Source organism: Micromonospora sp. NPDC048947 (genome assembly GCF_040649495.1).
GTDB classification, from domain to species: Bacteria; Actinomycetota; Actinomycetes; order Mycobacteriales; family Micromonosporaceae; genus Micromonospora; species Micromonospora alfalfae.
Genome location: NZ_JBEZFO010000001.1, coordinates 532089 through 589507, shown reverse-complemented (window position 1 = coordinate 589507; position 57419 = coordinate 532089). Strand labels below are relative to the sequence as shown.

The 57419-nt window shown below is 69.8% G+C and carries 51 protein-coding genes (2 of these 51 cut by a window edge); 37 read left to right on the top strand and 14 right to left on the bottom strand.

Annotated elements, in window-relative coordinates:
• Window positions 1-9, top strand: the 3' portion of a protein-coding gene (locus AB0B98_RS02575) for a nuclear transport factor 2 family protein (RefSeq protein WP_357360287.1). The gene continues 384 nt to the left of window position 1, outside the view; the window shows 9 of its 393 coding nt (coding positions 385-393); the start codon falls outside the window, past its left edge; it ends in the stop codon at window positions 7-9.
• A gap of 119 nt (window positions 10-128) precedes the next feature.
• Here AB0B98_RS02575 and AB0B98_RS02570 read toward each other — a convergent pair whose 3' ends face one another.
• Both AB0B98_RS02570 and AB0B98_RS02565 read right to left on the bottom strand, forming a co-directional pair.
• Window positions 129-1694, bottom strand: a complete 1566-nt coding sequence (locus AB0B98_RS02570) for an alpha/beta hydrolase (RefSeq protein ID WP_357360285.1) — start codon at window positions 1692-1694, stop codon at window positions 129-131.
• 69 nt (window positions 1695-1763) lie between these two features.
• Entirely contained in the window at window positions 1764-4592 is a 2829-nt protein-coding gene (locus AB0B98_RS02565; RefSeq protein WP_357360283.1) for a BTAD domain-containing putative transcriptional regulator, read from the bottom strand.
• 193 nt (window positions 4593-4785) lie between these two features.
• Here AB0B98_RS02565 and wrbA point away from each other — a divergent pair, with 193 nt between their 5' ends.
• Window positions 4786-5385 carry an NAD(P)H:quinone oxidoreductase gene (gene wrbA / locus AB0B98_RS02560; protein WP_196923813.1) on the top strand — a complete coding sequence of 200 codons (600 nt, stop codon included), beginning with the start codon at window positions 4786-4788 and terminating at the stop codon, window positions 5383-5385.
• A 93-nt stretch (window positions 5386-5478) separates the two neighbouring features.
• On the opposite strand, the gene AB0B98_RS02555 is transcribed toward wrbA, so the two are convergent.
• Window positions 5479-6081: a class I SAM-dependent methyltransferase gene (locus tag AB0B98_RS02555; protein ID WP_357360281.1), complete on the bottom strand. Its 603-nt coding sequence runs from the start codon at window positions 6079-6081 to the stop codon at window positions 5479-5481.
• A 131-nt stretch (window positions 6082-6212) separates the two neighbouring features.
• Between AB0B98_RS02555 and AB0B98_RS02550 the strand changes: the two genes are divergently transcribed.
• The 4 genes from AB0B98_RS02550 to AB0B98_RS02535 all read left to right on the top strand — a co-directional run bounded on the left by AB0B98_RS02550 (window position 6213) and on the right by AB0B98_RS02535 (window position 9723).
• Window positions 6213-7049 (top strand): alpha/beta hydrolase, encoded by an 837-nt coding sequence (locus AB0B98_RS02550; protein ID WP_357360279.1) that lies wholly within the window; start codon window positions 6213-6215, stop codon window positions 7047-7049.
• On the top strand, window positions 7042-7632 hold the full coding sequence (locus AB0B98_RS02545) for a WHG domain-containing protein (protein WP_357360277.1): 591 nt from the start codon (window positions 7042-7044) through the stop codon (window positions 7630-7632). The genes AB0B98_RS02550 and AB0B98_RS02545 overlap by 8 nt, the downstream gene beginning before the upstream one ends.
• 98 nt (window positions 7633-7730) lie before the next feature.
• Window positions 7731-8618: a helix-turn-helix transcriptional regulator gene (locus tag AB0B98_RS02540; protein ID WP_357360275.1), complete on the top strand. Its 888-nt coding sequence runs from the start codon at window positions 7731-7733 to the stop codon at window positions 8616-8618.
• Window positions 8619-8712: 94 nt separating this feature from the next.
• A complete protein-coding gene (locus AB0B98_RS02535; RefSeq protein WP_357360273.1) occupies window positions 8713-9723 on the top strand; it encodes a hypothetical protein in 1011 nt (336 codons plus the stop codon).
• Window positions 9724-9860: 137 nt separating this feature from the next.
• Here the strand turns inward: AB0B98_RS02535 and AB0B98_RS02530 are convergent, their stop codons facing one another.
• Both AB0B98_RS02530 and AB0B98_RS02525 read right to left on the bottom strand, forming a co-directional pair.
• Window positions 9861-10262 (bottom strand): hypothetical protein, encoded by a 402-nt coding sequence (locus AB0B98_RS02530; protein ID WP_357360271.1) that lies wholly within the window; start codon window positions 10260-10262, stop codon window positions 9861-9863.
• Window positions 10259-10687 (bottom strand): hypothetical protein, encoded by a 429-nt coding sequence (locus AB0B98_RS02525; protein ID WP_357360269.1) that lies wholly within the window; start codon window positions 10685-10687, stop codon window positions 10259-10261. The genes AB0B98_RS02530 and AB0B98_RS02525 overlap by 4 nt, the downstream gene beginning before the upstream one ends.
• Window positions 10688-10767: 80 nt before the next feature.
• Between AB0B98_RS02525 and AB0B98_RS02520 the strand changes: the two genes are divergently transcribed.
• Window positions 10768-11385, top strand: coding sequence for a TetR/AcrR family transcriptional regulator (locus tag AB0B98_RS02520; RefSeq protein ID WP_357360267.1), 618 nt, complete (start codon window positions 10768-10770; stop codon window positions 11383-11385).
• A gap of 9 nt (window positions 11386-11394) precedes the next feature.
• Here the strand turns inward: AB0B98_RS02520 and AB0B98_RS02515 are convergent, their stop codons facing one another.
• On the bottom strand, window positions 11395-12279 hold the full coding sequence (locus AB0B98_RS02515; protein WP_357360265.1) for a CDP-diacylglycerol diphosphatase: 885 nt from the start codon (window positions 12277-12279) through the stop codon (window positions 11395-11397).
• 139 nt (window positions 12280-12418) lie between these two features.
• Here AB0B98_RS02515 and AB0B98_RS02510 point away from each other — a divergent pair, with 139 nt between their 5' ends.
• A complete protein-coding gene (locus tag AB0B98_RS02510) occupies window positions 12419-12733 on the top strand; it encodes a chorismate mutase (protein WP_357360263.1) in 315 nt (104 codons plus the stop codon).
• A gap of 19 nt (window positions 12734-12752) precedes the next feature.
• Here the strand turns inward: AB0B98_RS02510 and AB0B98_RS02505 are convergent, their stop codons facing one another.
• On the bottom strand, window positions 12753-13544 hold the full coding sequence (locus tag AB0B98_RS02505; protein ID WP_357360261.1) for an IclR family transcriptional regulator: 792 nt from the start codon (window positions 13542-13544) through the stop codon (window positions 12753-12755).
• A gap of 161 nt (window positions 13545-13705) precedes the next feature.
• On the opposite strand from AB0B98_RS02505, the gene AB0B98_RS02500 reads away from it, so the two are divergent.
• From AB0B98_RS02500 to AB0B98_RS02465, 8 genes are all read left to right on the top strand, one after another.
• Window positions 13706-14953, top strand: coding sequence for a sugar ABC transporter substrate-binding protein (locus tag AB0B98_RS02500; protein WP_357269308.1), 1248 nt, complete (start codon window positions 13706-13708; stop codon window positions 14951-14953).
• Between the two features lie 76 nt (window positions 14954-15029).
• Window positions 15030-15983, top strand: a complete 954-nt coding sequence (locus tag AB0B98_RS02495) for a sugar ABC transporter permease (protein ID WP_238667835.1) — start codon at window positions 15030-15032, stop codon at window positions 15981-15983.
• Window positions 15980-16810: a carbohydrate ABC transporter permease gene (locus AB0B98_RS02490; RefSeq protein WP_196923801.1), complete on the top strand. Its 831-nt coding sequence runs from the start codon at window positions 15980-15982 to the stop codon at window positions 16808-16810. Before AB0B98_RS02495 ends, AB0B98_RS02490 begins: the two co-directional genes overlap by 4 nt.
• A gap of 8 nt (window positions 16811-16818) precedes the next feature.
• On the top strand, window positions 16819-18000 hold the full coding sequence (locus AB0B98_RS02485) for a mandelate racemase/muconate lactonizing enzyme family protein (RefSeq protein ID WP_357360258.1): 1182 nt from the start codon (window positions 16819-16821) through the stop codon (window positions 17998-18000).
• A complete protein-coding gene (locus tag AB0B98_RS02480) occupies window positions 17997-19205 on the top strand; it encodes a fumarylacetoacetate hydrolase family protein (protein WP_357360256.1) in 1209 nt (402 codons plus the stop codon). The genes AB0B98_RS02485 and AB0B98_RS02480 overlap by 4 nt, the downstream gene beginning before the upstream one ends.
• On the top strand, window positions 19202-20719 hold the full coding sequence (locus tag AB0B98_RS02475; RefSeq protein ID WP_357360254.1) for an aldehyde dehydrogenase family protein: 1518 nt from the start codon (window positions 19202-19204) through the stop codon (window positions 20717-20719). Before AB0B98_RS02480 ends, AB0B98_RS02475 begins: the two co-directional genes overlap by 4 nt.
• A gap of 501 nt (window positions 20720-21220) precedes the next feature.
• Window positions 21221-22423, top strand: coding sequence for a transposase (locus AB0B98_RS02470; RefSeq protein WP_357360252.1), 1203 nt, complete (start codon window positions 21221-21223; stop codon window positions 22421-22423).
• A gap of 100 nt (window positions 22424-22523) precedes the next feature.
• The gene (locus AB0B98_RS02465; protein ID WP_357360250.1) at window positions 22524-22649 is read left to right on the top strand and encodes a hypothetical protein; all 126 of its coding nucleotides are present in this window, start codon (window positions 22524-22526) and stop codon (window positions 22647-22649) included.
• A gap of 122 nt (window positions 22650-22771) precedes the next feature.
• On the opposite strand, the gene AB0B98_RS02460 is transcribed toward AB0B98_RS02465, so the two are convergent.
• Window positions 22772-24295 carry an alpha-N-arabinofuranosidase gene (locus AB0B98_RS02460; RefSeq protein WP_357360248.1) on the bottom strand — a complete coding sequence of 508 codons (1524 nt, stop codon included), beginning with the start codon at window positions 24293-24295 and terminating at the stop codon, window positions 22772-22774.
• A gap of 382 nt (window positions 24296-24677) precedes the next feature.
• Here AB0B98_RS02460 and AB0B98_RS02455 point away from each other — a divergent pair, with 382 nt between their 5' ends.
• From AB0B98_RS02455 to AB0B98_RS02420, 8 genes are all read left to right on the top strand, one after another.
• Complete coding sequence (locus AB0B98_RS02455) at window positions 24678-27050, top strand: glycoside hydrolase family 3 N-terminal domain-containing protein (RefSeq protein ID WP_357360246.1); 2373 nt, start codon at window positions 24678-24680, stop codon at window positions 27048-27050.
• A 289-nt stretch (window positions 27051-27339) separates the two neighbouring features.
• Window positions 27340-28362, top strand: a complete 1023-nt coding sequence (locus tag AB0B98_RS02450) for a LacI family DNA-binding transcriptional regulator (protein ID WP_357360244.1) — start codon at window positions 27340-27342, stop codon at window positions 28360-28362.
• Window positions 28363-28533: 171 nt separating this feature from the next.
• On the top strand, window positions 28534-30717 hold the full coding sequence (locus tag AB0B98_RS02445; protein ID WP_357360242.1) for an alpha/beta hydrolase-fold protein: 2184 nt from the start codon (window positions 28534-28536) through the stop codon (window positions 30715-30717).
• 104 nt (window positions 30718-30821) lie between these two features.
• Window positions 30822-32162: an extracellular solute-binding protein gene (locus AB0B98_RS02440; RefSeq protein ID WP_357360240.1), complete on the top strand. Its 1341-nt coding sequence runs from the start codon at window positions 30822-30824 to the stop codon at window positions 32160-32162.
• Window positions 32163-32239: 77 nt separating this feature from the next.
• Entirely contained in the window at window positions 32240-33181 is a 942-nt protein-coding gene (locus AB0B98_RS02435) for a sugar ABC transporter permease (RefSeq protein WP_238667825.1), read from the top strand.
• A complete protein-coding gene (locus tag AB0B98_RS02430; RefSeq protein WP_238667824.1) occupies window positions 33182-34066 on the top strand; it encodes a carbohydrate ABC transporter permease in 885 nt (294 codons plus the stop codon). It abuts the gene before it with no gap.
• 87 nt (window positions 34067-34153) lie between these two features.
• A complete protein-coding gene (locus tag AB0B98_RS02425) occupies window positions 34154-35881 on the top strand; it encodes an IlvD/Edd family dehydratase (RefSeq protein WP_357360237.1) in 1728 nt (575 codons plus the stop codon).
• A 112-nt stretch (window positions 35882-35993) separates the two neighbouring features.
• Window positions 35994-36986, top strand: coding sequence for a LacI family DNA-binding transcriptional regulator (locus AB0B98_RS02420; protein ID WP_357360571.1), 993 nt, complete (start codon window positions 35994-35996; stop codon window positions 36984-36986).
• A gap of 75 nt (window positions 36987-37061) precedes the next feature.
• Here the strand turns inward: AB0B98_RS02420 and AB0B98_RS02415 are convergent, their stop codons facing one another.
• Window positions 37062-38696, bottom strand: a complete 1635-nt coding sequence (locus AB0B98_RS02415; protein WP_357360569.1) for a cellulose binding domain-containing protein — start codon at window positions 38694-38696, stop codon at window positions 37062-37064.
• A gap of 251 nt (window positions 38697-38947) precedes the next feature.
• Window positions 38948-39883: a hypothetical protein gene (locus tag AB0B98_RS02410; RefSeq protein ID WP_357360235.1), complete on the bottom strand. Its 936-nt coding sequence runs from the start codon at window positions 39881-39883 to the stop codon at window positions 38948-38950.
• A 285-nt stretch (window positions 39884-40168) separates the two neighbouring features.
• Between AB0B98_RS02410 and AB0B98_RS02405 the strand changes: the two genes are divergently transcribed.
• Window positions 40169-41002, top strand: a complete 834-nt coding sequence (locus AB0B98_RS02405; RefSeq protein ID WP_357360233.1) for an SAM-dependent methyltransferase — start codon at window positions 40169-40171, stop codon at window positions 41000-41002.
• 22 nt (window positions 41003-41024) lie between these two features.
• Here AB0B98_RS02405 and AB0B98_RS02400 read toward each other — a convergent pair whose 3' ends face one another.
• Window positions 41025-41549: a MarR family winged helix-turn-helix transcriptional regulator gene (locus AB0B98_RS02400; RefSeq protein ID WP_357360231.1), complete on the bottom strand. Its 525-nt coding sequence runs from the start codon at window positions 41547-41549 to the stop codon at window positions 41025-41027.
• A gap of 144 nt (window positions 41550-41693) precedes the next feature.
• Here AB0B98_RS02400 and AB0B98_RS02395 point away from each other — a divergent pair, with 144 nt between their 5' ends.
• Window positions 41694-43973 (top strand): LLM class flavin-dependent oxidoreductase, encoded by a 2280-nt coding sequence (locus AB0B98_RS02395; protein WP_357360229.1) that lies wholly within the window; start codon window positions 41694-41696, stop codon window positions 43971-43973.
• Here the strand turns inward: AB0B98_RS02395 and AB0B98_RS02390 are convergent.
• Window positions 43970-44680: a DNA alkylation repair protein gene (locus AB0B98_RS02390; protein WP_357360227.1), complete on the bottom strand. Its 711-nt coding sequence runs from the start codon at window positions 44678-44680 to the stop codon at window positions 43970-43972. The two genes, AB0B98_RS02395 and AB0B98_RS02390, sit on opposite strands and share 4 nt — an antisense overlap.
• 324 nt (window positions 44681-45004) lie before the next feature.
• Here AB0B98_RS02390 and AB0B98_RS02385 point away from each other — a divergent pair, with 324 nt between their 5' ends.
• The 3 genes from AB0B98_RS02385 (at window position 45005) to AB0B98_RS02375 (ending at window position 47256) form a co-directional block, all read left to right on the top strand.
• On the top strand, window positions 45005-45706 hold the full coding sequence (locus AB0B98_RS02385) for a GAF and ANTAR domain-containing protein (RefSeq protein ID WP_357360225.1): 702 nt from the start codon (window positions 45005-45007) through the stop codon (window positions 45704-45706).
• Window positions 45707-45774: 68 nt separating this feature from the next.
• A complete protein-coding gene (locus tag AB0B98_RS02380) occupies window positions 45775-46308 on the top strand; it encodes a hypothetical protein (RefSeq protein ID WP_357360223.1) in 534 nt (177 codons plus the stop codon).
• Between the two features lie 63 nt (window positions 46309-46371).
• Window positions 46372-47256 carry a pyridoxal-phosphate dependent enzyme gene (locus AB0B98_RS02375; protein ID WP_357360221.1) on the top strand — a complete coding sequence of 295 codons (885 nt, stop codon included), beginning with the start codon at window positions 46372-46374 and terminating at the stop codon, window positions 47254-47256.
• 5 nt (window positions 47257-47261) lie between these two features.
• Here AB0B98_RS02375 and AB0B98_RS02370 read toward each other — a convergent pair whose 3' ends face one another.
• Window positions 47262-47903, bottom strand: coding sequence for an HD domain-containing protein (locus AB0B98_RS02370; protein WP_357360219.1), 642 nt, complete (start codon window positions 47901-47903; stop codon window positions 47262-47264).
• A gap of 131 nt (window positions 47904-48034) precedes the next feature.
• Here AB0B98_RS02370 and AB0B98_RS02365 point away from each other — a divergent pair, with 131 nt between their 5' ends.
• Entirely contained in the window at window positions 48035-49048 is a 1014-nt protein-coding gene (locus tag AB0B98_RS02365) for a DJ-1/PfpI family protein (protein WP_357360217.1), read from the top strand.
• Window positions 49049-49110: 62 nt separating this feature from the next.
• Here the strand turns inward: AB0B98_RS02365 and AB0B98_RS02360 are convergent, their stop codons facing one another.
• A complete protein-coding gene (locus tag AB0B98_RS02360; RefSeq protein WP_357360215.1) occupies window positions 49111-49956 on the bottom strand; it encodes an NAD(P)H-binding protein in 846 nt (281 codons plus the stop codon).
• Window positions 49957-50051: 95 nt separating this feature from the next.
• On the opposite strand from AB0B98_RS02360, the gene AB0B98_RS02355 reads away from it, so the two are divergent.
• The 7 genes from AB0B98_RS02355 to AB0B98_RS02325 all read left to right on the top strand — a co-directional run.
• The gene (locus AB0B98_RS02355) at window positions 50052-50519 is read left to right on the top strand and encodes a MarR family transcriptional regulator (protein WP_238667806.1); all 468 of its coding nucleotides are present in this window, start codon (window positions 50052-50054) and stop codon (window positions 50517-50519) included.
• Window positions 50520-50618: 99 nt separating this feature from the next.
• Window positions 50619-51809, top strand: coding sequence for an MFS transporter (locus AB0B98_RS02350; RefSeq protein ID WP_357360213.1), 1191 nt, complete (start codon window positions 50619-50621; stop codon window positions 51807-51809).
• Window positions 51810-51874: 65 nt separating this feature from the next.
• A complete protein-coding gene (locus AB0B98_RS02345; RefSeq protein ID WP_357360211.1) occupies window positions 51875-52504 on the top strand; it encodes a VOC family protein in 630 nt (209 codons plus the stop codon).
• Between the two features lie 311 nt (window positions 52505-52815).
• Window positions 52816-53640 (top strand): AfsR/SARP family transcriptional regulator, encoded by an 825-nt coding sequence (locus tag AB0B98_RS02340; protein ID WP_357360209.1) that lies wholly within the window; start codon window positions 52816-52818, stop codon window positions 53638-53640.
• 33 nt (window positions 53641-53673) lie between these two features.
• Window positions 53674-56991 (top strand): type 2 lanthipeptide synthetase LanM family protein, encoded by a 3318-nt coding sequence (locus AB0B98_RS02335; RefSeq protein WP_357360207.1) that lies wholly within the window; start codon window positions 53674-53676, stop codon window positions 56989-56991.
• Between the two features lie 73 nt (window positions 56992-57064).
• Entirely contained in the window at window positions 57065-57316 is a 252-nt protein-coding gene (locus AB0B98_RS02330; RefSeq protein WP_112603060.1) for a mersacidin/lichenicidin family type 2 lantibiotic, read from the top strand.
• Window positions 57317-57405: 89 nt separating this feature from the next.
• Window positions 57406-57419 carry the start of a mersacidin/lichenicidin family type 2 lantibiotic gene (locus AB0B98_RS02325; protein WP_091399738.1) on the top strand. It continues 265 nt past the right edge of the window, so 14 of the gene's 279 nt are visible here — the first part of the coding sequence; the start codon lies at window positions 57406-57408; its stop codon lies off the right edge, out of view.

Here is a 57419-nt window from a genome sequence, read left to right as displayed (position 1 = left end):
GGTTCCTGACGGAAACGGTTGCGGCGGCGACGCCCCAGCCGCCGAGGTAGGAGACCTGGCCGACACGCTGTCGGACCGGTCGCGCTACCTACAGTGAGCTGGGGCGTCACAGTGACGACGTCGACCCGTCAGACCGGCGCGGCCGGGCAGCTCGCGCCGGTCGGCGGTGTGGTTCTGGTGATGAGGTACCGCTCCACCTGACGACGTGTGCACTCGGTCCGTGGGTAGCTGGCGTGGCCCGACCCCTCGTAGGTGACGAGGTGGCCCCGGCCGCCGAGCTGGCGCACCACCCGCTGGGCCCCGTCGTACGGGGTGGCCGGGTCGTACCGCCCGTTGAGTACCAGCAGCGGCGCGCTCGTCCGGACCCGCAGTTGACGTTGTGGGTTGGTCGCCGTCCAGCCCAGGCAGATCGCGCCGAAGCGGACGGCCAACGGGGAGGCCCGCAGGTGCGGCGCGGCGGCGCGGGACAGTTCGAGGTACCGGTTCCAGTCGGCGAACCCGTCGACCGGCAGCGACCAGTCCTGGCAGAACGCCGGTAGCGCGTACTCGGTCAGGTCCTCGTCGCCGTCGACCGGCACCATCGGGGACGCGAGCGCGGCGGGCTCGCCGCGCTCCAGCGCGAGCAGCATGTTCGCGAGATCGGCCCAGGTCGCGTCGAAGAAGTTGACGAATGTCGCGAACCCAAGCTCGAACCAGGTCAGCGGGGTGCCGGTGGCCGCGTCGACAAGTGTGCCGGCATCGGCACGGCGCATCAGCCGATCGTAGAGCGCCGGCACGTCGCGTCCGTGCAGGGCGCAACCGGTGCTCCGCTCGCACCAGGTCACGAACTCGTGGAACAGCGCCTCGTTACTGGCCGCCCCGCTGCGGAAAATTTCCCTGACCCCCTGGCTGTGGTCCATCACGCTGTCCATCACCAGTGCGCGGACACGGTCGGGGAACAGCTCGGCGTAGGACTGCCCGATCAGGGTCCCGTAGGACCACTGATAGAAGCTCAGCTGCCGTTCACCGAGTGCGGCCCGGATGGCGTCCGTGTCGCGCGCGACGCTCACACTGTCCAGGTGGTCGAACAGTGGGCCACTGTTGGCGCGGCAGTCGTCGCGCAACTGGCGGTTGTAGGTGCGGAGCCGCTCGAACTCCGTCGCGTTGGCGGGTGCCAGTGCGGGATGCCGGGCCAGCAACGCCGATGAGCAGCGCACCGGTGCGCTGCGGACAGTGCCCCGAGGGTCGAAGCCGATGATGTCGAAGCGGCGCAGCACGTCCGGGCCGAGCTGGCTGTCGGCCGTCAGCGCCACGTCCACACCGGACAGGCCCGGACCGCCGGGGTTGAAGACCAGGGCGCCGATGCGGGCGGTCGGGTCGGTGGCGGTGCGCCGGGCCAGCGCCAGCGGGAAGGTTTCCCCTCCCGGGCGGGCCCAGTCGACCGGCAGGCGCAGGGTGCCGCACCGTGTGCCCGGATCGTCGGGTCGTTCCGGGCACGCCTGCCACTCGATCCGCCCGCTCCAACCGCCGGTGGTGTCCGCGCTGGCCGGCCCGGCGCCGCCGGCCGGCGGCATGGTGCCCGCAAGCGACGGTGGGGCGTTGAGTGACAGGGCGACGAGGACCGCGACGGCGGCCGAGAGGCTGCCGAGGAGCCTCCGTCGTCGACGGTCAACCCCGCGGGGAGGCCGGAAGGTGGTTCTCTTCGTGGTGAACATTCGTCCAGCCTGCCGACGCCCGGTCCACGTCGGATCCACGCCGGTCCGCGGACGTTCGGCGCAGGGCGTTCACCGGTACGCCTCAAGCCGCTCGGACAGCACCGCGGCCTGCGGATGGCCGACCCGGTCGAGGATCGCCAAGGCCTGCCGCCACAGGTCGACCGAGGTGTCGATGTCGCCCACCGCCTGATGGGTGTCGCCGAGGCGGACGAGTGTGTCAGCCCTCCCGCACGGATCCTGGACGTCGGAATAGAGCGTGAGCGCGCGCCGGTAGCAGTCCACAGCGTTCGGGTGTTTTCCGAGGCCGTGATAGGCGAATCCGAGGCTGTCCCAGGTGTGGGCCGCGCCGAGCCGGTCCTCGGCCTCCTCGTAGAGCGCGAGTGCCCGCTCGCAGTAGGTGACGGCGCGGGAGTGCTCGTCCAGCCGCGCGTGGCTCCAGCCGAGCGCGTTGAGCGCCGCCGCCTCGCCGCGTCGGTCGTCGGTGCTGCTGGCCAGCGCCAGCGCCTGCCTGGCGTGCGGCAGTGCCGCCGCGGCGTCGCCCTCGATGTCCGACAGCCAGGCGAGGTGCAGGTGGGTGCTGGCCTGCCCCGGTCGGTCGCCGGCCTGGTCGTACCGGGCCATGGCGCGCTGGAGGTGATGGTGGGCCGCACCGAACTGGCGGTGCTGGATGTGGGCCAGCGCGAGGTCCCGGCGGGCCAGCGCCTCGGCCCGTGGATCACCGCGGCGCTGCGCGACAGTGACCGCGATGGCCTGCACGGTGGCCAGGTCGTGCCACTGCGAGAGCCGGCTGAGCAGGGGAGTGAGGGCCTGGGCGAGCTGCCCGGCGTGGGCGTCGAAGCTGTGCGCGACCGCGTCGTCGACGGCGGCCAGCAGCACCCGCTGTTCGATGGTGAACCAGGCCAGCGCGGCCCGGTGGTCGGCGAACGCCGACGGTGACGCGTCGGCGGGCAGGGGCGGCGGATCGAGCGGCTGCCAGCCGGGGTCGACCAGCCTCGCCGCGTCCCGGGCGACAACCAGGTAATGGTCGAGCACACGCCGGCGGGCGGCGCTACGGTCGGCCGGGCGGTCGAGCGCGTGCGTCATCTCCTCCCCGTAGGCGCGGAGCAGATCGTGACAGCGGAAGCGGTTGGGGGACGCCTCGGCGAGCAGGTTCGCCCGGGTCAACTCGTCGAGGGCCGGCCGGATCAGGTGCGGTGGCGCCCCGGCGAGGCTGGCTGCCGCCGCCGCGCTGACGTCCGGGGCGGGGTGCAGGCTGATCTGCCGGAACAGTCGGGCCGCGTCCGCGCTGAGCAGTCGGTACGACCAGGAGAGCACAGTGCGTACGTCGGTGGCGGCGTCGTCGGTGGTCAGGGCGGCGAGCCCGCCCCGGCTCGCCGCCAGATCGTCGGCGATGGCCTGGAGCGGGAACGTGGGCCGGGCGGCGGCTCGCGCGGCCACGATGGACAGTGCCAGGGGCAACCGCGCGGTACGTCTGACCAGCTCGTCCACCGCTGCCGGCTGGGCGGCGGCCCGCTGCGCACCCAGTCGACGGACGAGCAGTTGGCGCGCCTCGTCGTCGCTGGGCAGTTCCAGCGCGAGGGGATGGGCGCCATCGGTGGCGACCAGTCCGGGCAGGGTGTGGCGACTCGTCACGAGCACGCCGCAACGGGTCGACCCCGGAAGCAGCGGCCGCACCTGTTCCGCGTCGCGGGCGTTGTCGAGCAGCACGAGCAGCCGCCGGTCTGCGGTCAGGCTGCGGTACAGGGCGAACTGGGCCGCCGGCTCCGCGGGGATCTCCAGGGGTTTCACACCCAGGGCGGGCAGAAGCGAGCGTACGACGACGGCCGAGGGCGACGCCTCCTGGGGCGTGGTGCCGAATCCACCCAGGTCGACGTGGAGCTGCCCGTCGGGGAAGTGATGCAGGTTGTCGTGCGCCCAGCGCAGCGCCAGCCAGCTTTTCCCGACGCCGCCCGTACCGGTGATGACGGCGGTGCTGGCCGGGCTGGAGTCACCGAGCAGCAGCGTGGTGAGCCGGGCCAGCTCCCCGGCCCGACCGGTGAACAACGTCGGCGGGGCCGGCAGTTGCCGGGGGACGATTCGGGGCGGGGTTCTTTCCGGTGGCGGCGGATCGGAGGTCAACAGCTCCCGCTCCGCCCGCAGGATGCGGGTGTGCAGGTGTTGAAGATCGGGACCGGGCTCGACTCCCACCTCCTCGGCGAGGAGGTGGCGGAGCTGCCGGTACGTCGCCAGCGCGTCGGCCCGTCGGCCGGTCCGTGCCAGGGCCACCATCAGTTGCCCCCATGGGCGCTCGCGCAGCGGATCGTCGTCGACCTGGCTCCGCAGCGGTTCGATCAGCTCGTGATGGCGTCCGGCGCGCAGCTGGAGGTCCGCTACCTCTTCCACCAGGCTCGACCGCTGCTCCTGCAGCCGCGCTCGGACGGAGAGCAACACCCCCCAGCCAGGGAGGCCCGCGAACGGCTCCCCACGCCAGAGCGCCAACGCGGCCTCGAACGACTCCTGGGCGGCTGACCAGTGACCCTGCCGAAGCGCGGAATACCCGCGCTGGGCCAGATCCTCGAAGGCCACGCTGTCCACCGTCAGCCCGTCCAGGGCGAGGCGGTAGCCGGTCGGCCCGGCGAGGATGGCGGGGTCGGGGAAGCCCGGTGAGCGCAGCGCCCGGCGCAGCGCCCAGACATAGGTCTTCACGTTGCCGGCTGCCGTCTTCGGTGGCCGCCCCTGCCACAGCTCGTCGACGAGCTGGTCGATGGACCACCCGGTGCCCGGCTGCGACATGAGCACGGCCAGGAGGCGCACCTGCATCGGCGTGCCGAGGGCCAGCCGTTCCCCGCAGGCCGACCGGACCTCGACCGGCCCGAGCAGTTGGTACCGCGCCGCCGGTGGCGCCCCCGCGGGGTCCATCGCCTCATCGTAGGGGCCCGAATGGGTCCGGCTCATCGGCTGGACGGCCGCTGCCCACGCCCGTCTCCTGGTGTGCTGCGTCACGCAGGTGGGCATGGTCAGGACGTTGGGTGCCGTGGGGGTGGCTGCTACAGTCGAGATTGTTGCGGCCGCAAATTTATCAGCGGCAAATACTTTTGGAAGGATGCCTCCGATGACCAAGCTCTCCGTCATCTACTACTCGTCCACCGGAACCCTCCACGCCATGGCCAAGCGCCTCGCCGAGGCTGGCGAGAAGGCGGGCGCCGAGGTGCGGCTGCGTCAGGTTCCGGAGCTTGCCCCGGCCGAGGCCATCGCCTCCAACGCCGCCTGGAGCCAGCACTTCGACGCCACCAAGAACGAGCCGAAGGCGACCGCCGACGACGTCGTCTGGGCGGACGCGGTGCTGTTTGGCACGCCCACCCGTTACGGCAACGTCGCCAGCCAGCTCAAGCAGTTCATCGACACCCTCGGCCCGCAGTGGGCGCAGGGGCTGCTCGCCGACAAGGTGTACGCCGGCTTCACCGCGTCCATGACCGCGCACGGCGGCCAGGAGTCGACCCTTCTGGCGCTCTACAACACCGTCCACCACTTCGGCGGTCTGGTCGTCGCCCCGGGTTACACCGACCCGCTGAAGTTCGCCGACGGCAACCCGTACGGCGTCTCGCACGTCACGGGCGGAAGTAACGACGCCCCGCTGGGCGATGCCCAGTTCGCTGCCCTCGATCACATGGCCGAGCGCGTCGTGAAGATCGCCGGGAAGCTCAGCGCCTGATCGCGCTGGCGCCGTAACTGAGCACCGCGTCGACGCGGTGCTCGGCTGGGCGAGGGCCGGTCTCCCGCGAGGGGAGGCCGGCCCTCGGCGTCCTCACACCGCGATCGCCGCGATGGCGGCAAGCGGCCGATGCTCGTCGGTGCCGGGCCGCCGGAGGCGCTCGACCTCCCGGAAGCCGGCCCGGCCGAGTCGCTCGGAGATCTCGTCGACCGGCCAGCGGTAGGCGGTCAGGACCTTGTGGTCGAAGGCGCCGACCTCATCGGCGTCGAAGACGCCCAGGACCAACCGTCCGGCCGGGACCAGCACCCGCCGGAACTCCTTGAGCATGCCGTCGAACTCCGGCGGCGGAAGATGAATCAACGAGTACCAGGCCAGGATGCCGTTGATGGAGCCCTCGGCCACGTCAAGGGATTCCATCGAACCGATGTGGAACTCGACGCCCGGGTGGGACGCCCGCGCATGCGCGATGAACTCGGGGACCAGGTCGATCCCCATCGCGTCGACGCCCAGCTCGCAGAGGTAACCGGTGAGGTGGCCGGGCCCACACCCCAGATCGAGCACCCGGCCGGTCCGGCTGCCCAGGTGTCGTCTGATGAGGGCGAGGTCGTCGGTGTCCACCTGCTGGCCCGTGCCGAACATCTCGATGTAGAGCTTCGCGACGGACGTGTAAGCCTGTCGCACCGTGTCCGTTTCCATCGCGGCACTATACGGAACGCCGCCTCCGACGCCTCTGTCCCAGCTTGGGCTGGGTGCAAGGACGGCGTTTGCGCTCTGCGGCTAATGCGGTTAGCCTTTAGCTAATCACGTTAGCTTCGTTGGAGGGCGTCATGACCGAACACCTGAGCATTGCCGGCAACACCATCGCCTACGAGGTGACCGGGCAGGGCCCACTGGTCGTCCTGGCACACGGCATGGGCGACAGCCGGCACTCCTACCGGTTCCTCGCGCCGGCCCTTGCCGCGGCCGGATACCGGGTCGCCAACGTCGACATCCGCGGCTGCGGCGACTCCAGCCTCGGCTGGGACGGCTACAGCCGCACCGACATCGCGGGGGATCTCGTCGCCGTCGTGCGCCACCTCGGCGGACCGGCCGTGATCATCGGCCAGTCGATCAGCGGCGGTGCGGCGACCATCGCGGCCGCCACCGCGCCCGAGCTGATCGTCGGCGTCATCGAGCTGGCGCCGTTCACCCGCGCACAGTCCTTCGACCTTGGCGGGTTGCTGCGGGTGAAGCGCTTCCGGGCCGGCTTCATCCAACTGGCGCAGGTCCTCCTGCGGGGAAGCCTGGCGAACTGGCGCAGGTACCTCGACCTGGCGATCCCCACAAAGCCCGCCGACTGGCACAGCGAGCTGGCGCGCATCGAGGCCAAGATGAGTGAGCCAGGCCGGATGAAGGTCCTCCAGGCCATGGCCAAGACCAGCCCGGCCGACGCCGGTCGGCAACTGTCCAACGTCACCTCTCCGGTCCTGGTGATCCAGGGCAGCGCCGACCCCGACTGGGCCGACCCGCGAGCCGAGGGCGAGCGCATCATCGCCGACCTGCCGCGAGGGCTCGGCGACCTGGCTGTCATCGAGGGCGCCGGCCACTACCCGCACGTCGAGACGCCCGACGAGGTCCTCGCCCTGGCCCTGCCCTTCCTCGCCCGGACGCTGACCAGTGCCTAAGGCCCGGCTCACTCCGGCATCGGTCACCGAAGCGGCGGCCGCGTTGGTCGACGATGTCGGCTTCGACAACCTCAGCATGGGTCTGCTCGCCGAACGGCTCGGGGTCAAGACCCCCTCGCTCTACAAGCACGTCACCAGCCAGGCCGAGCTGGCGCACCGGATCGCCGTCCTGGCCATGACCGAGGCCGGCGACACCATCCGCGACGCCATCCAGGGCCGGTCCGGCAGCGATGCCCTCGCCGCCGGCGCGCAGGCGATGCGGACGTACGTGCGGGAACACCCCGGCCGGTACGCGGCCGCCAACGCCACCCGTCCGACCGGCCCCGACGACCCGTTCATCCCGGCCAGCGAGCGGGTGCTCGCCTCCTGGGCGGCAATGCTGAGCGGATACGGCCTGGATCCCGGCCAGGAGATCCACGCCATGCGGACGCTGCGCAGCGTCCTGCACGGCTTCGCCACCCTGGAGGTGGCCGGTGGATTCCAGATCGACGCGTCCGTCGACGAGAGCTTCACCTGGCTGATCAACTTCATCGACCAGGGCCTTCGCGCCGGCACCACCAGCGGCGGCGACGCCGCCCGCTGACACCCTGTCGCCGCGCCCCGCGCCGGCTGCCTCGCCGTGCGGTGCCTACCCCTGGCAGGGAGTGGTTGGGGCCGGCAGGGCTCGCGATACTTCGAGTCATGAACGCGAGAGGACAGCTCGGCGAATTCCTCCAGGCCCGGCGCTCCCAGCTGCGGCCGGAGGACACCGGCGTGGCGACGTACGGTGAGCGGCGTCGCGTTCGAGGGCTGCGCCGGGAGGAGTTGGCACTGCTGGCCGGGGTGAGCGTTTCGTACTACACCCGGTTGGAGCAGGGGCAGGCCGTGAACGCCTCACCGGAGGTTCTCGACGCGCTTGCCCGGGCACTGCGACTCGACGACGCGGAACGCCGCCATCTGGGCGAGCTGGCGGCCGGAACCCGCCGTCGGCCGACCGTACGTCGCCCAGCCCCGGAGCGGGTGAGCCCGGCGGTACGCCAACTCATCGCGACGCTCGGTGACGTACCCGTTGTGGTGCTCGGTCGTCGCGCCGACGTGCTTGCCTGGAACACCGCCGGTCATGCCCTGTTCGCCGGCCACCTGAACCCGGAGATCCCGGAGCGGCCGAACCAGTACCCGAACATGGCACGGCTGGTGTTCCTGGACGCGCACACCCGCGACCTGTACGCGGACTGGCCTGCCAAGGCCCGCGCGGTGGTGGCGACGTTGCGGATGGCTTCCGGGCCGCACCCGGACGACCCGCTGATGGCCGCGTTGGTCGGTGAGCTGACGATGCGGAGTCCGCAGTTCGCCGCCCTGTGGGCCGACCACCGGGTGAAGGCCGGCGGCGACACCGTCTACCAGATGTGTCACCCCCTGGTCGGTGCGATGGACGTGACACAGCAGACCCTGCGTACCGAGGACGGCCAGAGCGTTGTCGTCGCCACCACCGAGCCCGGCTCGGCATCCCACGCCGCGATGACGTTGCTCGTGCACGGCGCCGTCACCACCCGTGCCGGTGCTCAGCACCCGCTCGTCAGGCGCGAGTAGCACCGTTCCCATTGGCTCGACACGAGGTGCTCCGCAAGGAGCGCCGGACCCGTCGCGCCCTTTTCCAGCCCACCGATGTGAAGTAAGGACAGAAATGCGCAAGAGAACGATGACAGTCGCAGTCGCAGTCGCTGTCGCGGTAGCGGGGTTCGGCGTCGTGGCGGTCGTACCGTCAAGTGCCGCGCCGGCCACCACCGCGTCGGCTCTCACCGTCGGGCCGACCCGAGCGTCGACAGCGCCGGCACCCGCGCGGATCGCGGTCCACTTCGACCTGGCGAAGGGGCAGTTGCCGGAGAACGTCGCGCTCGGCCCGGACGGCACCGCCTACGTCACCTTCGCCGCCGCCCGACAGGTCGCCGCGGTCAGCCCGCCCGGCGAGACGCGGGTCCTGGCAACGCTGCCGGCCCCGGCCGATGGCGGCGTCAACACGCCGGTGCTCGCGTTCGCGCTGACCACGGGCATCGTCCGAATGAGTGACGGCACCCTCTACGTCCTCTACGCGAGCGGCGATGCCGCCACCACGGGGCTGTACCGGCTGCGTCCCGGCGGGTCCCCGCACCGCATCGCGGCCCTGCCGGCCGACGGGCTCCCCAACGGCCTGGCGTTCGAGGCGGAGACGAAGAGGTTCTACCTCACGGACTCGGTGCTCGGCACGATCTCGACAGTTCCCCTGAAAGGCGGCCGTGCCGAGGTGTGGTCCTCGGCGCCCGAGCTCGCCGCGGCGGGCTTCCTCGGTGCCAACGGCATCAAGGTACGCGCCGGCGCGGTCTGGGCGACCAACCTCGACCGGGGCACGCTGCTGCGCATTCCGTTGCGGCACGGCCGACCTGGGCCGGTCCGGGTGGCGGCGACCGGTCTGGTCGGCATCGACGACTTCGCCTTCGTCGGTGCCGGTGACCACCAGGTCATCGCCACACTGAACGGACCGAACGCGGTGGTGAGCATCGACGCGGCCGGCCGTTCCCGGACGCTGATGACCGCCGCCGACGGGTTGCAGAACCCGACCTCGGTGGCCGTGCGCGGTCGCACCGTCTACGTGCTCAGCGCCGCGTACAGCACCGGAATCGACCCGAACCTGGCGGTGGCCACCCTGCCGCTCCGCTGAGCCGTCCCCCGCCCGGGGGATCCCCATCAGTCAGTGGGGCGGTTCGCTCGATGCTGAACGCTCGGGTCGCCTGCCACAGTCGACAACTGTGGCAGGCGACCCGAGTGCTCCCGGCCAGCGGGGGAGGAGCGTGGCGGTCACGGGGCGGCCCGGAGGTGCGGCCGCTCGCTCGCCGACCCTTCGGGCCTGCTCGGGCGTCGCTGGCCGAGGTGGAAGGCAGCCGCCGCGGCCAGCGCGGTCACGACGATCAGCGCGGCGAAGGCCGGGTGCATGTCCCTGGACAGGCTCGGGGCGCGGTCGGGCCCGATGGCCCAGAGGATCAGCGGGGCAGCGTAGGCGGTGGCGAGAGCGATCGTCCAGCGGCGTGGTCCGCGGAGGCGGGCGTGCCGCAGGCTGACGGTCAGCGCAAGGACGACCGGGACGAGGGCCAGCATGGCGAACTGGCCGACGACCAGGACGGGGACCGCCCAGATCGAGATGATGACGGTCCGCTCGACGCGCCGGGAAGGCGAGGTGGGGGGCATTGTCGTCGCCGTCATCGGGTCGGGTTGGTGGTCGCGGGACGCCACGCCAACCAGCCGCGGCACAGCACGTAGGCAGCCGCGACGACGGCGACGAGCCCGAAGTCGATGATGGCCGACAGGCGTGCCTCGGGGACGTCTCCGATCGACGCGCCGAACACGACGAGCGCGGCCTTGCCGACGAGCACGATCTCCCAGACGCCGGCCGCCTGACGGGGCCTGGCCGCGAGCAGGGCGAAGAGCGCCGTGAAGATGCCGAAGCTGGAGACTCGCCAGCCTTCGATGAACAGGCGGTCGTCGCTGGCGTTGATGGTCAGGAGTACGCCGTTGACGAACGCGACGCCGGTGGCGACGGCTGCGAGGGCTGCCAGCCCACGGCCGGCGAGGTCGGCGCGGTGGGTGGGGGCGGCGTTGTCGATTCGGGTGGCAGTGGCGGCGGCCATGCTGAGCCTCATCTCTAGAAACGGCTGTGAACTTACAGTCGTTAACTTACGCGCTCGCCTAACGCATGTAAAGTCATGTGGTGACCACACCGAGAACGCGGGTCCGCAACAAGCGCGGCGAAGGTGCCCAACTGCGCGACGAGATCGTCGATGCCGCGATGGCGCTCCTGGAGGATGGCTCCCCGCAGAACGTGACACTGCGGGGGATCGCCCGGCGGGCCGGCATCTCCGCACCGTCGATCTATCCGCACTTCCCGGACCTGGATTCGATACTGCTCGCTGTCGCACAACGCGCGTTCGGCGTCCTGGAGCAGGAGTTGGGCGCACCGGATGAGACGGATCCGGTCGAGCGCCTGCGCGCGATCTGCGCGGCCTACCTGACGTTCGCCGAACGCCGGCCCCATCAGTACCGGGTGATGTTCGGTGCCGTCTGGGATGCCGGGCAGGCCCTTGAGCGGGCCCCGGCCATGGCCGACGAACTCGCCGTGCTCGGCATGGGAGCCTTCGAGGTCTTCCGGCGTACGCTCGCCGACTGCGTTGCGGCGGGACGGTCGACCAGCACGGACCCCTTCGGCGACGCGACGGCGCTCTGGGTCGGGCTGCACGGATTCGCCCAGCTCCAGGTGGCGACGCCGTTGTTCCCCTGGCCGCCGGGGCTGCGCGACTCCATCATCGACCGGATGGCGCTGCTGCGCTGAGCGGCCGGCTCAGGCGTATGCCAGCAGGAAGTCGACGGTGCCTGTACCGCCGGGTTGACCGGCTGGGACGGGCAGGCCCGGCTCGCTGTTCAGGACGTAGAACCCGCCGCCGCCGATCAGGCGGGGCGTCACGGCCAGCATCTGCGCGGCCATGGCCGCTCCGGTCGGCCGCACGACGCTGTCCAGCAGGAGCCGGAAGAGGTTTCCGTTCAGGTTCGCGACGTGCAGAACTCGATACGAGCGCGGGGCGGGCAGGCCGTTGCTCGTCAGGCCCCAGATCGGCACGATCTGGTTGCGCCACCGGGCCGGGTCGTTGCTGATCGCGCTGTCGTGGTTGTTCAGCTGCGTCTGGATCCCCGAGTGGATCCCGGCGAGGTGGATGTGGAGCTGGTCCTGCTGACGGATCGTCGGGTCGGCCGAGTTGACGCCCAGCCCGAGGTGGGGATAGACGACGTGCCCCGGCTGCCCCGGCTGGGCGTTGTTCCAGGCGTCCAGCCAGTAGTTCGGCGCGTTGGCGGTGGTGATGAACGGACACTCGATGCCGCTGATCCGGCAACTGGGCACGAGCAGGAAGTCGTGGTTCGAGCCCGACCCGCCATTGAGGATGACGTACGTGGGAGTGGTCCGCAGGCACTGGGGGAATGGTGGGCCCGTCTTCGTGCCCTCGCAGACCTGGACCCGGTCCCACAGGTCGTACCTGCCGCCGGTGTCGGTGGGGTAGCCGCACAGGGCCGAGGGTGTGGGGCAGACCGCTGCGCCGGGGTCGCCGGGTGTCGAGGGGGACGGTGCGGGGGTCGGGCCGCCGTCGGCCAACGCCCGGTCCGTACCGACCAGTCCCAGCAGTCCCGTGGCGCCGGCGGTCCCGGAGAGTCTGACGAACTGACGCCGTGGCATTCCGCCCATCGTCACCCTCCGTGGTTGCCGTGCCGAGGCGAACGTGAACGTGTCGAGATTAGGGTGAAAGCGGGCATTCGACGTGTCGGCCGGCGAACGGGTCGCCTGATCGTGTCGTCGCCGTGCGACGATTCTCGGCGTGGCGGAGACTGCGGCGACGTTGACCGAGATCCGTACCCGGATCGACGAGCTGGATCGGGAGCTGGTCGGCCTGCTCGCCCGACGGGAAGCCCTGGTCCGGCAGGCCGCCCCGCTCAAGAGCGACGCCCAAGCGGTCCGTGCGCCGGACCGGGTGGCGCAGGTGGTGGCCCGGGTCCGCACGGTGGCCAGCGAGGCCGGCGCGGACCCGGATCTGATCGAGCGGATCTACCGGGGCATGATCCAGGCCTTCATCGACATGGAGACCGACGAGCACCACCGCATCATCGGCGGGTCGGCGCCGACGGCGCGGTGATCGCCCGGGACGTGCGCGTTCAGACAGCGGGGCTGCTCCCACCGTCCGCGCTCGCCAGGGCGGGCGGCGCGTAGCCGAGCTCGTACGAGATCTTGTTGGCGGTCTCCAGGAGCAGCGGAAGATTGCTCTTGAGTTGGTCGAGGCTTGCGATGACCTCGATCGCCGTGATCGAGGCGGCGGCGATGACCTGGCCCCGTGAATCCCTGATCGGCGCGGCCACGCACATCACGTACGCGTCGTGCTCGCCGTTGTCCACCGCCCAGCCGCACCCGTTGATGCGGGCGAGTTCGGCTTCCAGGGAGTCGTGGTCGGTGAAGGTGGTGTCGGTGAACTTCTCGAAGACGACGTGCGAGAGAAGGCGGTCGCGTTCCTGCCGGGGAAGGTAGGCCAGGATCGTCTTGCCCACGGCGCTCGCGTAGATGGACACCGCGCGTCCCACCCGCGATGGGAGCTTGACGGCGTCGAAGGCCGGGCTGTCCACCTTGTCGATATAGATGATCTCGTCGCCGGTCAGTTGTGCCAGGTGTACGGTGTGGCCGGTCGCGCGTTGCAGCGCACGCAGGTGTGCGGCCGCGGGCTGGCGGAGGTCCATCGAGCCGAGCGCGAGCTCGGACAACTCGATCAGGCCGCTGCCGAGCACGTAGGTGCCCGCGCCCGTCCGGCGGACGAAGCGCGCGGACTCCAGTGTCTGCAGGATGCGCAGGGCTGTGGACTTGTGGACGCCGAGCACGTCCGCAGCCTCCGTAAGGGACAGCGGGTGCTCCGCGGATCGACGGATGAGGTCGATCGCGCGGCGGATTGATTGCGCCAAGGCTGTGTCTCCCCTCGCGCGACGGGCCTGCCGTCGCTGTCATTGCACATGATGCAACATAGATGACGCGATGCGCAATCGCTACTTGACACCGTTGCACATGACGCTACGATCGTTGCAATTTCATCGCCTTGACGCCAACTCGTAACAGTGGAGTAACGATGGGTAATAAGCGCGCTCATTTCGGCATCGCCAGTGCGACCTGTGCCCTCGGTTTGGTCGCCACCCTCCTGACCGGTTGCGGCTCGGACGGCGATTCCGGCGACGGCGTCACCAAACTGACCTTCGCCGCCTCGACCTTCGGCGACCCGGGCCGCGGGCCCCTGTTGACGAAGTGGCTCGACGAGTTCAACCAGAGCCAGAGCAAGGTCCAGGTGTCCGCCGCCGCGGTGCCGTACCCGACCTTCGGCCAGACCGTGCTCACGCAGATGGGCAGCGGCAAGGGCCCCGACCTGGTCCGCTTCGACATGCCAGAGTTCGAGGCGGCCTCCGACGCCGGCCTCATCGCGCCGCTGGACAAGGTGATCGACGCCAGCAAGTACGACCTGCTCAAGCAGCCGGACCAGTTCATGGTCCACGACGGTGTCCGGCACGGAGTCATCTTCGAAGCGTCGAACTACGCGATGTTCTACAACGCGGACCTGATCCCGACGCCGCCGAGCACCTACGAGCAGTTCACCTCCACCGCGAAGTCGCTGACCAAGGGCGACGTCTTCGGCCTGGCGTTCCGTCAGACGGAGGCCGAGGAGGCCGGCGTCTGGCAGGACATCTTCAACTACGTCTACGGCTTCGGCGGGGCGTGGTCCGACGGCAAGAACCTGACCATCAACTCCGCGGAGAACCTCAAGGGCCTGCAGGCGTTCAAGGACCTGTACGACGCGAACGTGATTCCGCGCGGAGCGGACGCGGCCACCTTCCGGCGGATGTTCGCCGAGGGCAAGGTCGGGATGGAGCTCAACAACGGCGGCTACGTGACCGCCACCCGCGGCCAGAACGCCAAGCTGAACTTCAACGTCGCGCCCATCCCGTTCCCGGTCCGCAAGCAGGGCGCGATCCTCGCACCGATCGTGATCAACGAGGCGAGCGAGGGCAAGGACGAGGCCGGCACCTTCATCAAGTGGGCGCTGGAGCCGCAGAACCAGGTCAAGCTGCAGGAGATCCTCGGCGCGAGCAGCGTGGCCACCACCACGCAGCGCAGCGCGGAGGCGCTCAAGGCGACCCCGTTCCTGCCCGTCTTCGACGGACTCACCGAGACCAGCCTGCCGCAGATCGTGCTGGGATTCGAGGCCAAGACGCCGGACATCCGCAAGGTGGTCGTGCAGAACGTGGTCGCGGCACTGCAGGGCAAGGCTGACCTCAAGTCGGCACTGGATCGCGCCCAGCAGCAGGCGAGCGAACTGGTCCGCTGACCGCTCGACACGGCGACGCTGCCGGCGCAACGATCCGTGCGCCGGCAGCGTCCTTCCCCCAGAAGGATCGAACCCGATGACTGTGGTCGAGCAGACCGGAGCACCGAAGACAACATCCCCAGGCCGGCCCCGGCGTCGGCCCAGCCCGTTGGGTAGCAAGTGGACGCCGTACCTCTTCCTGGCTCCCGCCGCCCTGTTCATCCTCGTCTTCCAGGCGGTACCCCTCGTTCAGGAGGTGTACCTCAGCTTCACCAGGACGAGGCTGCTCAACCCCACCCGCAGCGAGTGGGTCGGGCTCGACAACTTCAAACGGATCTTCGGTGACCCCGAGTTCCACAGCACCCTGCTGATCACCGTCGTCTACGTGATCACCTGTGTGGTCGTCGCGATCGGCGCCGGGCTTGCCGTCGCGCTCCTGCTCAACAAGAAGTTTCGCGGCCGTGGCGTGGCACGAGCGCTGGTGACGGTCCCCTGGGCGGCTCCGGGCATCGCGGTCGCGCTCATCGCCACCTGGATGCTCAACGCGCAGTACGGCATCGTGAACCGCTTCCTCGACGCGGTAGGGCTCGGCGTCCCCGGGGGCGCCATCCTGGACAGCTCGCGCTACGCACTCCCCGCGGTGCTCGCCACGACCATCTGGCAGCTGTTCCCGTTCACCTCCGTGGTGCTGCTCTCCGCCCTGCAGTCCGTTCCGCAGGACCTCAACGAGGCCGCGACAGTGGACGGCGCCGGACGGTGGGCCACCTTCCGGGCGGTCACCTGGCAGGTGATCAAGCCGACGGTGGGCCTGCTGGCCCTGCTGATGACGATCTGGTCGCTGCGGCGGTTCGAGCTGATCTGGCTGATGACCAAGGGCGGGCCGGTCGGCGCCACCGAGACGCTGGTCATCGACCTCTACTCGCAGGCGTTCGACTCGAAGGAACTCGGATCGGCGGCGGCCATCGGAATGGTCGGCGTCGTCATCTCGCTCATCGTCATCATCGGCAGCCGCCTGGTCGCCCGTGCCGTGGAGAAGGGGGACGTCCGATGAGACGCTTCCGATTCGGTGTCACCGCACGGATCGTCGCCGTGCTCGTCGTGCTGGGCATCGCGGTGTTCCCGCTGTACTGGATGTTCGTCACCGCACTGTCCAGCAACAGCGACCTCTTCGCCGATCAACCCCGGCTCACGCCCGACCTCGGCCAGTTCGGGGTCTTCGTGGACGCGCTCGCCGAGGGCAAGGCGGCCGGGTGGCTGCTGAACAGCCTGATCATCGCCGTCGGCACCATGGTGCTCTCCGTCGGCCTGGGCATCCCGCTCGGCTACGCGCTGTCCCGGTTCTCGTTCTGGGGCAAGGCCGTGCTGACCGTCGTGCTGCTGTTCACGCAGATGCTTCCCGAGGCACTCATGGTCGTCCCGCTGTTCGCGCTGTTCCGCCGCTTCGAACTGCTCGACTCGCTGACCGGCCTCGTCCTGGTGAACTCCGCCTTCGTCCTGCCGATCGTCGCGCTGATCCTCAAGGGCGCCATCGACGGAATCCCGAAGGAGCTGGAGGAGGCCGCCCGCGCCGACGGCGCCCGGCCCTTCACCACCCTGACCCGCATCAACGTGCCGCTCATCGCGCCGTCGATCGCGGCCACCGCGGTCATCGCCTTCTTCCACGCCTGGAACGAGTACGTGTTCGCGGTGACGTTCATCTTCAACCCCGACCTGCAGCCCGCCTCCGTCGGCATCGCGAACTTCATCGGCGAACTGGGTACACCGATCCAGACGGTGATGGCTGTCGCCTTCCTGTTCACGCTGCCGGCCGTCGCCTTCTACCTGTTGGTGCAGAAGTACGTGGTGTCCGGCATGACCGCCGGTGCGGTGAAGGGTTGAGCCGGAAGATGAAGATCGTCTCTGTCGACACACTGGTCGTCGACTTCTACCGTACGAACCTCGTCATCGTGCGGGTCCACACCGACGAGGGGATCATCGGGCTCGGTGAGGCCACCCTGGAGGGCAAGGAACGTGCCGTCCAGGGTGCCATCGCCGAACTGGCCGAGGCCGTTGTGGGCCTGGACCCCACCAGCATTTCGAAGATCCTCTACGAGACCGCGCGGGACTGGTACTGGCGCGGCGGGCCGGTGATCATGACGGCGTTGAGTTCGCTGGAGATGGCCCTCTGGGACATCTCCGCGCGCGAGCTCGGCGTACCGGTCTCCCGGCTCCTCGGCGGCGCGACCCGCGACCGGGTCCGCGCGTACGCAAATGGTTGGTTCTCCGGTGCCGTCACGCCGGAGGACTACGCGGCCGCCGCGCGCCGGACGGTGCAGGCGGGTTTCCGGGGCCTCAAGTGGGACCCGTTCGAGAACTACGACATGACCATCACCACCGCCCAGTTGGATCGGGTGCTGGCCCAGATCGACGCCGTGCGTCAGGCGGTGGGCCGCGAGGTGGAGCTGTTCGTCGAGGGGCACGGACGCTTCGACGTCCGCCACGCCATCAAGGTGGCGAAGGAGATCGCCCAGTTCGACCCGGTGTGGTTCGAGGAGCCCTGCCCACCGGACAACCTCGATGCGCTCGTCGACATCCGCCGCGCGTCGCCGGTGCCGATCGCCGCGGGGGAGCGGTGGTACGGGCGGCAGGGCTTCGCGCCGGCGTTGGCCCGCCAGGCGGTCGACTTCGTCCAGCCCGATGTGACGCACGCCGGTGGGATCGCCGAGCTGGCCTTCATCTCCACGCTCGCCGCGACCAGCTACGTGGGCTTCGCACCGCACAACCCGAGTGGTCCACTCAGCACCGCCGCGACGCTGCAACTCGGGGCCACGTTGCCCAACTTCCGGTACCTGGAGATCATGGCGACCGACGTGCCCTGGCGTCCCGAGATCACCAACGAGCGGCTGGTGCTGACCGACGACGGCGACATCCTCATCCCGACCGGGATCGGCCTGGGCATCGAGGTGGACCTCGCGACGATCGAGCGGCATCCGTTCACACCGCACCCGCTGCGGATGTTCCAGGACGCCGTCTTCGACATCCGTCCCCGCGACGAGCGGTCCTTCTTCAACCTGGAGAGCGACTCATGACGCTGCCACGGCCCCGGGGGTCGGCCGCGGCCGCGGACTGGGTCGACACCGCCGCCGAAGCGTTGCCGGACGATGCCGACAGCGTCCTCGTCGGCCGGATCTGGGACCCGTCCGGCGGCGGCCCCTCCCCGGTGACCGTCCGCGACGGCGAGGTCATCGACATCAGCCACCGGTTCCCGACCGTCCGCGACATCTGCGAGCTGCCCGATCCCGCCGCGACGGTGGCCGGGCTCGACGGGCCGAGGGTGGGTGACTTCGGCGAGATACTGGCCAACACGGGGGCCGCGACCCGGGACCATGGCCGGCCCTGGTTGCTCGCCCCGGTCGACCTCCAGGCGCTCAAGGCCGCGGGCGTGACCTTCCCGGTCTCCATGATCGAGCGGGTGATCGAGGAACGGGCGCGGGGAGACCTGGCACTGGCGGCGGACATCCGGCACCGCATGCTCGCCGACGTCGGTGTCGACCTGCACAGTCTGGAGGCGGGCTCGCCGGAGGCGGATCGGCTCAAGAGTCTGCTGGTCGCCGAGGGCATGTGGAGCCAGTACCTGGAGGTGGGCATCGGCCCGGACGCCGAGATCTTCACCAAGGGGCAGATCCTCTCCGCCGTCGGCACCGCCGTACCGGTCGGCGTGCTTGCCGCGTCGACCTGGAACAACCCGGAACCCGAGGTCACGCTCATCGTCCAGTCCAGTGGCCGGATCGTCGGCGCCACCCTCGGCAACGACGTGAACCTGCGCGACATCGAGGGCCGCTCGGCGCTCCTGCTGCCCCTGGCGAAGGACAACAACGCCTCCTGTGCCCTCGGCCCCCTGATCCGGCTCTTCGACGACCGGTTCGGCATGGATCGGGTACGCGAACTCGAGGTGCGCCTGGAGGTTCGCGGCGAGGACGGCTTCCACCTGGAGGCGGTCTCGGAGATGACCCAGATGTCACGCGATCCCGAGGAACTGGTCCGGCAGCTGATCGGGCCGCACCACCACTATCCCGACGGCGCCGCGCTGATGCTCGGCACCATGTTCGCGCCCATCCAGGACCGGGACCGCCCCGGCGAGGGTTTCACCCACAAGGTCGACGACGTGGTACGGATCAGCTGCCCGGCGCTCGGCACCCTGGTCAACCGGGTGCGGCACGCGGAGGAGTGCGAGCCCTGGCACTTCGGCGTCCGCGATCTGATGGGCAATCTGGTGAGGAGAGGACTGCTGTGAACGTGGTCATGACTGTCGATCCGCGCGACGGTGAGCGTCGCGCGACGGAGCTCACCGAGACCGACGAGTCTCGGCTGGAGGTGATCGCCGGTCAGGCGTCCCCGGCGGCGCAGTGGCTGGCCGCGCGCGGGAGGCTCGGCCGCGCGGAGTTGCTGGACGCGATCGCCGCGTCGCTGGAGTCCCGTCGGGTGGACCTGGTCGCTGCCGCCGAGGCGGAGACCGGGCTGAGTCATGCGCGGCTCGACGGGGAACTCACCCGGGCGTCCCTGCAGTTCCGGATGTTCGGCGAGGTGCTGCGCGACGGAGCGTACGTCGAGGCCACCATCGACCACGTTGCCGACACACCGCTCGGCCGCGGCCCGGACCTACGGCGGATGCTGGTGCCCCTCGGACCGGTCGCCGTCTTCGGGGCCAGCAACTTCCCGTTCGCCTTCTCGGTCGCCGGCGGTGACACGGCCGCCGCGCTCGCCGCCGGGTGTCCGACGATCCTGAAGGCCCACCCGTCCCATCCGCTGACCTCGCACGCCTCCGCCGCTGCGATCGAGTCGGCCGTCCGCGACCTCGGCGGACCCGAGGGTGTCGTCGCGACCGTGTACGGGGAGCAGGCCGGCCGCGCGCTGGTGCGTCACCCGGCGATCCGCGCGGCCGCCCTGACCGGCTCGGTCAACGCCGCCCGTGTCATCCAGGCGGCCATCGACGAACGACCGGACCCCATTCCGCTGTACGCCGAACTGAGCAGTGTGAACCCGATCGTCGTCCTGCCCGACGCGGCCGCCGCCCGAGCGGACCAGATCGCCGAGGGACTGTTCGGCTCCTTCACGAACTCGGGCGGTCAGTTGTGCACCAAGCCCGGCCTGGCGTTCGTTCCGTCGGACCCGGGTGGTGACGGCCTGCTCGAGGCGCTGCGGGCGAGAGTCGACGCGTCGGGCGGCACGGTCCTGCTCAACGAGCGCATCCGGGACGCGTACCAGAACCGGTCCACCGAGTTCGAGCGGGCCGGCGCCCGGGTGTCGGCGCGGCCCACTGTCGAACCCGGGGCGGGCTTCACAGTGGCCCCGACCCTCCTGGAGGTCGGCCTCGCCGGCCTGACCGCCGAGATCGCCGACGAGTGCTTCGGCCCGCTTCTGGTCGTGGTCCGCTACGACGACGTCGCCGACCTCGACGCCGCGCTGGCCACCGTCCCGCCGTCGCTGACCGGCTCGCTTCACAGCGGGCCGGGCGACGACGCCGACGTGGTACGCCGACTGGTCGACGTGCTCGCCGCCCGCGCGGGTCGCATCGTCTTCGACGGCTACCCCACCGGTGTCCGGGTGTCGTGGGCCCAGCACCACGGTGGACCGTGGCCGTCGACAAACGCCGTGCACACGTCGGTGGGCGCCACGTCGATCCGACGGTTCCTCCGCCCGCTGGCGTGGCAGGACGCCCCGGCCTGGGTCCTCCCCGAGGAGTTGCGCGACGAGTACACCGCCATCTCCCGGCGAGTCGACGGGAGGTTGCAGCCAGCGGTCGAATAACTGCGTCTGCCGGTCTCTTCCGGGCGCGTTTCCGGGCCACCGGAACTGGCGCGCGAATTCCTTGACGACATTGACCCGACAGAGAATTCGCGCGCCAGTTTTCCTGGTGCCGCTGGAGCGCGCCCGAATTGTTTGGACGCGATTATCCGCTCCGATTTCCGTCTTGACCGTCAACGCAATTCATGGTTCTGTTTTGGACAGGGAACGATGTTAGCGCTCGCATGGCTGCATCGCTCGTTACTGGTATCCCTTCACCTCACCATCGAATGGTCGGTCGGCCGCTCGGTGCGGTCTGACCACACGCCGAAGAGGGAGCAGGAACATGCCCGTCGCACCTCCCCGTCCCCCGCTGCCGGCACGGACACGCCGGCTGATGCTCGCGCTGCTCGCCGCCGTCACCGCCCCGCCCGCCTCGGCCGCACCCCCCGCGCCCCTGGGCCCGACCGTCTACCAGTGCGGACGTCTCCGAGATCAGCCATAGACCAACGCTAGACTCGACGTGTGCAGCTCCGGTACAACTACCGGCTTTACCCGGATGGCGCCCAGCGTGAGGCGCTGGCGAAGGCGTTCGGGTGCGCGCGGGTGGTGTTCAACGACGGGCTGCGCGTGCGACAGGAAGCGCACGAGGCTGGCCTGCCGTACCCGACGGACGCCGAGCTGTCCAAGCGGGTCACCGTGGCCAAGTTGACCCCTGAGCGGGCGTGGCTGGGCGAGGTGTCGTCGGTGGTGTTGCAGCAGGCCCTTGCGGACCTGAACAAGGCCTACCGCACCTTCTTCGCCTCGCTGTCGGGCAAGCGCAAGGGTCGCAAGGTCGCCGCTCCCCGGTTCCGGTCCCGTAAGGACAGCCGGCAGGCCGTCCGGTTCACCGCCAACGCCCGGTTCAAGGTCCTCGACAACGGTCGACTGCGGCTGCCGAAGATCGGCGACCTGGAAGTCCGTTGGTCGCGGGAGTTGCCGGCCGCGCCGACGTCGGTGACCGTGGTCCGAGACGCCGCCGGTCGGCACTTCGCCTCGTTCGTGGTGCAGACCGCCGACCAGTCGTTGCCTGAGCTGGAGTCGGAGGTCGGCATCGACTTGGGGTTGACGCACTTCGCCGTGATGTCCGACGGGACGAAGGTGAGCGCGCCGAAGTTCCTGCGCCGTGCAGCCCGCAAGCTGCGCCGGTTGCAGCAGGGCTTGTCCCGTAAGCAGCGGGGCAGCAACAACCGCAAGAAGGCCGTCCGGAAGGTCGCCCGGGCGCACGCGAAGGTGGCCGACACCCGGCGGGACTGGCAGCACAAGCTTTCGACGCAGATCATCCGCGACAACCAAGCGGTGTTCGTCGAGGACCTGTGCGTGACCGGTCTCGCCCGGACACGGTTGGCGAAGTCGGTGCACGACGCCGGATGGTCGCAGTTCGCGGCCATGCTGGAGTACAAGGCCGCCCGGCACGGGCGCACCTTCGCCCGGGTAGATCGGTTCTTCCCGTCGACCCGCATGTGCTCGGACTGCGGCCGGATCAACGACAAGATGGCGCTCAACGTCCGGACGTGGGGCTGCCCATGCGGCAGCCTGCACGACCGAGACGTGAACGCCGCCAAGAACATCAGGGCCGCCGGACGGGCGGACCTCAACGACCGTGGAGCGCAGGTAAGACCGGCACCCGTGCCGGCACCGCGCAGGGAAGCGGTAACCCGCCGGGAGCTTGCCCCTTCGGGGGCGTAGCAGACCGGAATCTCCGCCCTCCAGGGCAGAGAGGGCGTCAAGCGTTCACCCACGACTGTCGACTTTCTACGCGGGTGACACGCACCTCGGGTCGGCCCCGGTGCACCACGGCGTCGCCCGGCTGAAGAAGACCGTCCATGGTGAGCTGAACGCGCCGGTGGTCGCCCGCTACCAGGGCGACAAGCTCTTCAACGACTCCCACAGCTCCCCGGTCGACGCCCGGTAACAACGGGCTCGACGCCGTACTCCCTGTGGTGGGGAAGCCCCGGCCGCGCACCCCTGGTGATAGCCAGGGTGTGCGCGGCCGGGGCACGTCCCGGTCCGCAGGGCCGGCGGTTCGTCAGCCGGTCACTGCGTCGTGTCGGTGGCGCTCAGTCGCAGCATGGTCCAGGACGCCGGCGCGAGAGTGAGCTGGACGCTGGCGTCGGTGCCGCGTGCCGTGCCGTTGGGGCGCGGCGCGGCGTGGTCCGGGCCGTCGGCCGTGTTCTTGGCGTGCAGGTCGGTGCCGCCGACGGTGACGCACTCGATGATGTGGCTGACCTGCGCGCCGGCGACGTCGATTGTCACCTCGGCCGGAGTGTCGAGGGCGCGGTTGACGAGGAAGACGGTCATCTCCCCGGTGGCGTCGTCCCAGGTGGAGACCGCGTCGACAGCGTCGACCTCACCGTAGCGGTCGGTGGTCGTCGTGCTGCCCTCGCGCAGCACGTCCAACACTGTGCCCTGAGCGTGCCGGGCGGTGCGGGCGAAGGGGTGGAAGATGGTCTGCCGCCAGGCCGAGCCGCCCGTCTCGGTCATGATCGGTGCGATGACGTTCACCAGTTGGGCCTGGCAGGCCGCGCTCACCCGGTCGCTGTGCCGGAGCAGGCTGATGAGCAGGCCGCCGACGACGACCGCGTCGGCCACGCTGTAGTGGTCCTCTAGCAGGGCCGGCGCGACAGGCCAGTCCTCGCCGCTCGGGGGCGTGGACGGGGCGGCGGACTGGTACCAGACGTTCCACTCGTCGAACGCGATCATGATCTTCTTGGTGGACCGGCGGATCGCTCCGACCGAGTCGGCGATGGCGGTGACGGCGTCGATGTACCTGTCCATGTCCTCGGCCGAGGCGAGGAAGCTGGCCAGGTCGTCGTCGACCGGCTGGTAGTACGCGTGCAGCGAGATCAGGTCGACGTCGTCGTACGCCTCGGTGAGCACGTCGCGCTCCCAGCTGCCGAAGGTCGGCATTCCGAGGTGTGAGGAGCCGCAGGCGACGAGTTCGAGATCGGGATCGAAGCGACGCATGGCCTTCGCGGTCTGCGCCGCGAGCCGCCCGTACTCGGTAGCGCTGCGCTGGCCCACCTGCCACGGGCCGTCCATCTCGTTGCCCAGACACCACAGTTTGATCCCGTACGGATCGACAGCGCCGTTGTCGCGGCGCTGGTCGGCGAGGTGGCTCCCACCGCGGTGATTGGCGTACTCGAGCAGGTCGACGGCCTCGGCGGTGCCACGGGTGCCGAGGTTGACCGCCATGATCGGATCCACGCCGGCCTTGCCGACCCAGCGCATGAACTCGTCGAGCCCGAATGCGTTGGTCTCCAGGCTGTGCCAGGCGAGGTCGAGCCTCGCCGGTCGTTTGTCGACGGGGCCAACGCCGTCCTCCCAGCGGTAGGAGGAGACGAAGTTGCCGCCGGGATAGCGGACCGTGGTGACGCCCAACTCGCGCACCAGCTCAAGGACGTCGCCCCGGAAGCCGTCGGCGTCGGCCGTCGGGTGTCCCGGCTCGTAGATCCCGTTGTAGACGCAGCGACCCAGGTGCTCCACGAACGAGCCGAAGAGCCGACGCGGCACCGGTGCGACGCGTCGGCGGGGGTCCAGGGTCAGGCGTGCCGTGTTCACGACGTTCTCCGGCGCGCTGTCGTGGTGGGTGTTCAGGGCTGGCTCCCTTCGTGCGGGTCCGACGCGAAGGTCTGTGCCCGAGCGCCGGGACCGAGGGGTGGTGGAGGCGGTGTGAGCTCTGGACAACGTGATCGTCTTCGATTACGTTCTCGATCTATGTAAACGTTACCGATTACGTTTACGTAAGGGAACACGGCACCTGGATCAATGTCCGGCTGGCACGGCCCCACGGCCATGCCGCCCCAGCTGACCGGGTGTCCGCTCCCACCCGCCTCGCCGCCACCGCTTCCCTGGCGTCCTCCGCAGCGCGCGTCCAGACGCCGGCGGCGTGGTGACCGACGAGGCCGAAAGACCAGCTTGTCGCGGTGATTGGGGTGACCGGGTGACAACCGTTGAGCCGGAGATCGAGGCGACCTACGCGGATGCGACAGCGCCCGTCGACCAACGGGTGTCGGATCTGCTGACCCGGATGACCCGCGAGGAGAAGCTCGCGCAACTCGGCAGCACGTGGGCGTTCACAGTGCTGGAGGGTGGACGGTTCGCGGCGGAGCGGGCCCGGCCGATCCTTCGACACGGCCTGGGGCACGTGACCCGCGTCGCGGGCGCGACCAGCCTGAAGGCGGCGCAGGTGGCGCGGGCCGCCAACGCGATCCAGCGCTTCCTGGTCAGCGAGACCCGGCTGGGGATCCCGGCCATAGTGCACGAGGAGGTCTGCTCGGGGGTCATGGCCCGCGAGGCGACCATCTTCCCGCAGGCGATCGGCGTCGCGAGCACCTGGGCGCCGGAGCTCAACCGGCAGCTGGCCGACACCGTTCGCGCACAGATGCGCGCCATGGGAAGCCACCAGGGGCTCTCGCCGGTGCTGGACGTGGTGCGCGACCCACGGTGGGGCCGGACGGAGGAGACCTACGGCGAGGACCCGTACCTGGTGTCCCGGATGGGCGTGGCGTTCGTCCGGGGCCTGCAGGGCACCGACCTGACCGACGGCGTCCTCGCCACCGCCAAGCACTTCGTCGGCTACGGGGCGTCCGAGGGTGGGCTGAACTGGGCGCCGGCCCACCTGCCGCCGCGTCTGCTGCGCGAGGTGTACCTGTACCCGTTCGAGGCGGCGGTCCGCGACGGCGGGCTCCAGTCGGTGATGGCCGGCTACCACGAACTCGACGGCGTCCCGTGCCATGCCAACCAGGAGCTCCTCGCCGACGTCCTGCGTGGGCAGTGGGGCTTCACGGGCAGCGTGGTCTCCGACTACTTCGCCGTCAACGACCTCCACTCGTACCACCACTTCGCGCAGGACAAGCAGCAGGCCGCGACGGTGGGCCTCGGCGCGGGCGTGGACGTCGAGCTTCCGGCGACGGACGCGTACGCGGATGCCCTCACCCGCGCCCTGGACGCCGGCGAGGTCAGCGAGGCCCAGCTCGACGAGGCTGTCGGACGGATCCTTCGGCACAAGGTCGAACTCGGGCTCTTCGAGAACCCGTACGTCGACGAGGAAGCGGCCGCTGCGACGGCCAACGCCGAGCGGCACCGGGACGTGGCGCTGGAGATCGCCCGCCGCAGCCTCGTCCTGCTCAAGAACGACGGCGTCCTGCCGCTGCTCGGGGAAGCCGGAACTGTCGCGCTCATCGGCCCGAACGCCGACGACGCCCGACACCTGCTCGGTGACTACTCGTTCGCGGCCCACATCGAGGCGTTGGCCGCGGCGCGTAAGCGGCGTGGCCTGCTCGGCGAGATGATGACGATCCCGGATGATCTGGAGATCGACGAGAGCACCGACGGTGTGCCGACGGTGCGTGACGAACTCGCGGCGCGGCTGGGCGACCGGCTGCGCTTCGCCCCGGGCTGCGACGTGCTCGATCCGTCGACCGAGGGGTTCGCCGAGGCGGTAGCGGTCGCCGCGGCGGCAGACGTCGCGGTGCTGGTCGTGGGGGACCGCTCGGGAGTGACGCGCGAGGCCACCACGGGGGAGTCGCGGGACCGGTCCAGTCTGGACCTGCCGGGCGTGCAGGAAGAGCTGCTGCGTGCCGTCGTCGCCACCGGCACGCCCGTCGTTGCGGTGCTCGTCGCCGGCCGACCCGTCGGCAGTGACTTCCTGCACGAGGAGTGCGCCGCCGTGCTGATGGCCTGGTTGCCGGGGGAGACCGGGGCGCAGGCGATCGCCGAGGTGCTCCTCGGTGCTGTGAACCCGAGCGGAAGGCTGCCGATCTCGTACCCCCGCGGCGTGGGCCAGATCCCCGTCTTCTACGGCCACAAGGTGTCCGGCGGGCGGTCACACTGGCACGGCGACTACGTGGACTCGCCGGTCGCCCCGCGATACGCCTTCGGCCACGGCCTCGGGTACACCTCGTTCGTTATCGAGGACGCCACGGTGGAGAGCGCCGAGGTCCGCGCCGGGGACAGCGTCGGTGTCGAGATCACTGTCACCAACACCGGACACCGGGCGGGGGAGCAGGTGGTGCAGCTCTACGTCCGCGACCCGCAGGCCACGATCACCCGGCCGGTGCTGGAGCTGAAGGCCTTCGTCCGCGTCGAGGCCGCCGCCGGCCAGCGGCTGGCGGTACGGTTCGCGCTCCCCACCGGCCAGCTCGGTTTCTACGACCGGAGCATGGCGTACGCGGTGGAGGCAGGGCAGATCGAGGTGTACGTCGGCTTCTCGGCTGTCGACCATACCCATGCCGGCACCTTTGTCATCAGTGTGGACCGGGACCGGCCGACGCCGAAGGTCTTTACCGGGATCGTTGAAGTTCGGCAACTGTGATCGTTCACCCGGGTCGGGGAATGGTTCTTGACGGAGTGTGCCGTCCTGTTGTCAACGGGTAGCACCAACGCGGAAATCGAGCCCCACTCTGAACCCCGGCAGAGGATGCCGATTGCGTTATCCGCAACGGCGTCCGAGCGTCAATCCCGCCCTCGGGAGTGTCCAGTTGGGACGTTCTTCTCGATGGTCGGGTAAGGACGAAGAGGTCTTGTGTTCGTAATCGTTCTCAGTTACGTTTGCAACATCCTGGAAACGTAACCGATAACGATTGCAGTCCAGAGAGAGCGGCATGATTGAAGTCAATGCACCGGTGACAATGAGTGATGTCGCCCGAGCTGCCGGCGTTTCCACCGCCACGGTCTCGCGCGTCGTCAACGGGCATTACGGCGTCAGCGCTCGCACAGTCGCTCAGGTGCGCTCCGCCATCGAGCAGCTCGGCTACGAGTCGAGCCTGGTGGCCACCAGCCTTCGGCGCAGCCGCACCAACGTTCTGGGCCTGGTGGCGCACAGCTTCCAGTCGTACACGGCGGAAGTGCTCAAGGGCGTGATGAAGGCGCTGAGCCGCTCGGGCTTCGATCTGATCATCTACGCCAACAGCGACCTCTACGGGTCGTATTCGGAGGGTTGGGAGCAGCGGCACCTGACCCGGCTGTCGGGCACCCTCACCGACGGGTGCATCGTCGTCACGCCCTGGGGCGAGGTCCGGAGCCGGACGCCGGTCGTGGCCATCGACCCGGTGCGGGGCTCGACGGCACCCTCGGTGATTTCCGACAACCTCGCTGGCGCCACCACGGCGGTCGAGCACCTGCTCGGCCTGGGCCATCGGCGCATCGGGTTCATCGCCGGCCGCGACAGCCTGGCCTCGGCCTGGTCGCGGGAGGAGGGATACCGGGCCGCGCTGACCACCGCCGGGGTTCCGGTCGACCCGACACTGATCGGCCGAGGAGATTTCAACCCCGAGTCGGCGACTCCGCTGGCCCGCGTCCTGCTGCAACGACCGGACCCACCATCGGCGATCTTCGCGGCGAGCGACGGGATGGCCTTCAAGGTTCTGGTGGTCGCCAGGGAACTGGGGTTCTCGGTGCCGGGGGACCTGTCCGTCGTGGGGTTCGACAACATCCCCGAGTCGGCGTTGACCCGGCCGGGCCTGACCACAGTGGACCAGTCGATGTATCAGCTCGGGTACGAAGCCGCGCGGATGCTGAAGTCACTGGTGACCGGCGAGTGGGACGAGCCGGGCCAGATCGTGCTTCCGACCAGCCTCGTCGTGCGCGACTCCACCGCGCCACCGAAGAGCGCGCCACGACCATGACATCAGCCCATTGGTGCACGAGCCTGGTCGCTCCCGACAGAGCGATCAGGTCAGGTGTGCCAGTGGCAGCAGCCCGAAGGAGGTGCACGCAGCACACACGGCCAGATCCACAGGTGAGTTGAGCCGGTCAGTCGGGTCGCATCCGCTGCCGGCACACGAAAGGAGTGGAGTGTGACTACCGAACAGTATCACGGGCGTTCACGCCGTCTGGGCGTACGCCGGCGGCTCTCGGCGGCGTTCACCGCCGGGGTCATCGCCACCGCGGCGGTGCTCATCGCGCCGCAACCGGCCGCGGCGGACACGCCGTGGCTGGACGTGTCCGCGGACCGCTACGCCACGTTCGCCGTCCCGGCGGCGTACGTCCAGGAGAACCTGGGCACCGTCTCGCAGGTCGTCGTGGAGGGAAACTTCGGGCCGTCGGCCAGTTGGGCGGAGTTCGGTCTGACCCGCCGGGGTGACGTGTGGTCGGGTGTTCTCGGCGCCCTGGAGCCCGGGCTGTACAACTACCAGCTCACGGCCGACGACACCTTGACCATCAAGGACCCGACGAACAGCACTGGTGTCGCGTCCAACCCGCTCCTGAGCACCTTCTTCATCGCGGGTGACTCGGCCCGGTGGCTGCTCGACGCGCCGGCCGGCACCGGCGGGAAGATCGAGACGCTGACCTACCGGACCAGGAACGCGCAGCGCTCCGCAGTGGTCTGGACGCCGCCGGGTTACGCGGCCAAGGGCTCCAAGGGATACCCGGCGCTCTTCCTGCAGTCGGGTGACGGTGTGGCCGCCACCGACTGGCTCGATCTCGGCCGATCCAAGCAGATCCTCGACAACCTCTCGGCCGCGGGCGCCATGAGCCCGATGGTGGTGGTGCTCAACAACGCCGACGCCTCGGACGACAAGGAGTTGAAGGACCTCCGGAAGGCGGTCACCGACAACTATCGGGTGCTTCGCGATCCGGCGCACCAGGCGATCGCGGGTGTGTCCGACGGCGCCACGCAGGCGTTGCGGGCCGCGCTCACCAGGCCGGGCCAGTTCGGTTACGTCGGTTGGTTCTCCGGCACGTCGGCTCCGACGATCGACCGGAAGGACGCCAAGGCGATCAACCGCGGCGTCAAGCTGCTCCGCCTGTACACCGGCAACGTCACCGATCCCGCTCACAACCCCACCTACCGGCTGACGAAGGCGCTGGGCCGCGCCGACGTCCGGTTCGAGTTCGACGGGGTCAACCCCGATGGCGGCGCGACCTGGACCACCTGGCAGGAGAACCTCGTCGACTTCGCGCCGCGGTTGTTCCGGCACGTGGCCGACCACGGGCCGAGTCCCGGTCACACGCAGTTCAAGGGCGAGTTCAACCCGCCACCGGCCGGCACCACCCCGACGCCCTTCGTCACCGAGGACGGGTTCGTCACCTTCGAGACCACCACGGACTTCGCTGACGCTCAGCACGTCACCGTCTGGGCGAACGTTGCGCCGGGCGGCAGTTGGCTGCGACTGCCACTGACCCGCGACGGTGACCGGTGGCGGGCAACAGTGGGCCCGCTGAAGCCCTGGTTCTACTACTACCGGCTGATCGTGGACCGGGTCGCGGTCAAGGACGCCTCGAACCCGACGAGAGTCACCACCGAGCCGACGTGGAGCACCTTCTTCATTCCCGGGCCTGGTGCCCGACTGCTCGCGGACGTGCCCGCCGGTCGGGGCGGAACCGTCGAGAGCATGACCTACACCAGCACGGTGGCCGGCCAGGACCGGACCGCGCTGGTCTGGACCCCACCGGGGTACGACCCGAACCGGGCGCAGCCGTACCCCGTCCTCTACCTCCAGCACGGCGGTGGCCAGAACTACACGGACTGGGTCGAGATGGGCCGTGCCAAGCAGATCCTCGACAACCAGTTCCTCGACGGCGACCTCACGCCGATGGTTGTCGTGATGGGCAACGGCAACTCGTCGAACTTCAACAGTGAGTTGCGGGAGAACATCGTTCCGACGGCCCGTACCCGCTACAACATCTCCAGCGATCCGTCGCAGCAGGCCCTCGCCGGCCTGTCGATGGGCGGCGGGCAGGCGTTCGGGGTGCTGCGGGCCTACCCGGGCGAGTTCGCCTACGTCGCCGCGTTCTCGGCCGGTTTCGGCAGCGGCACCGGCGTCGACGTGGCGGCGATCAACGACGGCACCAAGATGCTGCGCCTCTACGTCGGTGACCAGACCGACTTCGTGTACCCGAGCTTCATGGCATCGCTGACCACGTTGGACAACCTCGGTATCCGCTACGAGTTCGACGGGGTCACCCCCGGGCCGCACGGCTGGGACGTGTGGCAGAAGAACCTCATCGACCTGGCGCCCCGTCTGTTCAAGCGCTAGGAGCCGTCGTCGGCGACGCCACCGGGAGCAGGGCTTCCTGCCCCCGGTGGCGCCCGCCAGCGCATGGATGCAGTGCACCGCCATCGCCGAAGGGAACCATCTCAATGAAGAGAAGACGAATACTCGCCACGGTAGCCATGCTCGCGGCGGGGACCGGCCTCGTCGCCTGCTCCTCCGACGAGGGCGGCAGCGACGCGAGCAATTGCACGAACACCATCACCAAGCAGAACGTGCCGGTCGTGACGATGTGGGGCTGGTACCCCAACACTCAACTCGTCGTCGACAACTTCAACAAGCAGCACGACGATGTGCAGGTCTGCTGGACCAACGTCGGCCAGGGCAGCGACGAGTACGACAAGTTTCAGACCGCCATCTCGGCGGGCACCGGCGCACCCGACGTGATCATGGTCGAGGCGGACCGGATCCCGACGTTCCAGATCCAGGGCGCGCTCGTCGACATCAAGCAGTACGGCTTCGACGCCGTCAAGGCCAACTACAGCGACGGCGCCTGGAAGGACGTGTCGGTCGGCGACAAGGTCTACGGCGTCCCTGTCGACGGCGGTCCGGTGGCGATGATCTACCGCAAGGACATCTTCGACAAGTACAAGATCACGCCGCCGAAGACCTGGGCCGAGTACGAGCAGGCCGCGCAGAAGGTCAAGGACGCCGGCGGTCCGCTCTTCGGGGACTTCGGCGCGAACGTCCCGGCGGTCCTGATGGCGCTGCAGATCCAGAAGGGCGCCACGCCCTTCACCTCCGATCCGGCGCAGTCGAACGCCATCGGTGTGAAGCTCAACGACCAGGCGTCCAAGGACGTGCTGGACTACTGGGGTGGCCTGGCGAAGAAGGGCCTGGTCGGCACGCAGAACCAGTTCACCCCGGAGTACATCTCCGGCGTGATCAACGGCAACTACGCGACGTACATCTCGGCGGCGTGGGCACCCGGCTACCTCACCGGCGCGGGCGTCGGCAAGGGCCAGGACACCGGCAAGTTCGCTGTGGCCCCGCTGCCGCAGTGGGACCTGGCCAACCCGGTGCAGGTGAACTGGGGCGGGTCGGCGTTCTCGGTGACCAAGCAGGCGAAGAAGCCGGAGCTGGCCGCGAAGGTCGCCTACGGGCTCTACGCCGACAAGGAGTCGCTCACCGACGGCTGGACCAACCAGATCATCTTCCCGCTGAACCTCACGGCGCTCAAGGATCCCGCCTTCGTCGACCTGAAGGTGGCGTTCTTCGGCGGCCAGCAGGCGAACAAGGAGGTTTACGTCCCCGCCGCCGACGCCTACCAGGGCGTCCAGTACGCCCCCTTCGGCCAGTACTACCTCGACGCCATGGAAAAGCAGGTCAGCGAGGTCATCAAGGGCTCCGTCACCGGTTCGCAGGCTGCCGACCGGCTCCAGGAGGACGTGGCGAAGTACGCCAAGGAACAAGGCTTCACCGTTCAGTGACCGGATGGGTGGGCCGCGTCGACACTGGCCGGCCGGCCCACCCGCCCCCCTCAGCGTCCACGTCCCGGAGACCAAAGATGACACTCCTGACCGAGAAGCGCGCACCGCGTCCTCAGCCTGAGACGCGCAAGATCCGTGGCAAGGTGCACCTCCGCGAACACCTGATGGGGTGGCTCTTCGTCGGGCCGTTCGGGATCGTGTTCCTGGCGTTCCTCATCGCACCCCTGGCGTACGCGCTGTACCTCAGTCTCTTTCAGAAGAAGCTGATCGGCGGCACCAGCTTCGTTCTCTTCGACAACTACGTGAAGGCGTTCACCGACCCGAGCTTCCTGTCCGGGGTGTGGTTCGTCATCCGCTTCTCGCTGGTCTCGATCCCACTGCAGATCCTCATCGCGCTCGCGCTGGCCCTCATCCTGGATGCGGTGACCACGGCGTTCGCTCGCTTCTCCCGCCTCATGATCTTTCTTCCGTACGCGATCCCCACCGTCATCGGGGCCGTGATGTGGGGGTTCCTCTACAGCAAGGGCTTCGGCCCGCTCACCGACATCTTCGGGCTGTTCGGCGCCACCGCGCCCGACTTCCTGAGCAGCGACCTGATCTTCTACGGGCTGCTCAATGTCGTCACCTGGCAGTGGGCCGGCTACTACATGATCATCCTGTACGCGGCGTTGCAGGGCGTCGACCCGACGCTCTACGAGGCGGCCCGGATGGACGGCGCCGGACGGTGGCAGATCGCGACCCGGATCAAGATCCCGCTGATCGCGCCCGCCCTGATCCTCATCCTGGTCTTCTCGCTCATCGGCACCCTGCAGTTCTTCAACGAACCGCAGATCCTGCGATACCTCGCTGCGGGCGCCATCGGCTCGGACTTCACCCCGAACATGTACGCGTACCAACAGGCGTTCTCGCTCGCCAACTTCAACTACGGGTCGGCGATCTCCTTCGCCCTCGGCGGCGTCGTGTTCATCTGCGTGTACGCCTTCCTGTTCTTCACCCGCAAGCGGAGGAGCTTCCTGTAGATGACCGACCACACCAGCGTCCGCGCCGGCGCCCGCCGACCGCAGCGCTATCTCCCGATGCAGATCCTGCTCGGCTTCCTGGTGATCTACTTCCTCGTACCGTTCTGGTGGGTCATCGTCAACAGCTCCAAGGACGCACCGGGCCTGTTCGGCGGCGGCAACACCCTCTGGTTCACCGACCAGATCGACTACCTGGGCAACCTCAGGCAGCTCTTCACCTACGACGGTGGCATCTACCTGCGGTGGATGCTCAACTCCACGCTCTACGCCATCGCCGGCGGCGTCGGCGCCACAGTCCTGGCGGTGATGGCCGGCTACGGGTTCGCCAAGTACCGGTTCGCCGCCCGACGCTTCAGCTTCGCTGTCGTGCTCGGCGCGCTGATGGTGCCCGCCACCGCCCTGGTCATCCCGACCTTCATCCTGTTCTCCCGGCTCGGCCTGACGAACACGGTCTGGGCGGTGATCCTCCCGTCGCTGCTCAACCCGTTCGGGGTCTACCTGATGCACGTGTACGCGCGCGACGCGGTGCCCGACGAACTCCTGGACGCGGCGCGGGTCGACGGTGCGGGGGAGCTGCGGACGTTCTTCCAGATCGCCCTTCCGCTGATGCGTCCCGCGGTGGTCACAGTGCTGCTGCTGTCGGCCGTGGCGTCCTGGAACAACTACTTCCTGCCGCTGGCCATGCTCTCCGACAACAGGCTCTTCCCGGTCACCGTCGGTCTTGGTCTCTGGCAGGGAATCGCGTCCGCGAACAACGCGGGAACCACCTCGCTGTGGAGCCTCATCATCCTGGGCTCCCTGGTGTCCGTGATCCCGCTGATCATCGCGTTCTTCAGCCTGCAACGACACTGGCGCGGCGGCCTCTCCGTCGGAGGTCTCCGGTAGGCCGCGTCGACGCCACCAGCCAATCCACCACACGCGCATTGATCGCCGCGCAGGACGCGGCCGGACGGATGACAGAGAGGTGTGCTGATGTCGACGACGAATCGACCGCTGCGCAGCGGGGAGTGGTTCGGTGCGGAAGGTCGCAACGGGTTCATCCATCGATCCTGGATGCGCAACCAGGGGTTCGCCGACGACGTCTTCGACGGTCGCCCGGTGATCGGCATCGCCACCACCTGGTCGGAGCTGACACCCTGCAACGCCCACCTGCGCGACCTCGCCGAGTCGGTGAAGCGGGGCGTGTGGGAGAGCGGGGGCCTGCCGCTGGAGTTCCCGGCGATGAGCCTGGGCGAGCCGCTGATGCGGCCCACGACCATGCTCTACCGCAACCTGCTGGCGATGGAGCTGGAAGAGTCGGTCCGCGCCAACCCGCTCGACGGGGTGGTCCTGCTCTCCGGCTGTGACAAGACCACCCCCGGCCTGCTGATGGGAGCGGCGAGCGTCGACCTGCCGACCCTGATGCTGACCGGCGGCCCGATGCTCAACGGCAAGTTCCGCGGCCAGGACATCGGCTCCGGCACCGTCGTCTGGCGCTTCACCGAGGAGATGCGGGCCGGTCGGATGACCGCGGCCGACTGCTCCGAGGCGGAGGTCGGCATGTCCCGCAGCCGAGGCCACTGCATGACGATGGGCACCGCGTCCACGATGGCCTGTGTGACCGAGGCGCTGGGCGTGCAGCTGCCGGGGGCGGCCGCCGTGCCGGCGGTCGACTCCCGGCGGTACGCGCTCGCGCACGCCGCCGGACGCCGGATCGTCGCCATGGTCGAACAGGACCAACGGTTGTCCTCGGTGCTCACCAGGCAGGCGTTCGAGAACGCCGTTCGGGTCAACGCCGCCATCGGCGGTTCCACCAACGCCGTCGTACACCTGCTCGCGATCGCCGGACGCCTCGGCGTCCCCCTGTCGCTGGAGGACTTCGACATCCTCACCGCCGACGTGCCGATGCTCGTCAACCTCATGCCGTCCGGGACGTACCTGATGGAGGACTTCGCCTACGCGGGCGGCCTTCCGGTGGTCATGAAGGAACTCGCCCCGCTGCTGCACATGGACCACGTCACGGTCAGCGGCAGAAGCGTGGCGGAGAACGTCGACGGCGCCCAGTGCTGGAACCGGGACGTCATCGGCACCATGGAGGAGCCGTTCCAGCCCGCCGGCTCGGGCACCGTGGTGCTGCGCGGCTCGCTCGCGCCGTCCGGTGCGGTGCTGAAAGTCTCCGCCGCCTCCGCCCACCTCCTCACGCACACCGGCCCGGCGCTCGTCTTCGATCGGATCGAGGAGTACGTCGTCGCCGCCGACGACCCGGACCTCGACGTCACCCCCGACACGGTGATCGTCGTCCGCAACGCCGGACCACGGGGTTACCCCGGCTTCCCGGAGGTGGGCAACGTGCCCATGCCACGACGGTTGCTCGCCGACGGCATCACGGACATGGTGCGGATCTCCGATGCCCGGATGAGCGGCACCGGCTACGGCACCTGCATCCTGCACGTGGCACCGGAGGCGTCAGTGGGCGGCCCGCTCGCGCTGGTACGCACCGGCGACCTGCTCTCCGTCGACGTTTCGACGCGCCGCCTGGACCTCCTGGTCGACGACGCCGAACTGGCCCGACGCCGCACCGCCTGGCAACCCCCGCAGCCGGTGGCCGACCGGGGTTGGGTACGGCTCTACAGCGAGCACGTCCTGCAGGCGGACAGCGGCGCGGACCTCGACTTCCTTGTCGGTGGCAGCGGCAGCGCGGTGCCCCGTCACTCACACTGACGGCCACGATCGGACGAGGTCCACGAGAAACTGATTCCATGGAAGAACGGACGGCCCGCCAGTGCGAGTTCACGCAAAGGCCGCTGTGACAGCGGCTGACCGGCCCCCGGTCATGGCCGACGTCGCTCGCCTGGCGGGCGTGTCACACCAGACGGTGTCCCGGGTCATCAACGGGGCACCCAGCATCAGACGCGAGACGCGGGAGCGGGTCCTGGAGGCCATCCGACGACTCGACTACCGCCCCAACACCGCCGCCCGCGCGCTGGTGCGCGGACGGTCCGGAATGATCGGCATCATCGGCACGGCCAGGACGCTGTTCGGCCCGACAAGCATCCATCGCAGCGTCGAGGACGCCGCCCGCGCGGCCGGCTACTTCGCCACCTCGGTGAGCCTCTCCGAGGTGACGGTACGGGCGCTCAGCGACGCCACCGAACACCTCATGCGCGTCGGCGTGGAGGGCGTCGTGATGATCGCCGGCAACGATGAGGCCCTCGAGGTGGTGCGGATGACGCGCTCGGGTGTCCCCTTCGTCGTCGTGGAGGGCGATCTGTCCAGGGCCAGCGTGACGGTCGGCGTCGACCAGGTGCTCGGCGCCCGGATGGCCACCGAGCACCTCCTCGACCTCGGGCATCGAGAGATCGTGCATGTGAGCGGTCCGCCCAACTGGGCGGAGGCGCGCGCCCGCCTCGAAGGGTGGCGTCAGGCGATGAGTTCCGCGGGCCTACGCCCGCCGGAGCCGGTCGAGGGGGACTGGAGAGCGCACAGCGGCTACGCCGCCGGGCTGCGGATCGGTGCGATGCGCGCGACCACTGCGGTGTTCGCCGCCAATGACCAGATGGCCATCGGGGTACTGCGTGGGTTGCACGAGCGTGGGCGGCGGGTGCCACACGACATCTCCGTCGTCGGATTCGACGACGTGCCCGAGGCGCCCTACCTCATCCCGCCGTTGACGACGATCCAGCAGGACTTCGACGCGGTCGGTCGGCGGGCCATCACCGCCGTCACCCAGGCCATCGACGACACGGTGCCGCAGCGTCTGCCGCTGGTCGTCCCCAAGCTCGTGGTGCGGCAGAGCACGGCGCCGCCGGCCGGGACCGTCGGCTGACCTGGGCTGGCTACGCGATCGGGCGGGAGCCCCGGTGGATGACCGGGGCTCCCGAGACGACGATGGTCCAGGTGCTCAGAGGGTGAACACCACTGTGGAGATGCTGCGGGCGCCGACGTTGATCGTGGCCTGACCGCCGTTCACGCTGGTCGGCTGGCTGGCCGCGTTGGCGTTCTGCGAGGTGAGATAGTGCTCGGCCCGGCTGACGTTCTGCGGGGCCTGGATCACGGCGTTGTTGACCGCGCTGTTCGAGCGGTTGAGGATCACCAGGGTGATCTTCCCGTCGCCCTGGTAGGCGGTCACCTCCAGCGGTGAGGCCTTCGAGCTCTTCGACAGAGCGACCCGCTGGTAGCCGGGGCGGACGTACTTCGCGTACTGCGAGAAGGCGTACCCGCGCTTGAGCGGAGCGCCAGCGACGGTGCCGAACGCCGACTCGCCGTCACCGATGAACGAGTAGTAGCGCTTGCCGTACCACCAGATGTAGGCGTTCCAGTTGGCCTCCATCGACTTGTGCACTGTGCGCATGATGTCGTCGAGGGTCTCGTTCCAGACCGCCGTGTTGGCGGGGTTGCCCCAGATGTTGGAGCCGCCGCCGTCGGCGGCGTGCAGGTTCCACTCGGTCATCCACACCGGCTTGTTGTGCTGCTCCGCCAGCGAGTACGGCCGCAGTCGACCGGACTCCTCGGTGCCGTACAGGTGCCCGCCGATGTAGCCGATGTTGTTGCGGGCGGTCGCGTCGTTGAGGGTCGGATCGGTGAAGTTGTAGTTCATGTTCACCGCCTCGGCCACCATCAGCTTGGTGTTCTGCACCTTGGTGCCCTGGTCGCGCACGAAGGTGCGCAGCTCGGTGCCGCTCCAGTCCATCGAGTCGTAGTCAGGGTGCCAGTCCGGCTCATTCTGCACCGAGGTGACGTCGATGGATACGCCCTGGCCGCGCATGTACTGCACGTAGCTGTTCAGATGGTTGGCGTAGTCGTCGTAGTAGTCGGTCTTCAGCTTGCCGCCGTTGACCCGGCTGTTGTTGGTCTTCCACGCCGCCGGCGCGGTCCACGGCGAGGCAAGGATCTTCACGTTGGATCCGTACGACTTCGCCGTCTTCAACGAGTTCACGTGCGTCGCCCACTCGCTGGATTCCGGCGACAGGCCGGTCCGCACGATGGAGAGCCCCAGCTGGTTGGCACCCATCCCGACCAGTGTCTGCGTGTCCGTCGTCGACCAGGCACTACCCCAGATGGACTGCGCGGCCCCGAAGCCGTCGACCGTCTGGTACCTGGTCGCGCTGTTGACCGTGATGTCCGCCGGCCCGGTCGGCGGCGGGGTGGTGGGCGGCGGGTCGGTGGGCGGCGGGTCGGTCGGCGGCGGGGTCGTCTCGGTGCCACCGGTGCAGCCCACCCCGTTCAACGCGAAGATCGTCGGATCGGGGTTGCTGCCGGTCCACGAGCCGTTGAAACCGAACGAGACGGTCCCGTTGGTCGCGATGGCCCCGTTGTAGCTGACATTCTTGGCGGTGACAGCGGTGCCGCTCTGCGTCAACGTCGTGTTCCACGCCTGCGTGACGGTCTGGCCGGCGTTGTAGTTCCAGGTCAGCGTCCAACTCGTCACCGCGTCGCCGAGATTGGTGATGGTGACGTTGGCGCCGAAGCCGCCCTGCCACTGCGACGACACGCTGTACTTGACCGAACAGCCGGCGGCGGCGGCCCCCGCTGGCATCGCCACGGCGACCGCTGCCGATGCCAGCAGGACGGCGCCGGCCGACACCAGGGCGGCGTTCTTCACTCTTCTTCTCACGAAACTCCTCCTGAGATGGTGGTGGCATCCACGCCTCGGGAGGGCTCGTCTGCGGCGAGATCAGCGGTGGGTTGTGCGGTGGGGGGTTGGGAGCGCTCCCAGGTGCTTGACTCAGAAAGTTAATTCGTATAACGAATCCTGTCAATGCAATCGGCCTGGGCGCGATGGTGCCGTCACCGGCCGCAGGCGCCGCACTGCCGGCGAGTGCGCAGGTGGTAGTCGGTGGACGCGATCACCAGGCCCACCCCCATGACGAGGTACGCCGACATCGCCACCCACAGGAACGCGTCGGAGAACTCGCTGTGCGAGCCCGACGTCACCTGCACGATCCCCATCCCGAAGTAGGCCACGATGCCGGTGCCGAGCCCGAAGCCGGGCACCAGCAGCAGCAGACGAGGAATGGTGCGCCCGGCGAGCAGCGGAACCCACTCCGGCCAGACCTCACCCCAGTGGTGTGCCAGCGCCAGTGGCAACAGCACTCCGGCCAGCACCAGGCCGATCTCCAACCCGAGCAGGGAGGCGCTCTGGTCGACGCGGTCGAACCCCACCACGAACTGGGCCGCGAAGCGGGTCACCAGACCGCCCACAGCGGCCCACGCGGCCCAGCGCGCCCACCGCGCGGGCGCCGAGCGCCGCGTACCCGGTCGAACTGTCCGGCAGCAGACTGGACAGTCGCCCCGGGTGCGCCGCTGGTAACGCGCGGTGGCCAGAGCGAGCAGCACCGCTCCGGTGACACAACCGAGCCGGCTGACGAACGCCAGCGGGTCGAAGAACGGGCCGACGGTGAACAGCAGGAAGCCCACCAGCTCCGGCAGCAGGATCGCGGCTGCCGCGACCAGCGCTCCGGCGACAGCCCAGGCGAGCCCCGCAAGCGCTGGCCGCCAGGTCGTCACCCGGTCCAGGGCAACCGCCAGCCCGCCCGCGGCCGCGCACAACGCCACCGACCACCAGCCGGTGAAGCCGAGCAGGTCGAACCCGAGCCGCCCGAACTCCGGAGCCTCGCCGACCGTCCAGGCCAGACGCACGCCCCCGTATGCCACGGCCCAGCCGAGCACCGCGTACGTCAGGCCATGGAGGCTCCGTCCGATGATCTGTGTCGATGTCGTCATGCACCGATCCTGCTGGCGTCCCGCGGTGGGCGGGCCCCGCTGACGGGGGAAGGCGTTCCCTCGCGGGAGGGACGGCCGGACCGTGGGTGCGCCGAACAGAGCCGGACAGGGGCGCGCGGTTCCGGCATGGCGGGTGCGTCAGACAGTCATGTCACTTGTGGAGTGACAGGGTGTGGTGTGAATCCTCGGCCTTCTATACCGTGGCACGGTCACGGGTGACCACTTCCTCGAACTGGGCCGTCCCGGGACGACGTCGCGTACGCGTTCGACACGGGGGAGTTCGTCATGACCATGGAATCACCGACGACCGGCCGGGCCGAGGCCGGTGAGGCTGGCGTGCAGCAGAAGATCGACACGTCGGTGCCGCATTCGGCGCGGATCTGGAACTACTGGCTCGGTGGCAAGGACAACTTCGCTGTCGACCGCGAGGCCGGGGACCAGTATCGCCAGCTCTTCCCCGGCGTCGTCGACGTGGCGCGGGCCTCCCGACAGTTCCTGGTCCGCTCGATCATGTTCCTCGCTGCCGACGCGGGCATCCGCCAGTTCCTCGACGTCGGCACCGGGCTGCCGACCGCCAACAACACGCACGAGGTGGCCCAACGGATCGCCCCGGACGCGCGGATCGTCTACGTCGACAGCGACCCGCTGGTGCTGGTGCACGCGCGCGCGTTGCTGGTGGGCACGCCCGAGGGCAGGACCGCCTACATCGACGGCGACCTGCGCGACCCGGCCGCTGTCATCTCCGAGGCCGGCAAGACGCTCGACTTCGCGCAGCCGATTGGTCTCATCCTCAGTGGCGTCATGGGTCACGTGCCCGACTACGAGGCGGCCCGTTCGGTCACCAGGCAGCTGGTGGCGGCGCTGCCGAGTGGCAGTTACCTCTCGCTGAACGACGGCACGAGCCTGATCAGCGCCGAGATGCAGCAGGCGCAGGACGACTACAACGACAGCGGCGCGACTCCGTACACTCTGCGCTCGCCCGACGAGATCGCCGGCTTCTTCGACGGCCTGGATCTGGTCGAGCCCGGCGTCGTGCCGTGCCCGCAGTGGCGACCGGACGACGCTGTCGACACGCCTGCCGACATCGATGCCTTCGGCGGGGTGGGCCGCAAGCGCTGACGCCGCCCCGCGGCACTGACGGTCAGCCGGTCTGGTCGGCTGGCGGGAGGACGCTCTGCACCGCCACGCAGGGGTCCGTGGCGGGTGCGGCGGCGTGGATCGCTTCGGCGGCCCGGGCGGCGAGGTCACGAAAGACCTCGCGCTGCTGCTCGGGTAACCCGCCCAGGACGTGGTCCTCGACGTGGGTGACCCGCCGCTCGGCCTCGGCGAGCGTCTGGCGTCCGCGTTCGGTGGCCACCACCCGTCGGGCCCGTCGGTCCTGGGGGTCGGGCCTGCGCTCGATGAGACCGGCGTTCGCCAGGTCGTCGATGACGTAGGTCAGCACGCTGCGGTCGATGGCCAGGCGAGCGGCCAGGGCGCCCTGCGTGGGCACCTCCTCGTGCACGACGACGGCCAGGATGTGGTAACCCCGACTGCCGTGCGGCAGGTCCTTCAGTAGCTCCTCGACGCGCTCCTGCCAGCGGCGCAGCACCATGCCCAGCGACCAACCGAAGTTCGAGCCGCGCTTGCGGTCGGCCGGCAGCTCGCACGGATCGGTCACGGACATGTCCCGATGCTAGTGGCCGGCGCGTTGATCATCATCCGACATCGCGACAGCCCAGGAATGATTGGCGACCAAGATAGGTTGTCTGACAAACGATAGGCACAGAACATCATGGGTTGATCAAACGATCGCGTGGATGGTGAGACAATGTCGGACTACGGGCACGAACTCCGGTTTGGGTCGTTCCTGACACCCAGCGTGCACGACCCGGATCAGGTGGTGGCGCTGGCCGAGCTGACCGAGGCGGCAGGGCTGGACCTGGTCACCTTCCAGGACCACCCGTACAACGCGGAGTTCCTCGACACCTGGACCCTGCTGAGCTGGGTCGCCGCCCGCACGGAACGGCTCCGGATCTCCGGGAACGTCCTCAGCCTGCCGCTGCGCCCGCCGGCCGTGCTGGCCCGGGCCGCGGCGAGCCTGGACCGGTTGTCGCACGGCCGTTTCGAACTGGGCCTCGGCGCCGGCGCGTTCTGGGACGGGATCGAGGGCATGGGGGCACGTCGGCTGACCGCGGGGCAGGGAGTCGCGGCCCTGCGGGAGGCTATCGACGTCCTGCGCGGCGTCTGGGACGACACCGCCACCGGACCGCTGCGGCTGGACGGGGAGTACTACCCGGTACCCGGAATGCAGCGCGGCCCGAAGCCGGCACACGACATCGACATCTGGCTCGGCGCGTACCAGCCGAAGATGCTGGCCCTGACCGGCCAGAAGGCCAACGGCTGGCTGCCGACGCTGGAATACCTGCGATCTCCGGACCGGGTGACCGCCAACCGGCTCATCGACGAGGCGGCCGTCGCCGCGGGCCGCGAGCCCCGGGAGATCAGGCGGCTGCTCAACCTGTTCACTGTCGACGTCTCATCGCGCAGCAGCGGCTTCCTCCAGGGGCCCGTCGAGCAGTGGGTCGACCAACTGCTTCCGCTGGTCCTGGAGGAGGGGTTCAGCACCTTCCTGATCGGGCGCGACGACCCACGCCTCATCCAGACCCTCGGGCAGGAGATCGCCCCCGCGCTGCGGGAGGCGGTCGCCAGGGAGCGCACCGGGGGTGAGGGCGGCGTCGGGCCGGTCCGCACGAGCGTCGCGCTGGCCGAGCGGCACCCCGGCCTCGACTACGACGCGCTGCCCCCGTCGCTGGCCGACAGGTCCGTCGAGCCCGGTGACCAGGAGTACGAGCGGGTACGCCACACCTACAGCTGGCACGGCTCGCCGGCCCTGGTGATCCGTCCGCGGAACGCCGCCGAGGTGGTCGACGCCGTGTCGTACGCCCGGACGCAGGATGTCCCGCTGTCGGTGCGCAGCGGCGGGCACGGCATCAGCGGCCGGTCGACGAACGACGGGGGAGTCGTCATCGACATGTCCAGGATGAAGAAGGTCGAGGTGCTCGACCGGGCGACACGTCGGGTGCGGCTGGAGCCGGGTGCCCGGTGGGGCGACGTGGCCCAGGCGCTTGCCCCGTACGGCCTGGCCATGAGCTCGGGCGACTACGGAGACGTGGGCGTCGGTGGTCTTGCCACCACCGCCGGCGTCGGATACCTGGCGCGCAAACACGGCCTGACCATCGATCACGTCGTTGCCGCCGAGATCGTCACAGCGGACGGTCGGCTGCTCCGCGTCGACGACGAGCATCACCCCGACCTGTTCTGGGCCGTCCGCGGCGCCGGTGGGAACTTCGGTGTGGTCACCGCGCTTGAGCTGGAGGCGTACGAGGTCGATAAGGTCGTCTACGCCCAGCTCGTCGCGGACGCGACAGACACCGCCCGACTGCTGCGCCGGTGGGGCCAACTGGTCGAGGACGCGCCCCGGGAGTTGACGAGCTTCCTCTCCCTCTTTCCCGGCCGCCGTGGCAACCCCCCGGCTGCCCAGGTCACCCTCGTCTACGCCGGTGCGGACGTCGAGGCGGCACAGTCCGCCCTGAGCCCGTTCCTGGAGATCGGACCGATTCTCGACCAGCAGGCGCAGCTCGTGCCGTACCCGGCGATCGTCGCGCCGCCGGGCAACCAGCATCGGGGGCAGGGGCTGAAGGACACCCGCAGCGGTCTGCTGCACCACGTCACACCGCAGGCCGCCGACCTCATGGAGAACATGATCCACTCCGGCGACGTGATGATCATGCAGTTGCGATCCGTCGGCGGGGCGGTCAACGACGTAGACCGCGACGCGACCGCCTACCCGCACCGGGAGCAGAACTTCTCGGTACTCGCCGCCACGGTCCCGGACCGCCGGCCCCACCTCGACAAACTGTGGGACGAGCTGTACCCGCACCTCGACGGCCTGTATCTCAGCTTCGAGAGCGACACCGATCCAGCTCGGCTGCTGGACGCCTGGCCCGAGCCCACCCTCGGCCGGCTGCGCGCCATCAAGGCCAGCTACGACCCGGACAACGTCTTCAACCGGAACTTCCCGATCCCGCCGGCTGAGCCGGTCGCCTAGAGGGCACCGGACAGGTAGTCGCGGCGACGCTGCGGTTCGAACTTCTCGATCGCGTACCGCAGCATGACCCGGGGCATGACCCGGTAGCGGCGGGAGAGGAACTCCTCCTCCGCCGCTCTGTCCCGGTTGCCCACCTCGCGCAGCATCCAGCCCACCGCCTTGCGGACGAGGTCGTGCGGGTCGTGCAGGAGCCGGTCGCCGAGTCGGAAGGTCCACTCGAAGTCACCGGCCTTGATGAAGGCGAAGGTCGCCATGATGGCGATGCGCCGCTCCCACACGAGGCTCGACCCGGCCAGCCTGTCCAGGACGCTCCGGTCCCGGTCCATCAGCCAGGGGCCGACGATGTACGGCGCGGACGAGTCCACCAGGTCCCAGTTGTTGATCCGGCCGGTGTTGCCCAGGACGATGTCGAAGATCTGACCCCGTTGCGGCTCGTCGCCAGTGCCGAACTTCCGGACCAGGATGAGCAGCGCCGTCAACCGCTCCTCGTGCGCGCCCCCGGTGAGCAACCTCGTCGTCTCGGCCAGCGAGAGGTCGCGCCAGAACCTGCCGGCAACCGTGCGCTGATCGGGCACTGAGACACCGAGGGCCCGGTCGCCCTCGCCGTACCCACCGGGCACCATCTGGAGGAACCGGCTCGTCGCCTCGGCTCGACGTGGATCGGCGAGGCTGGCGAGTGCCCGAGACACGTCGACGCTGGTGGCCATGACCGTCGACGCTACCGGGGCTCAGCCGGCGCGGCGGAGGCGTCCGAGCATTCCGCCTACCACGTCAGCCGTTCACCGGCTCGGTGTGACGGGGTCACCGAACGACAGTCGTCGTGGCCGGACATTCGCGACCCCGACCGGCTTGAGCTGATCGGCGGGAGCACCGGCCACCAGGCGGACAGCAGGGTGTGAGTGAGCGGTTCAGGGGGTAGGACCACGGCTGCTGACGACCGCCCGGGGGCGGAGGCGCCGACATCCGACGTGGTGCCGGCCGTGCCGGAATCTTCCATTCCGGCGGACGCCGATCGAGGAGGGCGTACTGCGATGACGCAGCCGACGATGGATCCCACCGACGCGTTGGCCGAGCTGGGCCGGGTCAGACTCGACGAGGTCAGCCTCGACGACATGCTGCGCCGGATCGCCGACCTCGCCAAGGGCAGCATTCCCGGGACGAGAGAGGTGACTGTCACCCTGGTGCGGGGTCGGGTCGGTTGGACCGGGGCATTCACCGGCGAGCTGGCCCGTGAACTGGACGAGTGGCAGTACGAGCAGCACCGGGGTCCCTGCCTGGATGCCTCCGCCAGCGGTGACACCATCTCCGTGCCGGACATGACCACCGAGGAGCGCTGGCCGGCATGGGCGGAGAGGGCTCGCGGCGCCGGGGTGAAGAGTTCCCTCTCCATCGGGCTTCCCATCCAGGGGTCGGTGGTCGGCGCGCTCAACGTCTACAGCGATTCGCCGAATGCGTTCGACCCGTCCTCGATCGCCAACGCGGAGGGCTTCGCCGCGTACGCGGCGGTGGCACTGGCCAACGCGCACCTGTACGAGAACGCCGCCACACTGGCGGCGCAGATGCGGGAGGCGATGCGGAACCGAGCGGTGATCGAGCAGGCCAAAGGGATCATCATGGGGAGCCGACGGTGCTCGTCGGAGGAGGCGTTCGCGCTGCTGTCGAAGATCTCCCAGGACTCCAACCGGAAGGTGCGTGAGGTCGCCGAGGCCCTGGTCGCCCAGGCGGTGGGCTGAGAGTCAGGGCCCCAGGCCCGGTGCCCGCTCGTGGGTGTGGGTGCCTGGTCGGTGGGTAGGGCTGCATCATGCTGAAGCGAGCGGTGTGGCAGGGAGTGGTGGCGGGCCTGGCCGGGGCGGTGGTGATGACCGCCGCCGAGAAGATCGAACAGCGGGTGACCGGTCGGCCCGACTCCTACGTGCCGGCCCGGGTGCTGGCCAGGCTGACCGGCCTGCCGGAATCCTCCGGGCAACAGCCCCGCTGGCAGAACCTGGCGATGCACTACGGCCAGGGTGCGCTGGTCGGCGTGCTGCGCAGCGTCATGGCGCAGGTCGGGCTGCGCGGTGTCTGGGCCTCAACGATGTTCACGGCGGCGCGCCTGAGCAACGACCAGATCCTGGAGAACGCCACCGGCGTGGGGGCGCCTCCGCTGACCTGGCCCCGCCCCGAGCTCGCCATCGACGTGTTGCACAAGTCCATCTACGCGTTCGCCACCGGAGCGGTGGCCGACGTGCTCGCCGCCCGCGACGGAGCTGGCCCCGGGCAGCGGCACGCGGCGCTCCGTCCCGGTCGCCACGCGGACGTCGGTCCGCTGCCCCGGGCAGCAGCAGGTCGGGCATAGCCGCCGAAGAGCGCCCACGCTCCGGTAGCTGCGTGCGGGGCCGGAGAGTGTTTAGCTGCACGGATGATCACACCCGTTCCCCTCGGTACCTGGCCGACGCCGTTGGAGGCCGCGCCCCGGCTCGCCGCCCGGCTGGGGCTGGCCGAGCTCTGGCTCAAGCGTGACGATCTCAACGGCCTCGGCGGGGGTGGCAACAAGATCCGCAAGCTCCAGTACACCTGCGCCCAGGCGATTGCCGTCGGCGCCACCACTGTCATCACCTCCGGGGCGCCGCAGAGCAACCACGCCCGGCTGACCGCGGCTGCGGCCGCGCGGCTCGGCCTCTCCTGTGTGCTGGTGCTCGCCGGCTCGCCCCCGGAGCGTCGACGAGGCAACCTGCTGCTCGACGGGCTCGCCGGCGCGGAGATCGTCTGGAGCGGCGACCGTCCGCTCGCCGAGGTGGTGGCGACCGAGGCGGAACGACGATCGGCGTACGTCATTCCGTTCGGCGGCACCTCACCTCTGTCGATCCAGGGTTATGTGGACTGCGCTCGGGAGCTGCGGGCCCAGTTGCCGGACGCCGACGGGGTCGAGGTGGTGGCGGCGCTCGGTTCCGGCGGGACGATGGCCGGCCTGGTGCGGGAGTTGGGCGTACAGCGGGTGGTCGGCGTGGATGTCGGTGCCGTGCCGGACCCACGGGCGACAGTCGCCGGGCTGCTCGCCGGCGAGGTGGAGTCGGACGCGCTGCGGATCGACGGCACCCAGGTGGGTGCGGGATACCGAACGCTGACCGACGCCGTCCGGGCGGCGCTGGAGGTGACCGCCCGTACGGAGGGAGTCTTCCTGGACCCGACGTACACCGGTCGGGCGATGGCTGCGCTGCTGACTGGCAGCTTCCCGCACGGCGACCGGGTCGTCTTTCTGCACAGCGGCGGTCTGCCGGGACTCTTCGGCCACCCCGAGCTGTAGGGGGTTCATTCGGGCCAGGCGGAGCCCTCGATGACCCGGACGAAGTCGATGTGGCGGTAGCCGGGCACCCGGTGCTCCAGCACGTCGCCGTTGACGGTCCCGAAGGTGGTGTCCGGCCGGTGCCGGAAACCAGCGGCGAAGGCGTCGACGATGGCCCGCTTGAAGTTCGGCCGCGGATGTGCCGTGGTGACCGCGGCGATGTCGGCCGGCGACAACTCGTGGTAGCCGATCCCGAGCACGTCCGTCTCGACACCTGCGGTGACCAGGGCGACCTCGGGCTCCAGCCGGTACGGAACCTCGGGCGTGGTGTGCAGGGCGATCCCCTCCCAGACGAGTCGGGCCTCGTGTTCGCCGATGCCGTTCGATCGGAGGAAGCGGCGTGCCTCGTCGGCGCCGTCGAGTTCGAAGCGCTGATCGTCGCGGCGGTAGCGTTCGGTCAGTCCCAGATCGTGGAACATCGCTCCCACGTAGAGCAGCTCGGGGTCGGCCTTCAAGCCGAGCCGCCGACCCTGAAGCGTGCCGAAGAGGAAGACCCGCCGCGAGTGATGGAACAGCAGGTCGTCGGCGGCCTGGCGGACCAGTTCGGTGGCGTCGGTGGCGAGCTGCGAGTCGGGGATCTCGATGCCGGCGATCGTTGTCTGGCTCATCACGGTCCTGTCGGTTGGGGAGCTCGGCTGGGCTCCGATGCGTCCAGCGTCACCCGCCTGACCCGCCGCCCGCCCCGTCCTATCTGCCATGCTTCCCTCAGATCAGGACAACATCGGAGGGGGTTGACGCGGTGGGCAGCGGGGCGGCAGGGGTACACCGGGTCACGGCCCTCGTCTTCGACGGCATGACGTTGCTGGACCTTGCCGGACCGTTCGAGGTCTTCGCCGAGGCCGCCAAGTTCGGCGCCCGGTACGAGCTGGAGGTGCGCTCCAGCGATGGTGCCGCCGTCCGTGCCTCGACGGGCCTGCGCGTGCACGTGGATGGCGCGGCCGATGCGGCGACCGACGTCGGGACCGCCCTCGTGGTCGGCGGCGACGTGCTGGCGGTGCGCCCGATCAGTGCCGAACTCACCGCCGCCGCCGTAGCGCTGTCGGACCGCGCCGATCGCACCGCCGCGGTCTGCACCGGCGCGTTCGTCCTGGCCGCCGCCGGTCTGCTGGACGGTCGGCGGGCGACGACGCACTGGCAGCACGCGCGGTTGCTTGGCGCCGCATTTCCGCAGGTCAGCGTCGAGAGCGACGCGATCTTCGTGCGGGATGGGGCGATCTTCACGTCCGCCGGCGTGTCCGCGGGCATCGACCTCGCGCTGGCCCTCGTGGAGCGCGACCACGGTCCGGAGGTCGCCCGGTCGGTGGCCCAGTCGCTCGTGGTCTTCTTGCAACGGCCCGGTGGCCAGTCGCAGTTCTCGCCGTCGCTTGCTCTGCCCCGACCGCGCACTCCGGTGCTGCGGCGGGTGATCGACGCGGTGGCTGCCGACCCGGCCGACGACCACTCGGTGACGGCCCTCGCCGCCCGGGCGCACGTCAGCCCCCGTCACCTCTCCCGGATGTTCCGGCAAGAGGTCGGCAGCAGCCCCAGCAAGTACGTGGAGGGCGTGCGGGTCGACGCGGCCATTCGGTTGCTGCACGCGGGGAGATCCGTCACCGCCTGCGCCCAGCAGGTCGGCATTGGCAGCCCGGAGACGTTGCGTCGGATGTTTCTCGCTCGGGTGGGGGTGCCGCCCCGCGCCTATCAGCAGCGATTTCGAACGACGGAGCGTGACTCGACGATGATGCCGGACGACGAGGGTCCGCCGGACCGGTGACCGCGCGGCGGTGCCCTCCGGCGGAGTCGCGCCGGAGGGCACCGCGCCGAACCGTCGACGGATCAGACGCTGGCGAACTGCTCGCGGTGATCACTGGCGAACTCGGCGAAGGTCCGTGGCTGCCGGCCGACGATCCGCTCGACATGGTCGTTGGTGAAGTCGCCCCACCCGGAGCCGTAGGCGACCCGGTACTCGGCGAGGACCTCTGCCGACCACTGGTCGAGGCCGGCCTGGAGCAGGCCGTCGCGTACCTGTTCCGGGCTCTGCGGCACGTAGCGCACCGGTTGGCCGAGCGCACTGGCGACCTCGTCGGCGGCCTGGTCCAGGGTGATGCTCTCCGGGCCGGTGGGCGTGTAGATCTTGCCCTCGTGCCGCTGCGGCGCGGTGAGGATCGCTGCCCCCGCGGCGGCGATGTCCCGGGCGTCGATCAGGCCGACCCGCGCGTCACCGAAGAGGCCGTAGAGGTGCTCACCGGCCTTGGCGCCGAGCAGGTTCTGCATGAAGTGACTCGGTCGCAGGATGGTCCAGGGGATACCCGACTGCTGTAGCTCCGCGTCGGAGAGCGCGTGGAGTCGGCCGTTGCGGGTGGGCGCGTCGTGCGCGGCCCCGATCGCGGAGAGCCGGACGATGTGCCGCACGCCGGCCTGTCGGGCCGCCCACACCGCGTTCATGCTCTGGCTCGGTGCCAGCGGGCCCATCGGCATCAGCAGCCACAGCGTCGTCACCCCCTCGAACGCCGGGGTCAGCGTGGTGGGGCGGTCCAGGTCGCCGACGACGTACTCGACCCCGTCCAGCCCCGGTGTGCGCGACGCGTCCCGGACGAGAGCGCGGACCGACTGTTTGCCGGCCAGCTCCCGCAGCACCTCCCGCGACACTGTGCCGTTTGCCCCGGTTATCAGAATGGTCATGGTCATCCTCTCGGTCAGGCGGACCGAGGTCGGCCCACCGGTCGCCGACGACGATATAGTCCATAACTTGTACCGTCCAATGATTGGACCAAATTATGAAGCGCAGCACACAGAAGGAGCAGGACCCCGACCTCGGGATCCTGGCCGTGCAGCTTTCCGCACGCGTCCAGCGGGAGATCTTCCGCCGCTCGGCGGAGCAGGGGTTCGACGACGTCCGTCCGCGCCACGGCGCGGTCCTCGCGTACCTGGACGCCGAGGGCACCCGCCCCGGCGAGCTGGCCCGGCTGGCCGGTCGTAACAAGCAGACGATGGGCGCGATCCTCGACGAGTTGGAACGGCTGGGCTACGTCCGGCGTACGCCCGACCCGGCCGACCGCCGGGCAAAGTTGATCGTGCCGACGGATCGGGGTCTCAGCTTCATCGCGGCCTCCGACGGCTTCGTGCACCTGATCGAGCAGAAGCTCGCCGACACGCTCGGCCCCGACCGGTACCGCGACTTCAGGGACGCGCTGGCCCGTGGCGTGGCGAGCCTCCCGGCGACGGGCCAGGACACCGAGGGCTGAGCGGGCATGTGCCGGCGCCAAGCGGGTACGCCGCCGTGGCCCTCAGGGCCGGCGGAACGCCCAGGCTGACCGTCTTTCACGCAGCCGAGGAGCACCGACATGCCTATCGCGGGGCGGGCCCGACTCACACCAACGGTCTCCCTGGTGCTGCTGGCGTCGATCCTGGTGTCCTTCCTGGCCGCGTCGGCGGCCCCGACCCCGCTCTACGGTGTCTACCAGGAACGCTGGCACTTCTCGCCGGTCACGACCACAGTGGTGTTCGCCGTCTACGCCCTCGCGGTGCTGGCGTCGCTGCTCACGTTCGGCAGGTTGTCCGACCACGTCGGTCGACGGCCGGTGCTGGCCGTCGCGATCGCGGTGCAGATGCTCGCGTTGGTCGTCTTCATCGTCGCCAACGGCGTTGCTGCCCTGTTGGTCGCCCGCCTCGTGCAGGGGCTGGCGGCCGGCGCCGCCACCGGCGCGGTGGGCGCCGCCATGCTCGACATCGACAGGGCCCGGGGCACGCTCGCGAACTCGATAGCCCCCGGCATCGGCACCGGAAGTGGCGCACTGCTCTCGGCGCTGCTCATCCAGTACCTGCCCGCGCCGACGCGACTGGTGTACCTCGCGCTGCTCGTGATCCTGCTGATCCAGGCCGTCGGAGTCGCGCTGATGCCGGAGACCGTCACCCCGATGGCCGGGGCCCGAGGCAGCCTGCGGCCGGACATCACGCTGCCCCGCTCGGTGCGCCAACCCGTCCTGGTCGTCATCCCGGTGCTCTTCGCAGTGTGGGCGCTGGCCGGGTTCTTCGGCGCGCTCGGCCCGGCGTTGATCCGCAGCCTCATGAACACGTCGATCGTGGTCGGTGGTCTGGTCCTCTTCGTCTTCGCCGTCTTCGGGTCGGTCGCCGTGCTGGTACAGCGCAACACCGCCGCGCGGACCGTGATCCTGACCGGAATCGTCGCGCTCATCCTGGGCATGGTCGTCACGTTGGTGGCGGTCATGGCGCAGTCCGTCCCGATCTTCTTCGTCGGCCTCGCGTTCGGGGGCGTCGGCTTCGGCAGCGGCTTCCAGGGCAGCCTCAAGACGGTCATGCCGCTGGTCGAGGCGCACCAACGCGCCGGCGTGCTGTCCGTGCTCTACGTCGTCTGCTACGTCGGCTTCGGTCTGCCCACGGTGATCGCCGGCTTCCTCGTGGTCTACGCCGGCGGCTTGCCGAGGACCGCCGACGAGTACTCCGTCGCCGTCATTCTCCTCGCCCTGGTCGCCCTGTTGGGGGTGCGCAGGGCCACCCGGATGGCGCCGGGCTGATGCCGGGAAGCCGGCGCCGAGCACTGATGCAGGCAGTAGCGTGGTGATCAGGAAGGGGGGCGGCGATGAGCCCGAAGGTGGCCCAGGGCGACGCGAGTGCGACGTCGCGCATCGAAAGCCTGGACGTCAAGCTTGAGGTGATCGTCATCCCGGTCTCCGATGTCGATCGGGCGAAGGCGTTCTACGAACGGCTCGGGTGGCGGCTCGACCAGACCCCGCCCGGCATCGTCCAGTTGACGCCGCACGGCTCCGCGTGTTCCGTACAGTTCGGCCCCGGGCTCACGTCGGCGGCACCCGGCTCGGCCACGGCGTACCTGATCGTGTCCGACGTCGAGGCGGCCCACGACACCCTCGCCGCGGCCGGTGTCGAGGTCGGCGACGTCTTCCACGTCAGCCCGGACGGCCCGGTCGACGGGCCGGACCCGCAGCGTCGCAGCTACGTCTCGCGCGCCACGCTGCGCGACCCGGACGGCAACACCTGGCTGATGCAGGAGATCACCACCAGGCTTCCCGGACGCATCGAGGGCGGCCTCACGTCGTTCGGCTCCACGAGCGACCTGGCGAGCGCGCTTCGACGCGCCGCCGCCGCCCACGGCGAGCACGAGGAACGTACGGGCGAGCATGACGACAACTGGCCCGACTGGTACGCGGCGTACATGGTGAGCGAGCAGTCGGGGGCCAAGCCGCCCGAGTGAGCCACGCCGACGCCTAGGACCTACTGATCGACGTGCTGCCGGTGAGTCACCTGACGACTCACCGGCAGCGCCATTTCCGTTTCAAAATGCGCGCGGCTACCCGCTGCGCGCTGTTCGTACGGGCGATGTACGCGAGTTGTACGCCGACCGTCCTACCATCCCCTGGACACGATGATCTTCGATCCAAGCGGCGCCCCCGGACTCAGAGCTGACCCGGGTGCGTGCCGTGCCTCGTCGCCTGTGCGCGGTCCCCCGGCCGCCGGTAGGGAGGAGACCTCGATGACGAGTCCTGGTGCGGGCGGTGCGATGCCGTGACGCGGGTACGGTTTCTCGCCCTCGGCCCGCTGCACGCCGAGGTCGGTACAGAGTGGCTCGACCTCGGGCCCGTCCGGCAACAGGCGGTCTTCGCGATCCTGCTGTTCAACGCGAACCGTGTGGTCACACCGGCGTCGATCCTGCAGGGAGTCTGGGGCGGCCAGGCCCCGGCGACCGGCACGAAGCTGATCCCGCCGTACATCTATCGGCTGCGACGCACGCTCCAGGCGGCGTGCGTCGGCCACGACGGTCCCGCGATCGACAGCTCCCGGATCGGCTACCGACTGCGCCTCGGTTCGGCCCGCACCGACGTCGCGGACTTCGACGAGGCGGTTGAGCGGGCGGCTGCCGCCGAGACGGCCGGCGACCTCGCCGGGGCCGCGGCGCTACTGGCCGAGGCCGAGCGGAACTGGGCGGGCGAGCCGTTGGCGGGCCTGACCGGTCCGTACGCGGAGAACCGTCGGCAACACCTGCTCGAACGCCGCATCGTCTGCCTGGAACACCGGCTGGAACTGCATCTGCGGCTGGGCGACTGCCATCGGGCGATCCCCGCGCTCATCGCCCTGCAGGCGGAGTATCCCCTGCGGGAACGGCTGGCGATCATGCTGATGACCGCCCTGTACCAGACCGGCAGGCAGAGCGAGGCGATCGACGTGTTCGGCGCCTTCCGTACCCGCCTGGCGACCGAATTGGGCGTCGAGCCGACCCCGGCGCTGCTCGCGGCGTACGCCTCGATGTTGCGCGGCGACCTGGGCCCGACCTGGGTGCCGGGCCGTTTTCCCGAAGGACACGCCCGGGCACGGGCGGCCACCAACACGTGATGCGCGGCGACGCCGCGCGGTGAGGCGGAGCAGATGGACGACGGCCTTGCCCCGGTGCGGCCGGGGGACGCCGGATGGTTTCTGGGTCACTCCCTGCGGGAGCGGCTGACCGGCGCGGTGCCGACCGGCCCCGTCGACGAGGATCTCGGCCGGATCCGGCTGAAGATGTGGTTGGACGAGCCGGTCCACGCGAGGCGGCCCGACCTGATCCCGCAGCGCCTGGCCCAGCACGGGCTCGACGAGGCCGACCTCATCCGGGTCCTGGGCGAGCAGCCCGAGACCGTTCGGTCCCGGTTCGACACGGCACCGGATCACGCCCGTCGGCTGGTCGAGGCCGCGCGGCGACATCCGGCCACCTCGGTGGCGCCCGGCCACAGCGCGGCCGGACACGACGACGGCGCGGGATTCGCGGTGCTCGTCGCGCCGCTGATCGTCGACGCCCTCGAACGGTTGGGTGCACGGGTGGCGGCGTTGGTCGACGGCCATCCGCACCTGTCCGCCGAGGCGCTGACCACGCGGTTGGGCCCCGGGCCGATAGACACCGTCAACATGCTGGTGGCCCGGACCATGGCGCTGGAGCTCAACGTGCTGCGGATCCGGGGCGAGCTGTCCGGGAGCAGCCCGCACGAGCGCTTCCACGACTTCCTCCACCGGTTGGAGCAGCCGCAGCACGCGCTGCGCCTGCTGCGCGAATACCCGGTGCTGGCCCGGGATCTGATGCGGGTCGTGGACAACTGGGAGGCCAGCCGGCTGGAGTTCGCCGAGCGTGTCGTCGCCGACCACGCGGAGCTGTCCGACCGGTGCGGTGGGCCGGACTCGCTCGGCGACCTGGCCGAGGTGAGCTTCGGGGCGGGCGACAACCATCGGGGTGGTCGTTCGGTGGCGGTCGTCCGCTTCGCGACCGGCGCGCGGGTGATGTACAAGCCCCGGCGTCTACAGGTGGACGGCCACTTCCAGCACCTGCTGGTCTGGCTCAACGAGCGCGGAGCGCACCCCGCGCTGCGGACGTTCTGGGTCGTCGACCGTGAGGTGTACGGGTGGACCGAGTTCGTCGAGAGTGGACCCTGCGCCGACCGGGACGCGCTCGGCCGGTTCCATCGGCGGCAGGGCGCCCTGCTGGCACTGTTGCAGGCCCTCGGCGCGACGGATTTCCATCAGGAGAATGTGATCGCCTCCGGTGAGCACCCGATGCTCATCGATCTGGAGGCGATGCTGCACAACTGGCAGTGGGAGCGGCCGATCGGCGACCAGGCGGGCTACCTGCAGAGCGCCGGGGTCGCGTTGATGAGCCGGTCCGTCGTCACTGTGGGGCTGCTGCCGGCACCGGTGCTCTGGACTGAGGGCAACCAGGTCAACCAGTTCGACATGAGTGGGATGTCCGGGGCCGGTGGGCAGTTGACCGCCCGGCCGGTCACGGTCTGGGACGGGTTCGGCACCGACGAGATGCGCCTGGATCGGCGGCGGGTCCTGCTGCCCGGCTCGGGGAACCTGCCCACCCTGGGTGAGCAGCGTCTGGACGTGACGGAGTTCGCGCCCGAAATCGGCGACGGATACCGCACGCTCTACCGGATCCTGCTGCGACACCGGGACGAGTTGCTGGGGCCGTCCGGCCCGTTGGCCGCGTTCGCGCACGACGAGGTGCGGGTGGTCCTGCGCGCCACCGAGTCGTACGTCCGGCTGCTCGCCGAGGCGCAGCACCCGGACCTGCTGCGTGACGCGTTGGACCGGGACCGGTACTTCGAGAACCTGTGGGCCGGGCACGAGCACCGCGAGGACCGCGACGCCCTCATCGCCGCGGAACTGGCCCAGATGTACGCCGGCGACGTTCCGATCTTCGTGACCACACCGTCGTCGACGGACCTCACCGGTGGCGACGGCACCGTGGTGTCGGGAGCACTGCGCCAGACCGGCCTGGACGCGGTCCGCGACCGACTGGTGGGCATGTCCGAAGACCACCTGGCCCAGCAGAGCTGGATCATCGAAGCCTCGCTCACCGCGCTGATCATGGGGGATCCGTCGCGGTGGCGTCCACCGAGCCGCCCGGGCGCGGTGGTCCTGCCGCCGCCGGTCGTACCCGCGAAGGTCGTGCACTCGCCTGTCGCCCCCGCGACCGTCGCACCTGAGCGCCTCGTCGACGCGGCGCGCATCATCGGTGATCGGTTGCTGGCGACCGCGCTCGCCGAGGACGACCGGATCTGCTGGCTGGGCCTGAGCCTGATCGCCGACAAGGTGTGGATGCTCGGCCCCAGCGCCATGGACCTCTACAACGGCATCAGCGGCATCGCCCTGTTCCTCGCCCGGCTGGCCGACGTCACCGGCGACACGGTCTACCGGCAGGCCGCCGACCGGGCCGCCACGATGATGCTCCGCGAGGCGCGGAGCTGGCTCACCGGCCCGACCGCGACCGCGGGCGTCGGTGGCTTCGACCACCTGGGCGGTTCGGTCTACGCCCTGAGCCACCTCAGCGCCGTCCTGGACCGCGCCGACCTGGTCGACACCGCCGTGGACCTGGCCGCCTCGATGGTCACGCACGCCATCGAAAGCCGCGAGTACGACATCATCAACGGCAGCGCCGGCGGGCTGCTGGCCCTGCTGTCGCTGCACCGGGTCACCGCGGACCCCAGCCTGCTCGACGGCGCCCGGACGCTGGCCCGACACACGCTCAGCGGCGTACGGCCGGTCGGCGACGGGGTCGGCTGGTCCGGCACCCTCTACGCGGACACGCCGCTGGCCGGCTTCTCCCACGGCGCGTCCGGTATCGCCACCGCCCTGGCCCGATGGGACCGGTACACCGGGACGCACGAGCATCGCGACACGGTGGACGCGGCGCTGCGCTACGAACGCACGGTGTACGACGAGGCGACCGGCAACTGGCGCGACCTACGTCCGGACACGCCGGAGGGCGACTCCATGGTCGCGTGGTGCCACGGCGCGGCCGGGGTCGCGATGGCCCGCGCCGAACTCCTCGGCTACGCCACCGACGACGCGCTGCTGCGCGACGACCTGCGGCGTGCGCTGACGGCGACGCTGGAGCCGAGAAACCTGCTGCACAACCACTCGATCTGCCACGGCGACCTCGGCAACGCCGAGGCCGCACTGGTCGCCGCCCGAGCCCTCGGGGACGACGAGGCGGTCCAGCGCGCCACCGCGATCGGGGAGACCGCTGTCGCGGACATCGAGAACCGCAACTGGCGGTGCGGTGTGCCAAGGGGTGTGGAGACACCGGGGCTGATGAGCGGCCTGGCCGGCATCGGTTACGCGCTCCTGCGCTGGGCCGATCCGGCGGGTGTGCCGTCGGTGCTGCTGCTGGAGCCGCCGACCGACCATCGCGGTGCCATCGATCTGCCATAGCGCGGTCCTACGGTTCCGCCCGTGGAGGCCCATCCACGTATCGCGCTTCACCACCTATAGATCGGAGTTTCAGATGGACTACATCAGGGCGTGGAAGGACCCGGTCTACCGGGCGTCCCTCAGCGCCGAGGACCGGGCCAGCCTGCCGGCGAACCCGGCCGGCTTCGTCGAGCTGAACGACCAGGAGCTCGACGGCGCCGACGGCGGCACGTGGACCCCGACTCCCACGATCACCGTGGTCACCGGGGCCGCCGGCTGCTTCTCCTTCAACGGCACCTTCTGCAACGGCACCTGCGCGGCGTTCACCGCCGGCTGTTGCGGCTGACCGAGCCACCTCGGCGGGGAACACGGCCCGTCCTTCACGACTGCGTTCTCTCGCCGGCACATCCCCGAATCCCTTGAGGAGAGCCCTTAATGAACATCGTGCA

Coding starts and splice junctions, on each gene's coding strand:
- AB0B98_RS02530 (WP_357360271.1), bottom strand. CDS start 10,262: ATGACGGCGACGACAATGCCCCCCACCTCGCCTTCCCGGCGCGTCGAG.
- AB0B98_RS02395 (WP_357360229.1), top strand. CDS start 41,694: ATGTCGGACTACGGGCACGAACTCCGGTTTGGGTCGTTCCTGACACCC.
- AB0B98_RS02570 (WP_357360285.1), bottom strand. CDS start 1,694: ATGTTCACCACGAAGAGAACCACCTTCCGGCCTCCCCGCGGGGTTGAC.
- AB0B98_RS02430 (WP_238667824.1), top strand. CDS start 33,182: ATGACCGACCACACCAGCGTCCGCGCCGGCGCCCGCCGACCGCAGCGC.
- AB0B98_RS02330 (WP_112603060.1), top strand. CDS start 57,065: ATGGACTACATCAGGGCGTGGAAGGACCCGGTCTACCGGGCGTCCCTC.
- AB0B98_RS02390 (WP_357360227.1), bottom strand. CDS start 44,680: ATGGCCACCAGCGTCGACGTGTCTCGGGCACTCGCCAGCCTCGCCGAT.
- AB0B98_RS02355 (WP_238667806.1), top strand. CDS start 50,052: ATGAAGCGCAGCACACAGAAGGAGCAGGACCCCGACCTCGGGATCCTG.
- AB0B98_RS02540 (WP_357360275.1), top strand. CDS start 7,731: ATGAACGCGAGAGGACAGCTCGGCGAATTCCTCCAGGCCCGGCGCTCC.
- AB0B98_RS02500 (WP_357269308.1), top strand. CDS start 13,706: ATGGGTAATAAGCGCGCTCATTTCGGCATCGCCAGTGCGACCTGTGCC.
- AB0B98_RS02450 (WP_357360244.1), top strand. CDS start 27,340: ATGATTGAAGTCAATGCACCGGTGACAATGAGTGATGTCGCCCGAGCT.
- AB0B98_RS02525 (WP_357360269.1), bottom strand. CDS start 10,687: ATGGCCGCCGCCACTGCCACCCGAATCGACAACGCCGCCCCCACCCAC.
- AB0B98_RS02435 (WP_238667825.1), top strand. CDS start 32,240: ATGACACTCCTGACCGAGAAGCGCGCACCGCGTCCTCAGCCTGAGACG.
- AB0B98_RS02415 (WP_357360569.1), bottom strand. CDS start 38,696: ATGCCAGCGGGGGCCGCCGCCGCCGGCTGTTCGGTCAAGTACAGCGTG.
- AB0B98_RS02420 (WP_357360571.1), top strand. CDS start 35,994: ATGGCCGACGTCGCTCGCCTGGCGGGCGTGTCACACCAGACGGTGTCC.
- AB0B98_RS02480 (WP_357360256.1), top strand. CDS start 17,997: ATGACGCTGCCACGGCCCCGGGGGTCGGCCGCGGCCGCGGACTGGGTC.
- AB0B98_RS02555 (WP_357360281.1), bottom strand. CDS start 6,081: ATGGAAACGGACACGGTGCGACAGGCTTACACGTCCGTCGCGAAGCTC.
- AB0B98_RS02375 (WP_357360221.1), top strand. CDS start 46,372: ATGATCACACCCGTTCCCCTCGGTACCTGGCCGACGCCGTTGGAGGCC.
- AB0B98_RS02515 (WP_357360265.1), bottom strand. CDS start 12,279: ATGCCACGGCGTCAGTTCGTCAGACTCTCCGGGACCGCCGGCGCCACG.
- AB0B98_RS02425 (WP_357360237.1), top strand. CDS start 34,154: ATGTCGACGACGAATCGACCGCTGCGCAGCGGGGAGTGGTTCGGTGCG.
- AB0B98_RS02410 (WP_357360235.1), bottom strand. CDS start 39,883: ATGACGACATCGACACAGATCATCGGACGGAGCCTCCATGGCCTGACG.
- AB0B98_RS02345 (WP_357360211.1), top strand. CDS start 51,875: ATGAGCCCGAAGGTGGCCCAGGGCGACGCGAGTGCGACGTCGCGCATC.
- AB0B98_RS02360 (WP_357360215.1), bottom strand. CDS start 49,956: ATGACCATTCTGATAACCGGGGCAAACGGCACAGTGTCGCGGGAGGTG.
- AB0B98_RS02350 (WP_357360213.1), top strand. CDS start 50,619: ATGCCTATCGCGGGGCGGGCCCGACTCACACCAACGGTCTCCCTGGTG.
- AB0B98_RS02565 (WP_357360283.1), bottom strand. CDS start 4,592: ATGGACCCCGCGGGGGCGCCACCGGCGGCGCGGTACCAACTGCTCGGG.
- AB0B98_RS02335 (WP_357360207.1), top strand. CDS start 53,674: ATGGACGACGGCCTTGCCCCGGTGCGGCCGGGGGACGCCGGATGGTTT.
- wrbA (WP_196923813.1), top strand. CDS start 4,786: ATGACCAAGCTCTCCGTCATCTACTACTCGTCCACCGGAACCCTCCAC.
- AB0B98_RS02400 (WP_357360231.1), bottom strand. CDS start 41,549: ATGTCCGTGACCGATCCGTGCGAGCTGCCGGCCGACCGCAAGCGCGGC.
- AB0B98_RS02535 (WP_357360273.1), top strand. CDS start 8,713: ATGCGCAAGAGAACGATGACAGTCGCAGTCGCAGTCGCTGTCGCGGTA.
- AB0B98_RS02380 (WP_357360223.1), top strand. CDS start 45,775: ATGCTGAAGCGAGCGGTGTGGCAGGGAGTGGTGGCGGGCCTGGCCGGG.
- AB0B98_RS02440 (WP_357360240.1), top strand. CDS start 30,822: ATGAAGAGAAGACGAATACTCGCCACGGTAGCCATGCTCGCGGCGGGG.
- AB0B98_RS02490 (WP_196923801.1), top strand. CDS start 15,980: ATGAGACGCTTCCGATTCGGTGTCACCGCACGGATCGTCGCCGTGCTC.
- AB0B98_RS02370 (WP_357360219.1), bottom strand. CDS start 47,903: ATGAGCCAGACAACGATCGCCGGCATCGAGATCCCCGACTCGCAGCTC.
- AB0B98_RS02550 (WP_357360279.1), top strand. CDS start 6,213: ATGACCGAACACCTGAGCATTGCCGGCAACACCATCGCCTACGAGGTG.
- AB0B98_RS02385 (WP_357360225.1), top strand. CDS start 45,005: ATGACGCAGCCGACGATGGATCCCACCGACGCGTTGGCCGAGCTGGGC.
- AB0B98_RS02495 (WP_238667835.1), top strand. CDS start 15,030: ATGACTGTGGTCGAGCAGACCGGAGCACCGAAGACAACATCCCCAGGC.
- AB0B98_RS02405 (WP_357360233.1), top strand. CDS start 40,169: ATGACCATGGAATCACCGACGACCGGCCGGGCCGAGGCCGGTGAGGCT.
- AB0B98_RS02485 (WP_357360258.1), top strand. CDS start 16,819: ATGAAGATCGTCTCTGTCGACACACTGGTCGTCGACTTCTACCGTACG.